Genomic DNA, 55,945 nt, shown 5'->3' with positions numbered 1-55,945 from the left:
TAGGGGGTGGGGTGGGGCGGGGTGGGGGTTAGCGTGCGGGGGTGGTGCGGTGGCGGGCAGGTGCGGTGGTGGGGGTGCGTCGGCGGTGGGCCGGGGCGGTGGAGCTGGACGTCCAGGTGGACGACGGCGGCGCGATGCGGGCGCTTGCCTATCCGGCGCTGGTGGGTGAGCCGGAGCCGGGCGATCGGGTGCTGCTCAACGCCGGTGCGCTGCTGATGGGCCTGGGTACCGGCGGGTACGCCCTGGTCGTGGCGCTGCCGGAGCGGCTGCCGCCGGACCCGCCGCAGGCCCTCGACTCCCGCGACGCTGGTCATCTGGTCAAGGCCCGCTACACCCCGTTGCAGCCGATCCTGCTCGGCGTCGACGAGGAGGCGTCACCGCACCGGGAGGCGCTGGCCGCCGCCGACGACCTGGCCGGTCTGCCGGTGGTCACCGCCGACCTGCACTCCGCGCTGCCGGCGATCCTGGCCGGGGTCCGCGCCGACGCGCCCGGGGCACGGGTGGCGTACCTGCTCACCGACGGCGGGGCGCTGCCCGCCTGGTTCTCCCGCACCCTCGCCGGGCTGCGGGACGAACTGGTCGGCACGGTAAGCGTCGGGCAGGCGTTCGGCGGCGACCTGGAAGCCTCGACGCTGCACAGCGGGCTGCTCGCCGCCCGGCACGTGCTCGGTGCCGACGTCGCGGTGGTGGCGCAGGGCCCGGGCAATCTCGGCACCGGCACCCGCTGGGGATTCTCCGGGGTGGCCGTCGGCGAGGCGGTCAACGCCGTCGCCACCCTCGGCGGACGCCCGGTCGGCTCACTGCGCATCTCCGCCGCCGACCCGCGACCCCGGCACCGTGGCGTGTCGCACCACAGCCTCACCGCGTACGGCCGGGTGGCGCTGGCCCGTGCGGAACTGGTGCTGCCGGCGGACCTGGAGCCGATGCTGGCCGCCGAGGTCGACGCCGCGCTGAAACCGCTCGCCGATCGGCACACCCTGGTGCGGGTGGACACCACCGGGCTGGACACGGCGCTACGACGCAGCCCGGTGCCCCTGTCGACGATGGGGCGCGGGCTGGACGCCGACCACGCCTACTTCCTGGCCGCCGCCGCAGCCGGCCGGCACGCCGCCCGCCTGGCGGCGCAGACGCCACCGGCGTCGGCCGAGCGTTGACTCGGCCCCTGCTCTGCCGCCGGCGTTGCCAAGGGGCCCATCCTGGCAGCTCAGGCGAAGATGATCAGCGCTGCCCAGGCGCCCACGATCAGCGCCAGGGCGAGGGCCAGCACCCAGGTGGGCACGGTGTACTCGCCGCGGCGGTTACGCTCGATCTCGGCGCGGATCTTGTCGCGGCGGCGTTCGAGCCAGCCCTGCCGCTGAGCGCCGGGGGTGGGAGGTTCCGGTGGAATCATGACCGCACCAGCCTACCCGGGGCCGGCCGGTCGGCACGGCCCCGGTCGGCCCGTCACATGCTGGCGATCAGCCGTTCCACCCGCTCGTCGTACGCCCGGAACGGGTCCTTGCAGAGCACGGTCCGCTGCGCCTGGTCGTTGAGCTTCAGGTGCACCCAGTCGACGGTGAAGTCCCGCCGCTTCTCCTGGGCGTGCCGGATGAACTCACCGCGCAGCCGGGCCCGGGTGGTCTGCGGCGGGGTCTCCTTCGCCTCGAAGATCTCCGGATCGGTGGCCACCCGGTCGACGTCGCCGCGCCGCTCCAGCAGCGCGTAGAGGCCCCGGCCCCGGCGCAGGTCGTGGTAGGCCAGATCCATCTGCGCCACCCGGGGATGCGACAGCGGCAGGTCGTGCTTGCGCTGGTAACGCTCGATCAGGCGCAGCTTCGTCACCCAGTCGATCTCCCGGGAGACCGGGTCCAGGTTACCGGTCTCCACCGCCCGCAACACCCGGCCCCACAGCTCGACCACCCGCTTGGCGGTCTGGTCGCCGCCACGGCGCTCGACGAACTCGGTGGCCTTGGCGAGGTACTCCTGCTGGATCTCCAGGGCGCTGATCTCCTTGCCCGAGGCCAGCCGCACCTTCCGCCGGCCGGTGATGTCGTGCGACACCTCCCGGATCGCCCGGATCGGGTTCTCCAGAGTGAGGTCGCGCATCACCACGCCGCCCTCGATCATCCGCAGCACGATGTCGGCGGTGCCGACCTTCAGCAGCGTGGTGACCTCGTTCATGTTGGAGTCGCCGACGATTACGTGCAGCCGGCGGTAGCGTTCCGCGTCGGCGTGCGGCTCGTCCCGGGTGTTGATGATCGGACGGCTGCGGGTGGTCGCCGAGGACACGCCCTCCCAGATGTGCTCGGCCCGCTGGGACAGGCAGTAGACCGCACCGCGCGGCGTCTGCAACACCTTGCCGGCACCGCAGATGAGTTGCCGGGTGACCAGGAACGGAATCAGTACGTCGGCGAGCCGACCGAACTCACCGTGCCGGGACACCAGGTAGTTCTCGTGGCAGCCGTACGAGTTGCCGGCCGAGTCGGTGTTGTTCTTGAACAGGTAGATCTCACCGGCGATGCCCTCGTCGTGCAGCCGCTTCTCCGCGTCGATGAGCAGACCCTCCAGGATCCGCTCACCGGCCCGGTCGTGAGCGACCAGGTCGACCACCGAGTCGCACTCCGGGGTGGCGTACTCGGGGTGTGAGCCGACATCCAGGTAGAGCCGTGCGCCGTTGCGCAGGAAAACGTTGCTCGACCGGCCCCAGGACACGACCCGGCGGAAGAGGTACCGGGCCACCTCGTCAGGGGACAGCCGCCGCTGTCCGCGGTAGGTACAGGTGACGCCGTACTCGGTCTCCAGACCGAAGATTCGCCGTTCCATGATGAGACATTAGCCGTACGGAGGCCCTGTTCGTCACTGTCGGGGCACGTGCCGGCCTCAGCCGTCGGTGGAACCTGCCGTGGCGGCGAGAGTCGCGACATGCCGACGGCACGTCTCGTACGCCGGCAGCAGCCCGGCCGCCCGGGCCTGCGCCAGGGTCGGCGCGGCGGCGTCGCGGGCGGACAGCCGCGCCGCGGTGGTCGGCCAGTCGATGCCCAGTTCCTCGTCCAGCGGGTGCACCGTGTGCTCGGCCGACGGGTTGTAGGTGGTCGAGCAGAGGTAGGTCAGGGTGGCGTCGTCGGTCAACGCGCAGAAGCCGTGGCCGAGCCCCTCGGCCAGATAGACCGCGCGTCGCTCCACGTCGTCCAGCCGCACCCCCTCCCACCGGCCGAAGGTGGGTGAGCCGACCCGCAGATCGACGATCACGTCGAGCACCGCCCCCCGCACACAGGTGACGTACTTCGCCTGCCCCGGCGGCACGTCGGCGAAGTGGATACCGCGCACCACGTCCCGGGCCGAGATGGACAGGTTGCCCTGCGCCAGCCGCAGCGGATGCCCGACCGCCTCGCCCAGCCGGTCGAAGCGGTACCACTCCAGGAACAGCCCGCGCGGGTCGCCGTGCTGCTGCGGGGTGATCTCCCAGGCGCCCTCGACGCCCAACGGCCGCAGCTTCATCGGGTCGCCCCCACCCCGCGGAACTCACCGGTCGGCTCCTGCCGCCCACCGGCGAGCAGATCGAGCAGATAGTCGCCGTAGCCGCTCCTGGTCAACGGCTCGGCCAGGGCACGCAACTGCGCGTCGTCGATCAACCCGGCCCGCCAGGCGGCCTCCTCGACACAGCCGATCTTCATGCCCTGCCGTTCCTCGATCACCCGGACGAACTCGGCGGCCTGCATCAGCGAGGTGAAGGTGCCGGTGTCCAGCCAGGCGGTCCCCCGGTCCAGCACGGTGACCGACAGCTCACCCCACCGCCGATACGTCTCGTTCACCGCCGTGATCTCCAACTCGCCCCGGGCGCTGGGCGTGAGTCCCCGGGCGATCTCCACCACCCGGTTGTCGTAGAAGTACAGGCCGGGCACCGCGTACCGGGACGTCGGGCGCTGCGGCTTCTCCTCGATCGACAGCACCCGACCGGCGGCGTCGAAGTGCACCACGCCGTACGCCTGCGGATTGGCCACCGGGTAGGCGAAGATCCGGCCACCCACCGGCTCGCCCGCCGCGGCCAACTGCCGGCCCAGGCCCACCCCGTGGAAGATGTTGTCGCCGAGGATCAGCGCCACCGACGCGTCGCCGATGAAGTCCGCGCCGAGCACGAACGCCTGCGCGATGCCCTCCGGGCGGGGCTGGGCGACGTACGCCAACCGGAGCCCGAACTGACCACCGTCGCCGAGCAGCCGCTGGAACTGGCCCTGCTCCTCCGGCGTGGTGATCACCAGGATCTCGTGTATCCCGGCCATCACCAGCGTGGAGAGGGGGTAGTAGATCATCGGCTTGTCGAAGACCGGCATCAGCTGTTTCGACACCGCCCGGGTGATCGGCCACAGCCGGGACCCGGTGCCACCGGCGAGCAGGATTCCACGCATCCGGGGCAGCCTACCGGCAATCGGACGGGCAGCCGCGCCTCGCCTGCGCCGCCGATGTGGCCGTTTCGCGTAGACTTTCGGACCCGTGAGGATCCTGGTCACCGGCGGCGCCGGCTTCATCGGTTCGGAATACGTCCGGACGCTGCTCGGCGTTCCCGGTGGCAGCGCGGCGGGCGTGCCGGCGTTGGAACCGGCCCAGGTCACCGTGCTCGACGCGCTCACCTACTCCGGCAACCGGGCCAACCTCGCGCCGGTGGCCGACGACCCCCGGCTGCGCTTCGTGCCGGGCGACATCCGTGACCCCGACGTCGTCGACCGGGCCGTCGCGGGGCACGACGTCGTCGTGCACTTCGCCGCCGAGTCCCATGTCGACCGCTCGATCGCCGGCGCCGCACCCTTCGTCACCACAAACGTCCTCGGTACCCAGAACCTGCTCGACGCCGCGCTGCGCCACGGCGTCGCCCGGTTCGTGCACGTCTCCACCGACGAGGTCTACGGCTCCATCGCCGACGGCTCCTGGACCGAGGACTGGCCGCTGGCCCCCAACTCCCCCTACTCGGCGTCGAAGGCCGGCGCCGACCTGCTCGCCCTGGCCTACCACCGCACCCACGGTCTCGACGTGGTGGTGACCCGCTGCTCCAACAACTACGGGCCCTACCAGTACCCGGAGAAGGTCGTCCCGCTGTTCGTCACCAACCTCCTCGACGGACATCGCGTCCCGCTCTACGGCGACGGCGGCAACGTACGCGACTGGCTGCACGTGCACGACCACTGCCGCGGCATCGCCCTCGTCCAGGACAAGGGTCGCGCCGGCGAGGTCTACCACATCGGCGGCGGCACCGAACTGACAAACAAGGAACTGACCGCCCGGCTCCTCGACGCCTGCGGCGCCGGCTGGGACCGCGTGACACCCGTCGCCGACCGCAAGGGACACGACCGCCGCTACTCCCTCGACATCACCAAGATCGGCAACGAGCTCGGGTACGCCCCCAGCATCACCCTGGACACCGGTCTCGCCGAGACCGTCGGCTGGTACCGGGACAACCGAGCCTGGTGGGAACCACTGAAAGCCGCCAGGGCGTGAGGTTCCTGGTGACCGGCGCCGGCGGGATGCTCGGACGCGACCTGGTCGACGTCCTCGCCGCCCGGCCGGAACACCGTCTCACCGCGGTCACCCGCACCGAACTGGACATCACCGACAGCGCCGCCGTGCACGCCGCCGTCGACGGGCACGACGTGGTGGTCAACACCGCCGCCTGGACCGACGTCGACGGTGCCGAGGCGCACGAGTCGGCGGCCACCACCGTCAACGGCGACGCCGTCGTCCACCTCGCCACCGCGTGCGCCGCGCACGGCGCCCGCCTGCTGCACCTGTCCACCGACTACGTCTTCGACGGCACCGCCACCACCCCCTACCCCGAGGACGCGCCGACCGCCCCGCTCAACGCGTACGGTCGCGGCAAGCTCATCGGGGAACAGGCCGTGGCCCGGCTGCTGCCCGACACCGGATACGTGGTGCGTACCGCCTGGCTCTACGGCGCCCACGGCCGCAACTTCGTCGCCACCATGCTCGACCTGGCCGACCGGCGCGACACCCTCGACGTCGTCGACGACCAGCACGGCCAGCCGACCTGGTCCCACGCGCTGGCCCGCCACCTGGTGATGCTCGCCGAGGCCGCCCACACCGGACGCGCCGCACCCGGGATCTACCACGGCACCTGCGCCGGCGAGACCACCTGGTACGGACTGGCCCGCGCGGTGTTCGCCCGACACGGCCTCGACCCGGACCGGATCCGGCCCACCACCAGCGCCCGGTTCGTGCGACCCGCCCCCAGACCGACGTACAGTGTGCTGGCGCACGGCCGGTGGGCCGAGGCCGGGCTGCCGCCCCTGCCGGACTGGCACGCCACCCTGGTCGACGCGTTCGCCCCGGCCGCCCCACCCTCCCCGCGGAAGGTCGCATGAAGCTCACCCTGGTCACCGGGCTGACCGGCCTGCTCCTGCTGGCCACGATCGTCGAGCTGCTGCGCCGCCGCCAACTGCGCGAGAAGTACGGCATGCTCTGGCTCGGCCTGCTGTTCGTGGTGATCCCGCTGTCGCTGTTCCCCCGGCTGCTCGACGGCGTCGCGGACCTGCTCGGAGTCGCCTCCGGAGTCAGCCTGGTGCTCTTCCTCGGCGTCGTCTTCCTCCTGCTGGTCTGCATCCACCTCAGCTGGGAGGTCAGCGCGCTGGAGGAGGAGACCCGCACCCTCGCCGAGGAGTTCGCCCTGCTCCGCGCCGAGGTCGAAGCCGAACGGGTGGAACGGGCGGAGTGGACCCGACGCCTGGACCGGACGGAAATGGTCTCCCGCGATGGTTGACGGCAAACGACTGCTCATCATCATTCCGGCGCTCAACGAGGCCGCCTCCATCGGCGACATCGTCGGCGAGATCCGCGGCGAACTGCCCGCAGCGGACGTGCTCGTCGTCGACGACGGCTCCACCGACCACACCGCCGCCGTCGCCACCGCCGCCGGTGCCCGCGTCGCCCGGCTGCCCTACAACCTCGGCGTCGGTGGCGCCATGCGGCTCGGCTACCGCTACGCCCGCGACCACGACTACGACGCCGCGGTGCAGGTCGACGCCGACGGGCAGCACGACCCCCGGTACGTGCCGAAGCTGGTCGACCTCCTCGACGACTACGACCTGGTCATCGGGGCCCGCTTCGCCGGCGAGGGCGACTACACCGTACGCGGCCCCCGCCGCTGGGCCATGGGCATGCTGTCGCTGGTGCTGTCCGGCCTGGCCGGCACCACCCTGACCGACACCACAAGCGGCTTCCGAGCCGCCAACCGACGGATGATCGAAATGTTCGCCCACTGGTACCCCGTCGAGTACCTCGGCGACACCGTCGAGACGCTGGTGCACGCCGCCCGCCGCGGCTACCGGATCCAGCAGGTCCCGGTCGCCATGCGCCGCCGGATGGCCGGCAGCCCCAGCCACTCCCCCACCCGGGCGATGATCTACCTCGGCCGGGCCCTGGCCGTCCTCACCCTCGCCCTCATCCGCCGGTGATACGCCGCCTGCTCCGCCTCGTCCCACCCGGAACCGTCGGCGTCGGCATCGGACTCGCCGTGGTCGGACTGGCCTCGTACGTCCACCTCGCCGTGGCCGGGCACAACCTCGACGCCGCCGACTACTCCTCACTGTCGGTGCTCTGGTCCGTCGTGTTCACCCTCGGCATCGGCGTGTTCTTCCCCGTCGAGCAGGAAGTCGCCCGCCTCGTCGCGGCCCGGCACACCCGTGGGCTGCCGCCCGGGCCGGTACTGACCCGCGGTGCCGCCGTCGCCGCCGCCGTGCTCGGCCTCCTCCTGGTGCTCACCATCGGCGGCGCCGACCTCCTCACCGACCGGCTCTTCGACGGCGACCCCGCGATGGTGCCCGCCCTCGGTGGCGCACTGGCCGCACTGGCCGTGGCGCACACCAGCCGGGGTGTGCTCTCCGGCCTGCGCCGCTTCGGCTGGTACGGCACCCAACTCGGCCTCGACGGCGGACTGCGCATCGGCCTGGTCGCCATCCTCGCCGTCACCGGCGTGGACTCACCCGTCGCCTACGCGCTGGTCCTGGTCGCGGCCCCGCTGGCCGCCGTCGCACTGACCGTCGCACCGGTCGCCCGGACGATCGGGCGCGGACCGGCGGTCCCCTGGCCGCCACTGCTGCGCGGACTCGCGCTGCTCACCGTCTCCAGCCTGCTCGCCCAGGTGGTCGTCAACGTCGGCGTGATCAACGTCCGGCTGCTCGACCCGACCGACGTCGCCACCGCCGGCGCGCTGCTCTCCGCGCTGGTGCTGGTCCGCATACCACTGTTCGTCTTCGGCTCGATGCAGGCCGCGCTGCTACCCGGCCTGTCCACCGCCGCCGCCACCGGCGACGAACCGGCCTTCCGCGCCCTGCTACACCGCTCCCTGGCCGTCGTCACCGCCCTCGGGGCCCTCGGCGGCATCCTCGCCGCCCTGCTCGGCCCAACGCTCGTCCGGGCCCTCTTCGACACCCCCGACGTCCTCGGCCACGGCGACTTCGCCTGGCTCTCGGCGGCCACCCTGGCGTACCTGTGGGCGATGGTGCTCGGTCAGGCACTGCTGGCCCGCGACCGGCACCACGCCCAGGCTCTCGCCTGGACCATCGGCGTCGCCGCGCTGGCCGTCGCGACCCTGCCCCCGCTGCCCGTCGCGCTGCGCGTCGAACTCGGCTACACCGTCGGTTCCGTGGTGGCCGCCGTCGTCATGGTCACCCTGCTGCGCCGCCACCGGGCGGCCCCGCCCGCACCACCGGTCGCGACGCCGATGCCGGCCACCACCAGCGGAGGTACGCCATGAGACCGCCCCGCGTCACCGCCGTGATGCTCGCCTACGGTGCCGAACCCTGGCTGGTCGACGCCGCGCGGGCCGTCCTGGCCAGCACCGGCGTCGACCTCGAACTGGTCGTGGTCGACAACGGCTGCACCGGCGACGGCATCGACGTGGTCAAGGGCCTGCCCGGCGTGCAGGTGATCCGGCCTGAGGCGAACACCGGCTACTCCGGCGGCTGCAACGTCGGTGCCGCCGAGGCGACCGGCGACTGGCTGGCCTTCGTCAACTCCGACGCCATCGTGGCCCCCGACGCCCTCGCCAAGGTCGTCGCGGTGGCCGCCGAGCCGGGCGTCGGCGCCGCCATGGCCTCCATCCGGCTCGCCCACGACCCCGACCTGATCAACACCTCGGGTAACCCGCTGCACTTCACCGGCCTGTCCTGGGCCGGCGGCAACGGCGAGCCGGCCACCGCCCACGCGAGGCGCACCGTAGTGCCCTCGCTGAGCGGCTGCTGCTTCGTCATCAGCCGCCACCGCTGGGCGGAACTCGACGGCTTCCCCGACGAGTACTTCGCCTACCACGAGGACACCGAACTCAGCCTGCGGCTGTGGCAACGCGGCCTACGGCTGGAGTACGTGCCCGACGCCGTGGTCCTGCACCACTACGAGTTCTCCCGCAACGACCTCAAGCTCTACCTGGTCGAACGCAACCGCCTGCTCACCCTGCTCACCGCGTACCAGGGCCGGACCCTGGCACTGCTGGCACCGATGCTGCTGCTCACCGAGGCGGCCATGCTCGCCGCCGCGCTGGCGGGTGGCTGGGGACGCCAGAAGACCCGCGGCTGGGCATGGCTGTGGCGTCACCGGGGTTGGATACGCGCCCGCCGACGCCGCCTACAGGCCGAGCGCACCGTCGGCGACGGCACTCTCGCCGACCTGATGACCGCCCGCGTCGCCCCGTCGAACGTGGCGGCCCCACCCGGCATGGGCGTCTTCAACGCGGTCGCCGCGGCGTGGTGGGCACTGGCCCGGCCGCTGCTCGCCCGCCACTGACCCACCCCGAACCCGCACACCCTTGGCCGCCCGGCGACAGCCGCGAGCCGGCCGCGTCCCGGGACACCCCGACCAACCGGCCCGGCAGCATCCGCTCCCGAACGACGCGACGCCCGACCGGTCGAAACCGTTCGGGCGCCGCCACTGCCCGGCCCGGGGCCGGGGCGGAACTCAGGTGTCGGACTTGTCGCCCGGCTTGTCCTCCAGGTCGGCGGAGCCGGCCGAGGTGGGCGGCTTGTGCCCCTCCTCGGTCGGCGTGCTCGGGGTCTGTGCCCGGTCGCCCTCCGCCGCTGACTCGCCGGCCGCGCCGCCATCCAGCAACCCGGTCAACGCGGCCCCGGTGATCCGTCGGAAGGTACGACCCACCCGGTTGCGGTCCAGGATCGCGACCTCCAACTGGTCGCCGGCGATCGTACGGGCAGCACCGCCCTCGCCGCCGACACTGCCCAGCGCCTGCACCGCCACCCTCACCGCGTCGCCGAGCGACATGTCCGGCCGGTGGTTCGACTTCAGCACCCCGGAGATCGACTCGGCCTGACCGCCCATCGCCATCCAGCCCGGCTCGTCGGTCACCGAACCGTCATAGGTGCACCGGTACAGCGAGTCCTCCGCCGGCGTGGCACCCACCTCCGCCACGCAGATCTCCACCTCGAACGGCTTCGACTGCTCGGTGAAGATGGCGCCGAGAATCTGCGCGTACGAGTTGGCCAACGCCAGACCGGTCACGTCACGGCGGTCGTAGCTCAGACCGTTCAGGTCGGCCATCCGCACACCCGCCCGGCGCAGGTTCTCGAACTCGTTGTACCGCCCCACGGCGGCGAAACCGATCCGGTCGTAGATCTCGCTGACCTTGTGCAAGGTGCTGGAGAGATTCTCGGCAACGAAGAGCACCCCGCCGGCGAAGCTGACGACCACCGCGCTGCGGCCCCGAGCGATGCCCTTGCGGGCCAACTCGGAACGGTCGCGCATGATCTGCTCGGGCGAGGCGTAGAACTGCATGGCCACGGCGGCGGCTCTCCTTCGGGCGGTACTCGGGGGTAACGGGATCAGCTGCGGGCGGGCGGTTGGCTCAGCCGCCCGGATTCTCCATCCGACCGGCGACGACGCTCTCCGCGATCGCCGAGGTTTCCGCGTCGGTCAGCCGGTGCGTACCCTCCGCCGTCGCGGTCATCACCACCGGGTAGATCCGTCGCGTCAGGTCGGGCCCGCCGGTCGCGGTGTCGTCGTCGGCGGCGTCGTAGAGCGCCTCCACCGCCAACCGCACCGCGTCGTCGACGGACAGCCCGGTCCGGAAGCGCTTCTTCAACGCCGACTTGGCGAACAGCGAACCCGAGCCGATGGCGTCGTAGCCAGTCTCCTCGTACGGGCCGCCGGTGACGTCGAAACTGAAGATCCGCCCGGCCCGCACCGGATCACTGGCCGCCAGGTCGAACCCGGCGAAGAGCGGAATCACCGCCAGCCCCTGCATCGCCGCACCCAGATTGCCGCGGATCATCGAGGCGAGCCGGTTCGCCTTGCCGTCGAGCGAGAGCATCGCGCCCTCGATCTTCTCGTAGTGCTCCAGCTCCACCTGGAACAGCCGCATCAGCTCGATGCCGATGCCGGCGGCGCCGGCGATGCCCACCAGCGAGTACGCGTCGGCGGGGTGCACCTTCTCGATGTCCCGCTGGGCGATCAGGTTGCCCATGGTGGCCCGCCGGTCACCGGCCATCACGACACCGCCGGCCGCGGCGATGGCCACGATCGTGGTGGCGTGCGGGGCCAGATCGGCGGCCATGCCCGGGGGCAGCGCCCGACGGCCCGGCAGCATCTCGGGGGCCACCTTGCTCAGGAATGCCGTGAAGGAGGACGTCCCCGCGTTGGTGAACACATCTGGAAGACGCCCGGATGGATCAAAACCCGCTGCCACGTGGTTCCTCTCAGGTACGTGATGGCCCTGGCCAGCCTCGTCGGACTGTCACGGAACTGGCCAAGACCACCGTTGCAGTTGAAGCAGAGTATCCCGCGCACCCACCCGGTGCGATGATCGTGGTCCACATGTTCCGGATCGGGGTCACCGCAGACCGCGCAGAGGCCGCCCTGCTCGGCCAGCAGCTCGTCGAACTCCCGCTGCCCGATGCCGTACCGCCGCCGCAGGTGATACTCGCGATTGCCGCCGTACAGCCGCTGTTTGGTCTCACGGGTGCGGGTGTTGTGGCAGGGCTTGCAGTAGGTGGCGTAGCCCGAACTGTCTGCACGGTTACGCGGAAAGTCGATCAACGGTTTGACACTGCCACAGTCCGCGCAATAGCGGTGCCCCTCGGCCACCTCTCGAGCTGGCTTCACCTCTCGGCCATGCTGGAGCTTCACTCGTTTGGCATAGCTGACCTTTGACCTGGCATTGAAGCAAGGCTTGCAGTAGCTGCCGCGACCGCTGGGACGCTTGCTGTTCGAGCAGAACTCCTCTAGCGGCTTCCACTCTCCGCAGTCACGGCATCGGCGTTGACCAGGCCGGTCATGCACTAAACCCGACATGTCCGAATTACCCTATATGTTCACTGACCTCCTTTTTGTACGTAACCCCTCACGAACTCCTCGGCGTTCTCCTCGAGGACGGAGTCGATCTCGTCAAGCAGGTCGTCGACGTCCTCGGTGATCTCGGCGTGCCGCTCGGCGACCTCCGGGTTCGCCTCGACGGTGACGTCCTCGACCTCTTCGCCCTGACGGGACTTGCCCGACTGCGACTGACCGCCGCTGTCACGAGTGGCCATCGTTGCCTCCTCCACGATCTCCCTGCGATGAACTTACCTCGCGGGAGCGACGACACGTCCCCCGCGCGCCGGTACCGACGCGCGGGGGACGAACAGTTGGTGACGTGGGCCGGTGGGTCAGCCGCCGGTCAGGGTCTCCAGCAGATCCTTGGCGCTGGCACAACGGTCGAACAACTCTCCGACGTGCCGCCTGGTGCCTCGCTCCGGCTCCATCATCGGCACCCGCACCAACGACTCCCGGCCGACATCGAAGATCACCGAGTCCCAGCTGGCGGCGACCACTTCGGAGGCGTACTGGGCCAGGCAGCGGCCCCGGAAGTAGGCGCGGGTGTCCTCGGGCGGCTCCGTCATCGCCGTACGGCTCTCCTCGTCGCTGAGCAGCGTCTTCATCGACCCGCGGGAGACCAGCCGGTGGTAGAGGCCCTTCTCCGGGCGTACGTCGGAATACTGCAGGTCGACCAGTTGCAGCTTGTGCGAGCCCCAGCCGAGCTGCTCCCGCTCCCGGTAGCCCTCCAGCAGCCGCAGCTTCGCCACCCAGTCCAGTTCGTCGGCGCAGAGCATCACGTCGCGGCCCAGCCGGTCGAGCACGTTCTCCCACCGGTCCAGCACGTCGGCGGTCTGCTCGTCGACGTCGTCGCCGTAGCGGTCGTCGACGAACGCGCGTACCCGTTCCAGGTAGGCCCACTGCACGTCCATCGCGGTCAGCCGGCGTCCGTCGCGTAGCCGCATCAGGTGCGACAGCGACGGGTCGTGACTGACCGCGCGCAGCTCGCCGACGGGGTCGGCGATGCCGAGGTCGGGGCCGAGGGCCTTCTCCTCGATCATCGTGAGGATCAGCGCGGTGGTGCCCACCTTGAGGTAGGTGGAAATTTCCGAGAGGTTCGCGTCTCCGATGATGACGTGCAGGCGGCGGTACTTGTCCGCGTCGGCGTGCGGTTCGTCGCGGGTGTTGATGATCGGCCGCTTGAGCGTGGTCTCGAGGCCGACCTCGACCTCGAAGAAGTCGGCCCGCTGGGAAATCTGGAAACCGCTCTGGCCACCGTCCTGGCCGATGCCGACGCGGCCGGCGCCGCAGACGATCTGCCGGGTCACGAAGAACGGCGTCAGGTACGCCACGATGTCGGCGAACGGCGTCTGCCGGCGCATGAGGTAGTTCTCGTGCGCGCCGTAGCTGGCGCCCTTGTTGTCGGTGTTGTTCTTGTAGAGGTGGATCGGTGCCGTGCCGGGGATCGTGGCGGCCCGTCGCGCCGCCTCCGCCATCACCCGCTCTCCCGCCTTGTCCCAGCGGACCACGTCGCGGGGGTTCGTCACCTCGGGGGTGGAGTACTCCGGGTGCGCGTGGTCGACGTAGAGCCGTGCCCCGTTGGTCAGGATGACGTTGGCCAGGCCGAGGTCCTCGTCGGCGAGCGCCTCGGCCGGGTCGTAGGCCGCGCCGGAGTAGGTGAAGCCGCGGGCGTCCCGCAGCGGTGACTCCTCCTCGTAGTCCCAGCGGGCCCGACCACCGCGGTTCAGTTCCGGTCGGGCGCCGTAGGCGTTCACCACCTGGGAGGAGGTGACCATCGGGTTGGCGCCGGCCTGGCCGGGCACGGAGATGCCGTACTCGACCTCGGTGCCCATGATTCGTCTAACGCTCATCGACCTACCCGCTTCGTTTGCCCGACCGGTCCCCGTCATGTCGAGCGTAGTCGCCACTTCGCCAACCGGGGGCGTGGCGGTGGGGCGGGTCCGCCCCCGACCGAGGTGGTGAGGCTTGCGCGACGCGGGTTCCGGGCATGCGACGGGGCCCGCGACGCACGGCGTCGCGGGCCCCGGTGGCGCGTACCGGTCAGAGGTACTGACCGGTGTTGCTGGCGGTCTCGATGGAGCGTCCGGCCTCGGCGCCCTTGCCGCCGGAGACGAGCGTGCGGATGTAGACGATCCGCTCGCCCTTCTTGCCGGAGATGCGGGCCCAGTCGTCCGGGTTTGTGGTGTTGGGCAGGTCCTCGTTCTCGCGGAACTCGTCGACGCAGGCGTCGAGCAGGTGCTGCAGGCGCAGTCCCTTGCGAGCTGAGGTGAGGAATTCCTTGATGGCCATCTTCTTGCCCCGGTCGACGATGTTCTGGATCATCGCGCCGGAGTTGAAGTCCTTGAAGTACAGGACTTCCTTGTCACCGTTGGCGTAGGTGACCTCCAGGAAGCGGTTCTCCTCCGTCTCCGAGTACATCCGCAGCACCACTGCGTCGATCATGGCGGCGACGGTGGCCTGGGGGTCACTGCCGTGTTCGGCCAGGTCGTCGGCGTGCAGTGGCAGACCGGGGAGGATGTACTTGGAGAAGATGTCCTTGGCCGCCTCGGCGTCCGGACGCTCGATCTTGATTTTCACGTCGAGTCGTCCCGGACGCAGGATCGCCGGGTCGATCATGTCTTCCCGGTTGGAGGCACCGATGACGATGACGTTCTCCAGCCCTTCGACACCGTCGATCTCGCTGAGCAGCTGCGGCACGATGGTGTTCTCCACGTCGGAGGAGACACCGGAGCCGCGGGTGCGGAAGACCGAGTCCATCTCGTCGAAGAAGACGATGACCGGAGTGCCTTCACCGGCCTTTTCCCGGGCCCGCTGGAAGATCAGCCGGATGTGCCGCTCGGTCTCGCCGACGTACTTGTTGAGCAGCTCGGGGCCCTTGATGTTGAGGAAGAAGCTGGTGTGCCTCTCCTTGCCCTGCCGCTCGGCGATCTTCTTGGCGAGGGAGTTGGCGACCGCCTTGGCGATAAGCGTCTTGCCGCAGCCCGGCGGACCGTAGAGCAGGATGCCCTTCGGCGGGCGCAGCTGGTGCTCGCGGAACAGGTCGGCGTGCAGGAACGGCAGCTCCACCGCGTCGCGGATCTGCTCGATCTGGGAGTGCAGGCCGCCGATGTCGGTGTAGTCGACGTCCGGCACCTCCTCCAGCACGAGTTCCTCGACCTCGCTCTTCGGAATCCGCTCGTACGCGTAGGCCGAGCGAGGTTCGATCATGAGCGAGTCGCCGGCCCGGATCGGACTGCCGATCAGGGTCTCGGCCAGGTGGACGATGCGTTCCTCGTCGGAGTGCGAGACCACCAGGGCCCGGTCACCCGGGGCACCTTCGGGACCGGCGAGGATCTCCTTGAGCATGACCACCTCGCCGACCCGCTCGTAGCCGAACGCGTCGACGATGTTGAGCGCGTCGTTGAGCAGGACTTCCTGGCCGCGCCGCAGCTCGCCGACGTCGAGCGAGGGCGAGACGGCCACGCGTAGTTTCCGTCCGCCGGTGAAGACGTCGACCGTGCCGTCGTCGTGCCGGGCCAGGAAGACGCCGTAGCCACTTGGGGGTTGAGCGAGCCGGTCGATCTCCTCCTTGAGCGTCACGATCTGCGCGCGAGCTTCCTTGAGGGTGCTCACGAGCCGTTCGTTGTTCTCGGTCAGCCGCGCCAACTGCGCCTGGGTGGCGGCCAGCCGCTCTTCGAGCTGCCGGACGTGTCGGGGGCTCTCGGTCAACTTGCGCCGCACCAGAGCGAGTTCCTCTTGAAGGAACGCGACCTGCGTGGAGAGATCGTGGGCCTCCTTCTCCCACCGTGCGGCGCGCGAGTCCGCGTCGTCGCTGCGTGCCACGTCCCACCTCCCCGGGGGGCTTGAACGTTCTGACCTAACACTAGCCGCTATGAGCCCGATTCGGTCCTCCGCAACGCGCCCGTCACCGAAGCTTGATCGCCAAGGGTGGGTCGACGGGCGGGTACGGGCATTCGGGTACCGTCGAGGGGTGGGACGGGAGAACATGGGGGGTGCACCGGTGGCCGAGGTCGCGACCGACCAGCTGCAGGTCTGGGTCGACCAGGATCTGTGCACGGGCGACGGGCTGTGCGTGCAGTACGCGCCGGAGGTCTTCGAGTTCGACGTCGACGGGTTGGCGTACGTCAAGGGTCCCGACGGTGAGCTGGTGCAGGCACCGGGTGGCCGGGTGGACGTGCCCGAGCACCTGCGCCTCGAGGTGATCGACTCGGCGAAGGAGTGCCCGGGCGAGTGCATTCACGTCGTACGCGGCAGCGACGGCGTCGAGGTCGCCGGCCCGGAGGCCGAGGACTGACCCGCTGATCCCGGGATCACCCGGGCGGCTACAGCAACGGGCGGCCGACCACCGAGGCGACCAACCGGGCGAACTCCTCCAACCGGGTGATCTGCCCGGCGCCGCCGTCGTCGAGGGTCTTACCGAAGCGCAGGGCGTCGTGGCGCGGCCCGCCGGCGGCCTCCTCGCTCGGCGGCGACTCGTCCAGCGAGGTCAGCAGCAGGTAGACGTCGATGCTGTCGACCCGGATCTCACCGTTGTCGTGACGGAACAGCCGACGTCGGCAGCCGACCTCGGTGACCGAGGAGACCGGCACCACCCGCAGCGAGGAGGTCATCGAGCCCGGCGGCCCCTCCCCCGGTGGCACGTCCTCGCCGTGCCAGAGCACCAGGCGGCTGCCGTCGCAGACGACGACCTCCTGCCAGACGCCGTTCACCTCGTTGACGAAGCGTTCCAGCGTGAAGCCGAGCACCGACGCTCCGCGCAGGACGCCGCCGAGCGCTTCCAGGGCGACGTCGGGGTCGCGCAGGTAGGCCCGCGCCGCCGATTCGAGGTCGGTGTACGGAGACCAGTCGGGAAAGACCGCCGGCAGGTCGCCACCGCCGAAGCCGGGACGGCTCATGCCGGCCCTCCGCTGCGCTGCGGGCCGACATGAGGCACAAAGGCGCCGAGTTGATGATTCGCTCGCTGACGCTCACTCATCGGATCACCTTCGCCGTCACGGCCTGTCCGTCTCCTGGGCCACGTCGGGTCGTATCTGCTCGGCCGGCGCCTCGTGCGGCACCACGGTCGCCTGCCGGGCCGCCTCCGCCTCGCGTAGCGCCTGGCGGCGTTGCGCGTACGCCTCGGTGCCCTTGCTGGGCTTGCGACGCCGTGGCGGGGCGGTGACTCCGGGGGCGAGCTTACGCGCGGAGACGAGGAACGCGGTGTGGGCGATCATCCGGTGGTCGGGGCGGACCGCCAGCCCTTCGGCGTGCCAGTCCCGGACCAGTGACTCCCAGGCCCGTGGCTCGGTCCAGCCGCCGCGCTCGCGCAGCGCCTCCACCAGCTCGGACAGCTGCGGGGTGGTGGCCACGTAGCCGATGAACACGCCGCCGGGCAGCAGCGCGCGTTCGACCATGTCGAGGTTCTCCCAGGGGGTGAGCATGTCGAGGATGATCCGGTCGAAACCGGTCTCGGTGCACTCGGCGACGTCACCGACGTGCAGGTGCCAGGCCGGGTGCGGGCCCTGGAAGAACGACTCGACGTTGCGTCGGGCGATCTGGGCGAAGTCGTCGCGCAGTTCGTAGGAGTGCAGTTCCCCGGCGGTGCCCACCGCGCGCAGCAGCGAGCAGCTCAGCGCTCCGGAGCCGGCACCGGCCTCGAGGACCTTGGCGCCGGGGAAGATGTCACCCATGGCGACGATCTGCGCGGCGTCCTTGGGGTAGATCACCTGGGCGCCACGGGGCATGGAGAGCACGTAGTCCGACAGCAGTGGGCGCAGTGCCAGGAACGCCGTGCCGCCGCCGGAGGTGGTCACCACGCTGCCGTCGGGCAGGCCGATCAGCGTGTCGTGCGCCAGGATGCCGCGGTGGGTGTGGAACTCCTTGCCCGGCTCCAGGGTCACCGTGTGCATCCGCCCCTTGGGGTCGGTCAGCTGCACCCGGTCACCGGGCTGGAACGGCCCACGCCGCACGGCGGGCGGTTCCACCTTCTCCTCGGGGAGGTCGCTGGCCGGGTGGGCGGAGTGGGTGACGGTCACGTGTTCATCTTCCGGTGAGGTTCGAGCAGTTGAGCCAGATCCGCGATGTGCAGAACGCCGACGACATCTTCGCCTGCCGTCACGACGTACTGTGCGCCCGGGTGGGTCTGCACGGTCTCCAGCACCCGTTCGCCGTCCGTGTCGACCGGGATGGCCGGCAGGTCGGCGAGGGTACGGGCGACCGTGTCCACGGCCAGCCAGGGTCGGCGGGCCTCCGGCACCGCCGCGGCGGCCGCCGGGTCGACCAGGGCCACCGGCCGGCCCGCGGAGTCGGTCACCAACAACGCGGCGGGGTGCTGCGGCTCGGTGGTCGGGTACGCCTGCGCGGCGCAGCGCTGCGCCTCGGCCAGCGGGGTGCCGGTGGGCACGGTGTGCACCGGACGGGCCAGGGTGGCCAGATCGACAAGCGGCAGCCGCCGGCTGATCCGGGACATCCGAATCGACTGACCGGCGCCGTGCCAGAGGGTCAGGGCGACAAGTGCCGTCAGCGGCAGCGCCAGCAGGCTCAGGACGTCGATCGCGTAGAGCGCCGCCACCAGCAGCGCGGTGCCGACGGCGAGGACCCGTCCGGCCCAACCGGCCACCTCGGTGGCCCGGTGCCGGTCCCGGGTCAGCGCCCAGACCACCGCACGCAACGCCCGACCGCCGTCCAGCGGCAACCCGGGCAGGATGTTGAACAGCGCGACGATGACGTTGCTCGCCGCGAGTTGGAAGGCGAGTTGGTCGGCCACGGTGCGGTCGGGCAGGGCCACCGTCGCGGCGACGGCGACCGCGCCGAGCACGGCGGAGACGGCCGGCCCGGCCAGCGACACCATCAGATCCACCCGCGGGGAGGGTGCGTCGCGGTCCATCTCGGTGTAGCCGCCGAGCAGTTCCAGGGTGATGCCGCGCACCCCGATGCCGAAGCGACGGGCGGTGAGGGCGTGGCCGAGTTCGTGGGCCAGCACCGAGCCGAGCAGCGCCAGGACGAACCCGGCGCCGACGAGGTAGCCGCCGAGCGGGGACAGTTGCAGCCGTTGGCCGGCCAGTTCGCCGTACAGGACCGTGATCAGGAGGGCGAGCAGCAGGATCGAGGCGTTCAGGTACAGCGGCACCCCGAGGATCCGGCCCACCTGCATGCCGGGGCGCTGGCCGGCCCGTGGTCGCCTGCGCTGTTCCATCGGGCTGATGCTACGCGGCGGGAGATCACGTACCGGAGCGGCGGCGGTCGACCTGTCATACCGGTGGCCTAACCTTCCGGGGCATGACGGCGGATCCGGTGATCACTCAGCAGGCCCCGACCCCGACGGAGTTGCCGGTGACGGTGCGGGCCTCGCTGTCGCCGTCGCGGGCGGCGGATTTCAAGACCTGCCCGCTGCTCTACCGGTTCCGCAGCATCGACCGGCTGCCCGAGCGGCCCAGCGTGGAGCAGGCTCGGGGCACGCTTGTGCACGCGGTGCTGGAGCGGCTGTTCGACCTGCCGCCAGCGGCCCGCACTCCGGAGGCCGCCGGTGATCTCGTGGCCGGCCAGTGGGATCGCCTGGTCACCGAGCAGCCGGAGTTGGCCGGGTTGTTCTCCGATGACGACCCGTCGACCGTGGCGGAGTTCCTCCGCTCGGCGTCGGCCCTGCTGGGCGGCTACTTCGCGGTGGAGGACCCGCGCCGGCTGGAGCCGGCCGAGCGGGAGAGCCTGATCTCCGCCGTGGTCGACGACGAGTTGCTGATTCGCGGCTACCTCGACCGGCTCGACGTGGCTCCCGACGGCGCGCTACGGGTGGTGGACTACAAGACCGGGGGTGCGCCGCGGGAGGCGTTCGAGGCGCGGGCCCTGTTCCAGTTGAAGTTCTACGCCCTGGTCCTGTGGCGCACCCGTGGCGTGGTGCCCCGGGTGCTGCGCCTGCTCTACCTCAAGGACGCCGAGGTGTGTGACTACGCTCCCGACGCCGAGGAGTTGGTGCGCTTCGAGCGGACGGTGGTGGCGTTGTGGCGGGCGATCGAGCAGGCCACCGCCGCCCGGGATTTCCGACCCCGGCCGAGCCGGCTGTGCGACTGGTGCAGTCATCAGGCCCGGTGCCCCAGCTACGGGGGGACTCCGCCGCCCTTCCCGGAGCCGGCGGCGACGCCCGGTCCGCTGCGTGACGCCCGGTCCTCCCCCGCGCCACCGGGCGCCGACGAGTAGTCGCCCTCCTTCCCGGGGATGAGGGACGAGTCACCACACAAGACGATCTTTCGGCGGCGGAGGCGGCTAGCGTCGGGGCGTGGGCAACGCGCTGAGGGAGTGGCTGCGTCGCAATCCGGCGGCCGGTGACGCGCTGCTGGCCGTCGGCCTGGTCCTGGGCGAGGTCGTGTTCACCCTGCTCACTCCTCAGGAGTTCTGGCCGCGACCGTTGCCGGCGGCGCTGGGGTGGAGTGTGTTGTGCGCGACGCCGGTGGTGCTGCGCCGGGTGGCGCCGTGGCCGGCACTGCTGGCCGCGTTGGCCACGCTGCTGCTGCCGGTCGTCATCGAGGTGGCGCCCACGACGCAGAGTCTCACCTTCGTGGTGCTCACCTACACGATGGCGGCCTACCGCCCGGTGCGTCCGGCGCTGGTGGCGGCGGTGGGGTTGTGGCTTCCGGTGGCCGTGGTGAACACCGTGGTGCCGCCGGAGGGTGTTCCGCAGGTCAGTACGGCGTTCCTGATCGCGAACAACATCCTGGTGGGGATCGTGTCGTTCTCGGTGGGCCGGACGGTGCACGCGCGCCGCGCCTCCACCGAGGCGCTGCGGGAGCGGGCCCGGGTCGCCGAGGCCAATCAGCGGGCGCTGGCCGAGCAGGCGGTCGCGGACGAGCGGCGCCGGATCGCCCGGGAGCTGCACGACGTGGTGGCCCATCACGTCAGCGTGATGGGGGTGCTGGCGACCGGGGTGCGACGGGTGCTGCGCCGCGACCCGGACAGCGCCGACGAGGCGATGGCCACGATCGAGGAGACCAGCCGGGCGACGCTGCGGGAGCTGCGCCGGCTGCTCGACGTGCTGCGTACCGAGGCCGAGCCGGCGGCGGAGTTGGCGCCGCAGCCGGGCCTCGCCGGAATCGAGACGCTCACTGATCAGGTGCGGGAGGCCGGGTTGCCGGTGACGTTGACCGTGGCGGGTGAGCCGGGACAGTTGGAGGAGGGGGTGGCGCTGACCGTGTACCGGATCGTGCAGGAGGCGCTGACGAACGCCCTCAAGCATGCCGGGACGGCGACCGCGCAGGTGCGGGTGGGTTTCGGTGGCGACGCGGTGGAGGTCGAGGTCACCGACACCGGTCGCGGGCCGTCGCCGGACACCGATCGGATCGGGCACGGCCTGGTCGGGATGCGGGAACGGGTCGGCCTCTACGGTGGGATCCTGCGCACCGGCGCGCGCAGCGGCGGCGGCTACCGGGTGTACGCCCGGATTCCGGTTGAGCCGCTGCCCGAGGCGAGCCGTCGGTGAGGTGGGTCTGGTGAGCGGTGCAGTCGACGGGGAGGACCAGATGGCCGATTCGACGGGGCGGGCCCGGCCGGTGCGGATCCTGCTCGCCGACGACCAGCCGCTGCTGCGTACGGGCTTCCGGATGGTCCTCGGCGCGGAGGCTGACCTGGACATCGTCGCGGAGGCCGGCGACGGGGTGGAGGCGGTGGAGCTGTCCCGTCGGTTGTTGCCGGACGTGGTGCTGATGGACATTCGGATGCCCCGGATGGATGGGGTGAGCGCCACCCGGGCGATCGTGGATGCCCGGTTGCCGGTGCGGGTGCTCATCCTGACCACCTTCGATCTGGACGAGTACGTGGTGGGGGCGTTGCGGGCCGGGGCGAGCGGCTTCCTGGCCAAGGACGTGCCGGCGGAGGATCTGGTCACCGCGATCCACACGGTGGCCGCCGGTGACGCGGTGGTGGCGCCGCGGATCCTGCGTCGGCTGCTGGACCGTTTCGCCGACGTGCTGCCGGATCCGTCCGCGACGCCGCCGAAGGCGCTTGGCGCGCTTACCGAGCGGGAGCGGGAGGTGCTCGTGCAGGTCGCCCGTGGCCTGTCGAACGCCGAGATCGCCCGGGCGCTGTCGGTGAGCGAGACCACCATCAAGACGCACGTCGGACATGTGTTGACCAAGCTCGGGCTACGCGACCGGGTGCAGGCGGTGGTGTTGGCGTACGAGTCGGGCCTGGTCCGACCTGGGGGTTAACGCCGGCGTTGCATCCGTCACCTACCGTGACGGCCTGCGGTGGAAATCGGTTGACCCTCACGCGGCGGCAACGTCCAGGATGACCGTGACCACCGGCTGCAGATGGCCGACAGCTGCCGGGTCGGGGACAACCCTGACTTCGGTTTGGGGGGTACCCGCAGCCGGAAATCCGCTCCGCCTCCGCCCGGAGTCGGACGGATCGGCGGTGGGCAGCACAGATGATGGACTCGCACCGGACCAGCGGGGGCGGTGCGAGCAGACGCGACGGAGAGGTACGTAACGTGACCGCTACGACAGGCCAGCCGGCATCGGCCGCAGCCCGGGCGAGCGACGTGTGGAAGGTGTACGGCAGCGGCGAGGCACAGGTCATCGCCCTGCGGGGGGTCAGCGCGGAGTTCGAGCGCGGACGGTTCACGGCGATCATGGGCCCGTCGGGTTCCGGCAAGTCGACGTTGATGCACTGCCTGGCCGGGTTGGATTCGACGACCAGGGGGACCGTGGAGATCGGCGAGACCACCGTCACCGGGCTCGGTGACGCGGGTCTGACGAAGTTGCGCCGCGACAAGGTCGGCTTCATCTTCCAGCAGTTCAACCTGCTGCCGACGTTGACCGCCAAGGAGAACATCCTGCTCCCGTTGTCGATCGCCGGGCGCAAGCCGGATCCGGCCTGGTTCGACGTGGTGATCGACACGGTGGGTCTGCGGGACCGGTTGGGTCACCGGCCGGCGCAGTTGTCCGGCGGCCAGCAGCAGCGGGTGGCGTGTGCCCGTGCCCTGGTGGCCCGCCCCGAGGTGATCTTCGCGGACGAGCCGACCGGTAACCTCGACTCGCGCTCCGGCGCGGAGGTGTTGAACTTCCTGCGCAACTCGGTCCGCGAGCACGGGCAGACCATCGTCATGGTCACCCACGATCCGACGGCCGCCGCGTACGCCGACCGGGTGGTGTTCCTCGCCGACGGGCAGATCGTCTCGGAGCTGATCGAGCCGACCGCGGACACGGTGCTGGACACGATGAAGAAGCTGGACACGCCCGCCGAGGTGGCCGGCTGATGTTCCGGGCAACCTTGAAGAGTCTGCTGGCCCGCAAGGTCCGGCTGATCCTGTCCGGCCTGGCCGTGGTGCTCGGCGTCATGTTCGTCTCCGGTGCCTTCGTCCTCACCGACACCCTGGGCCGTTCCTTCGACTCGCTGTTCGCCGACGCGTACGCCGAGGTCGACGTCAACGTGGCCGCCAAGCCGAAGCTGGAACGCGGCGAGCGGGAGGACGACGAACTCGCCACCCCGTTCCCGGCCGCCACGGTGGAGACGGTGCGCGCGGTGGACGGGGTGGCCGAGGCCACCGGGGTGGTCGCCGCCGACGGGGCCCGGCTGATCGGCAGCAACGGCAAGGCCGTCACCTCGTTCGGGCCGCCGCAGTTGGGCGGCAACTGGACCGGCGAGAGCGACCTGGTGCGGTTGCGGGAGGGCCGGGAGCCGCAGGCCGACGATGAGATCGTCATCAACAAGGGGTTGGCGGACGCCGGCCGGGTGGCGCTCGGCGACCGGGTGGGTGTGCTCACCCTCGGGCCGCGCAAGGACTTCACCATCGTCGGCATCTTCGGCTACAGCGGTGACCGGGACTCCCTCGGCGGCGCCAACGAGGTCATGTTCACCACCCCCGTGGCGCAGCAGCTGATGCTCGGCGAGACGAACGTGTTCAGCAACATCGTGGTCACCGCCGCCGACGGCGTCTCCGACGAGCAGCTGCGCGACGCGGTGGCCACGGCGGTCGGCGACGACTACGTGGTCAAGACCGGCGAGCAGCTCTCCGCCGACGCCGCCGCCGGCCTGAAGGAGGGGCTGTCCTTCTTCAACCGGATCCTGCTCGGCTTCGCCGCGGTGGCCCTGCTGGTCGGTACGTTCCTGATCCTCAACACCTTCTCGATCATCGTGGCGCAGCGCACCCGGGAACTGGCGTTGCTGCGGGCGGTCGGTGCCAGCGGCAAGCAGATCATCGGCTCGGTGGTGCTGGAGGCGGTCGCCGTCGGGTTGATCGCCTCGGTGTTCGGCCTGGCCGCCGGCATCGGCATCGGCGCGCTGCTGGCGTACCTGTTCGGCAACCTCGCCGGTGGGTTGGCCCTGGCCGGGGTCGGGGTGCCGGCGTCGGCGGTGATCGGCGCGTTCGGTGTCGGTCTGGTGATCACCGTGCTGGCGGCGCTGCTGCCGGCGCTGCGGGCCGCGCGGATCCCGCCGATCGCGGCGATGCAGGACGTCGCCACGCCGGATCGGCCGTTGACAAAGGTGACCGTCGGCGGTGCGCTGGTCACCGCGATCGGCGCCACCCTGCTCTTCCTCGGCCTGGGCGGGCACGCCGGTGGCAGCACGCTGGCCACCATCCTCGGTGGCGTGCTGTTCTCGTTCATCGGGGTGGCCCTGCTGACGCCGCTGATCAGTCGCCCTGTGGTGGCGGCGCTGGGCACGGTCTTCTCCGGTTGGGTGCCGGGCAAGCTGGGTCGGCTCAACTCCGGTCGCAACCCACGCCGCACCGCGATCACCGCCGCCGCGTTGATGGTGGGGATCGCCCTGGTCACCGGCATCACGGTGATTCTGGACTCGGCGAAGAGCAGCATCAGTAGCCTGGCGCAGGACAGCATCAGCGCCGAGCTGGTGATCGCCGGGGTGCAGTCCGGTCCGCGCCCGCCGACGTTCGACCCGGCGGTGCTGGACGAGGCGAAGGCGATCCCCGGGGTCCGCCTCGTCGACGGCGAGTACGGCGACATGGCGCTGGTCGGCGGCGAGCGTACCTGGGTCGGTGCCAGCAGCGAACCGAGCGCGCTGGTGCAGATGTTCGGCGCCACCGCCACCGCCGGGGACATCGGACAGCTCGGGCCGGGCCAGATGCTTGTCAGCTCCGACACGGCGGAGTCGCGTGGCCTGTCGGTCGGCTCCACGGTGCCGGTGCAGTTGGCCCGTGGTGAGGAGCGCACCTACACGGTCACCGGCATCTACCAGAGCACCCCGCTGTTCGGCGGCGTGACGTTGCCCGCCGAGGCGGCGCGTGACTTCGCCATCCCGCAGCCCATCCAGGGCTATATCCAGTTGGAGCCGGGGGTACGGGCGGCCGACGTGCTGCCCCGGGTGGAGTCGCTGCTGGCGGACAGCCCGGAGGTGTCGGTGGCCGACCGGGACGCGTTCATCGAGGAGCAGGCCGGGCAGCTCGACGGGCTGCTCCAGATGATCCAGATCCTGCTGGCGTTGGCCATCGTGATCGCCGTGCTCGGCATCATCAACACCCTCGCCCTGTCGGTGCTGGAGCGGACCCGGGAGCTGGGTCTGCTGCGCGCCATCGGTCTGCGCCGGTCGCAGACCATGGGGATGATCACCGTGGAGGCGGTGGTGATCTCGGTGTTCGGCGCGCTGCTCGGCGTCGTGGTCGGCGCCGGCCTGGGTGCCGCGGTGGTGGAGGCCCTGCGCGACGAGGGAATCACCAAGCTGGTGCTGCCGTGGGGCCAGATGGGTGTCTTCCTCGGCCTGGCCGCGATCATCGGCGTGATCGCGGCGGCGCTGCCGGCGATCCGCGCCGCCCGGATCAACGTGCTGGGCGCGATCGCCCACGACTGAGGCGCCGGAGCGAAGGCCCCTGTCACCGGTCGGTGGCAGGGGCCTTCCGCTGCGTCCCGCGGGTCAGCCGGGCGGGACCGGTTGGGTGGACGGTGACGGTGTCAGACGGGGGTTCGGCGCAGCAGCCCGGACAGCAGTTCCAGGTCCGCCAGCAGCAGGCTCTCCAACTGGTGTACACCGTCGGTGGGTGCCAGCGGCACCTCGGCGGGGACGGCCAGCACCGCGGCCCCGGCGGCCACCGCACTGGCCACCCCGGTCGCCGAGTCCTCGATCGCCACGCATCTGTCGATGGGCACTCCGAGCAGTCGGGCGGCCGTCAGGTACGGCTCCGGGTGCGGCTTGGTCGAGTCGACCTCGTCGCCGCAGACCACCACGTCGAAGCTGTCGCGGCCGAGGGTGTCCAGGGCGATCTCGACAAGTGCTCGCCCGCTGGAGGTGACCAGGGCCGTCGGGATCCGCGCCTGCCGGACCGCGCCGAGCAGCGCCAGCGCCCCCGGCCGCCACTGCAGCCCGGTGCGGAACAGCTCCAGGATCCGCGCGTTGATCCATTCCGCGCTGGTCTGCGGATCCCGGTGCGGCTGCCTGAGGTCGTCGTGCAGGATACGCATCGAGTCGGCCATGCCCGTGCCGACGATCGCCCGGCGGGCGTCGGCCGACAGGGTGCCGCCGTAGTGGTGTGCGAGTTCGGCCAACGCGACGTCCCACAACCGCTCGCTGTCGACCAGGGTGCCGTCCATGTCGAAGAGCACGGCGGCTGGACGGGTGCTGCTCACCGGATCCTCCTCGGGCTCGGGTAACCGGTGAATCCTGTCAGCCGACGGTGGTCCGGTGCCCGGCACAGTGACCTTTCTCAACCGAGGTCGCAGGCGGACAGGGACCGCTCGTAGCCGCGGAAGAACGCCTCGGTGCGCTGCTCGGGGGTGCCGTGGGAGCCCTCGGCGAACCACGGTTGGCCGGGGTCGTCGCCGACGGCCAGCAGTCCGTCGTTGAACTCGTCGAGGTCGCCCTCCTCGAGGGTGAGCCGGCCGGCCCGTACCGAGTCGCCGAGGAACGCCCCGGCCATGCAGTCGGCCTGCAACTCCTGCTGGATGGTGAAGTTGTAGCGGATGCCCAGCCGGGTCTGGATGCCGTGCGCGTACTCGTGGCCGAGCAGGTAGAACACGAACGCGTCACCGATCTGCCGGAAGGCGCCGAAGGACCAGTTGATGTCGTACGCGATGTAGTCGCTGACGGTGCAGTAGACCGCGTTGTTGCGGGGCACCTCCTGCCCGCCGCAGGAGACCTCGCCGTCGCGCTGGTACGGGACGACCCGCCGGATCGGCCGGAAGGACTGCCCCGACGCCTCGAACTGGTCGGCCCAGTACAGCTCGGCGAGCCGCTGCGCGTCGGCCACGTCCTGCCGGAACTCCTCCACCGTGTCGGTGCCGTCGGCACGGGTCACCTCGGCCGTCGGCTCGGCCGGTTCCCGCTGCCCGTCCGGGTCCGCCGGCCCACCCACCGGCTCCACCATGCAGGCGGCCGCCGCCACCAACGCCACCGCCAGGCCGACGAGCCTGCCCCGGCGTCGCCCTCGCCCACCTGCCGCCACCGTGCTCCTCCCGCCTCGACGTCGCCGGTCCAGTACCCCCACGGTACGACCGTCACGCCCGTTGCCGTCAGGTACGCCGTCCCGTCCCGTCCGGTTCAGTGGCCGCCCTCTTTCGGCGCGTTTCATCCGGCTCGCTCGGGCGAGCCGGAGGTGACGCGGCCTAGAGTGCGGTGGTCCGTGTCCGGAACGGACGTCCGGCTCCGACGTCCCCGGTGAACCGGCACTGGAGATGGTGGCGGACGCGAGAGGGAGACAACCCGTGAAATACATGATCATGCTGTACGGCTCGCAGCGGGACTACGACGCGATGGCCGGGCACGGCTCCGACCGGGCGGCGATGTCGGCCGAGCAGGTGGCCGCGATGCACGCGCACATGGGCAAGGTGCACCAGGACCTGGCCGACGCCGGTGAACTGGTGGACGCCCAGGGGCTGACCGCGCCGGTGCACGCCCGCCGGGTGCAGGTGCGCGACGGCGCTGCGATGGTCACCGACGGGCCGTACCCGGAGACGCAGGAGGTCCTCGCCGGCTACACGGTGGTCGAGTGCGCCAGCTTCGACCGGGCCGCCGAGATCGCCGCCCTGCTGGTGAACCCCGACAGCCCCGGCGAGTACGTCGATGTCCGCCCGATCGCCGAGGGCATCGACGACCTCGTCTGATGGCTGAACCGACCGTCGAGGACCTGCTGCGCCGGCTGGCGCCGCAGGTCCTCGGCGCGCTCGTGCGCCGCTACGGGCATTTCGACACCGCCGAGGACGCCACCCAGGAGGCGCTGATCGCGGCGGCCACCGGCTGGCCCCGCGACGGCGTACCGGCGAACCCCCGGGCCTGGCTCATCACGGTGGCCTCGCGGCGGCTCACCGACCTGCTCCGGGCCGAGCAGGCGCGACGGCAGCGGGAGGACGTCGTCGGCCGACGAGTGCTGGCCGAATGGCGGCTGCCACCGCCGGGTGACCGGACCGCGGACTCTGACGACACCCTGATCCTGCTGTTCCTGTGCTGCCATCCGTCGCTGCCCCCGGCCACGCAGATCGGGTTGACCCTACGGGCGGTCGGCGGTTTGAGCACGGCCGAGGTGGCCCGGGCGTTCCTGGTGCCGGAGCAGACCATGACCCGGCGGATCACCCGGGGCAAGCAACGCATCCGCGACAGCGGCCTGCCCTTCGCGATGCCCGACCCGACCGAGGCCCCGGCGCGCCTCACGGCCGTGCTCCGAGTGCTCTACCTGATCTTCAATGAGGGGTACGCGAGCACCTCCGGGCCCGGGCTGCTCCGCGCCGACCTGTGTGCCGAGGCGATCCGGCTGACCCGACTGCTGCATCGGATGCTGCCCGATGCCGCGGAGGTGACCGGTCTGCTGGCGTTGCTGCTGCTCACCGACGCCCGCGCGCCGGCACGCACCGGTCCGCACGGCGAACTGGTGCCGATGACCGAACAGGACCGTTCCCGCTGGCGTGCCGATCAGATCGCCGAGGGCACGACGCTGGTGGTCGAGGCGCTGCACCGGGGACGTCCCGGGCCGTACCAGGTCCAGGCTGCCATCGCCGCCCTGCACGACGAGGCGCCCGGCCCGCAGGAAACCGACTGGCCGCAGATCGCGGCACTGTACGAGGTGCTGACGGCGATGGACGCCAACCCCCTGGTCGCGTTGAACCATGCCGTCGCGGTGGCCATGACGGACGGGCCGGAGGCGGGACTGGCGCTTGTCGACAAGGTGGCCGCCGACGGTCGGTTGGCCCGGGATCCGAGGCTGCCCGCCGTACGCGCGCATCTGCTGGAGCGGCGCGGCGACCCGGCGGCGGCCCGCGCCGAGTACCGGACGGCCGCCGCGCAGGCCACCAACCTGGCGCAGCAGCGTTACCTCAACGCTCGTGCGGACCGCCTCACCGACGGCTGAGGCGAACCTGACGTCACCATTCGACCAGTCCGGCCAGGACGGCGTCGAAGCTGCGGGGCGGGAGGTCGGGCTGCTGGGGTCGCCGACAGGCGACGTCGAGGACACGCTCACCCGGCCGGATGGCAGCTCGCCGGACGAGGCCCCGGTCGGCGCTGCGGCTCCGTCAGGCGAAGAGCGTGTGGTAGGCGTTCAGGGCGGGTTGGCCGCCCAGATGGGCGTAGAGGACGTTGGCGTCGGCGGGGATGTCCCGGGTACGGACGAGGTCGATCAGCGCCGCCATCGACTTGCCCTCGTACACCGGGTCGATGATCATGCCTTCCAGCTCGCCGCTCAGTCGGATCGCATCCAGGGTGGACTGCACCGGAATGCCGTACCGCTCCCCGGCCCAGCCCGCCAGCACGGTGATCTCGTCGTCGCGCAGGTCCCGCCCGAGACCGATCAGCCCGGCGGTGTCGCGGGCGATCTTCTCCACCTGGGCCCGGGTCTCGTCGAGCTTCGCCGAGGCGTCGATGCCGAGCACCCGCCGAGGGCGGTCCTGGCCGGCGAAACCGGCGATCATCCCCGCCTGGGTGCTGCCGGTGACGCTGCACACGACGATGGTGTCGAAGAAGATCCCCAGCTCCCGCTCCTGCCGCTGGACCTCGTCGGCCCAGTTGGCGAAGCCGAGCCCGCCCAGCGGGTGGTCGGACGCCCCGGCGGGAATCGCGTACGGCACGCCACCGCCGGCCCGGACCTCCTCCAGCGCCCGCTGCCAGCTCTCCTTGATGCCGATGCCGAAGCCGTCCGGCGCGAGGCGCACCTCGGCGCCCATGACCCGTGACAGCAGGATGTTGCCGACCTTGTCGTTGACCGGGTCGGGCCAGTCCACCCAGCTCTCCTGCACCAGCACGGCCTTCAGACCGGCCCGGGCCGCGACGGCGGCCACCTGGCGGGTGTGATTGGACTGCACGCCACCGATGCTGACCAGGGTGTCCGCGCCCCGGGCCAGGGCGTCGGGCAGCAGGTACTCCAGCTTGCGGGTCTTGTTTCCGCCGAAGGCCAGGCCGCTGTTGCAGTCTTCCCGCTTGGCCCAGATCCGGGCGCCGCCCAGGTGGCGGCTCAGCCGGTCCAGTGGGTGGATCGGGCTGGGACCGAAGAGCAACGGGTAACGGTCGAACGCGTCGAGAGGCATGCGATATTTTGCACGTTGCATGTCGTCGACTGTCAAGCCCTCCGTCCGGCACCCTCGGCGGCGAAGGGTCACCGGTACGACGACAGCAACGCAGGGCGTGACGCCGTCGACGTCACGCCCCCGTCACCGCTGCCGCCCTGGCGGGCGGCTGCTCAGCAGGTGTTGAGCATGGTGTTCAGCGCCAACTTCTCCGCGCTGTTCACGGTGAGGCCGTAGTACCACTTCACCTGGATCCAGGCCCGGGCGTAGGTGCAGTGGAAGGCCGCACGCGGCGGCTTCCAGGCGGCCGGGTCCTTGTCGCCCTTGGACGAGTTGACGGTGCCGGTGACCGCCCACAGTTCCGGCCCGCCGAGGTCGTTGGCGTAGGTCTGGCGCCGCGCGGTGGTCCAGGCCCAGGCGCCCGAACGCCAGGCCTCGGCCAGCGGCACCACGTGATCGATGGAGATCTCGGCGGGGTTCGTCCGGGTCACCCCGTCGTACGGGCTGTACCAGGACCCGGAGGTCGGGTAACAGCTGGCGTTCACCACGACGTTGCTGCCGTCCCGCTTGAGCACCTGCTCCCGGGTGTTGCAGGCGCCGGTGACCGTGATCCAGTGCGGGAACAGGTCGCGGTTGTAGCTGGACTGGTGGGACTCGGCCGCGACGGTGAGCGAGTTCAGTCGGCTCACCGCCGTGCTGTACGAGGGGATGTTGGGCGGTGTGGCCTGGGCAGCCGGCGGCACGAGGACGACCGACAGGGCGACGGCGACCACCGAGACGATGGCGACCTTGCGTAGGTGAGCCACGGGGCGACTCCTGACTGTCTCCTGCGACGGCGGGTGGGGGAACCCGACTGGGGGGCGCGGCAGGGGACATCAGGATTCTCGCAGAAATGACGATCAATACGTGTCGTCGCGCCACAACCCCCGTGAACGCCACGTGAAGTCCAGCCACGTCGTGCGTGACCATCCCCTGCGGTGTGCCGGAAGGCCGGGCCGGGCCGGTCACGCCGGGCCGTTGCGGACGCGGTCGGTCTGGTACGCCCACATCGCGATCTCCACCCGGTTACGGGCGCCGAGCTTGACCATCAGGCTGGCGATGTGGGTCTTCACGGTGCTGAGGCTGATGTGCAGTTGCTCGGCGATCTCGGTGTTGGTGCGACCACGGGCGACGGCCACCAGCACCTCCTCCTCCCGCAGCGTGAGCGCGTCGACCGGCTGCCGCGGTGGCGCGGCCGGACCCGCGTCGGCGAAGGCCCGGAGCAGCCGCGTGGTGATGTTCGGCGCGATCAGCGCGTCACCGTCGGCGGCGGCCCGCACGGCCTGGGTGAGCAGGGCCGTACCGGCGTCCTTGAGCAGGAAACCCCGCGCTCCGGCGCGGAGCGCGGCGTAGACGTACTCGTCGAGGTCGAAGGTGGTGATGACGACCACCGCCAGGGGGTCGGGCACGGCCGGGCCGGCGAGGCGGCGGGTGGCCTCGATGCCGTCCACGCCGGGCATCCGGATGTCGAACAGACACACCTCCGGGCGTAGTCGCCGGGCGAGTTCGACGGCCCGGTGACCGTCGCCCGCCTCGCCCACCACGTCGATGTCCGGCTGGGCGTTGAGGATCATCGTCAGTCCGGTGCGGACGATCTCCTGGTCGTCGGCGACGATCACGCGGATGGCCACCCCACGATTGAACACGGCCGGTGGCTCGACCCAAAGTACGGCCGGCTTCCCCGTCCATCGGCCGAGATGACGCCGGCCCGCACGGCGATGAGTGCGGCCCGCCGCGTTGCCAGGATCGACGGAGCAGGAGCGACCGTGGGGCTTGTCGACCGAACCGCGCACCACGTCCGTCCAGGGTCGGGCGGGCGTGGAGCGGGGACGTGGTCAGGGCTCTGGTCGCCGCGAGAAGGGACTCACCGCTGTGACGTCTTCCGCCAGGTCGACCTGGCTCATCCCCGCCGGTCTGCTGGTGCTCAGCGCGGTGCCGGTGGTCGCCGGCGGCCTCCGCCTGACCGAACTGGCCGGCGGCGCCCAGGTGTTGCCCGACGGCGACCGGATCGCCTCGGCTCCGCTGCCCGTGGTCGCCCACATCGTCGCCGTGACCGTGTTCAGCGTCCTCGGCGCCTTCCAGTTCGCGCCCCGGTTCCGTCGGCTGCACCGCCGCTGGCACCGGGTCGCCGGCCGGATCCTGATCCCCTGCGGGCTGCTCACCGCGCTGAGTGGCCTGTGGCTGACGCTGTTCCTACCGCCGGGCGCGCTCGACAGTACCGCGCTGGTCGCCGTCCGGGTGGTGGTCAGCGTCGCCATGGCCGGCGCGCTCGTCCTCGGCTTCGTGGCGGTCCGCCGCCGCGACTTCGCCCGGCACCGGGCCTGGATGATCCGTGGCTACGCCATCGGGATGGGCGCGGGCACCCAGTTCTTCACCCAGATGGCCTGGCTCGCCACCGTCGGTCCGGTCACGACGGCGGGCCGGACCGGGACGATGACCGCCGCCTGGCTGATCAACGTGGTGCTGGCGGAATGGATCATCCGGCGGCGCGGCGGTGCCGCCCGAGCGCGTCCGGCGGTACGCGGGCGCCGCGCGCGAGAGGACACGGCGATTCCGGTGTGAGACCGCCAGCGGAGTCACGTTCGGCGGCCGGGCGGGGTCGAAGACCTGAACCCATCCGAACGGAGAAGCCATGAGCGATGCGGCGACGAACGCACCTGTCCTGGTCACCGGCGGCACCGGCACCCTCGGCGGGCACGTCCTGCCGCGCCTACGCGCGGCGGGCCACACCGTACGGGTACTCAGCCGCAAGATCCACCGAAATGTCGACGGCATCGAGTACGTCGCCGGTGACCTGCTCAGGGACGAGGGCATCGAGCCTGCGCTGCACGGTGTCCACACGTTGCTGCACCTGGCGGGCGGCCCGAAGGGCGACGACCGGGCCACCGCCACCCTGATGCGAGCCGCCGCCCGAGCCGGGGTACGGCACGTCGTCCACATCTCGGTCATCGGTGCCGGCCGGGTCCCGATCGGCTACTTCGAGGCCAAGCGCGGCGCGGAGCGGGCGGTCAGCGAATCCGGCGTGCCGTGGACGACGCTGCGGGCCGCGCAGTTCCACGACCTGGTCTTCACCGTCGTGCAGAAGCTGGCAGCCCTGCCGATCGTGCCCGACCCGAGGGTGATCCGGTTCCAGCCGGTCGACTCCCGCGAGGTCGCCGACCGGCTGGTCGCCCTGGTCCAGGGTCCTCCGTCCGGCCTCGTGCCGGAGCTGGCCGGCCCGCAGGTCTACACGCTGGCCGACCTGGTCCGTAGCTACCTCGCCGCCCGCCGCAGGAACCGGCCCTTCCTGCCGGTGCCGGTGCCCGGGGCGGCCGGCCGGGCGTACCGCAACGGCGACAACCTCAGCTTCGACGGCGTCACCGTCGGCACCCGCACCTGGGAGAATTTTCTCGCCGAGCGGCTGAGCTGATCGACCTCCGGCTACCGGGACCCGGCCGGCTGGCGGCGAACGGCGGTCGCCCCCTCGTCAAGCTGCGAACCGACCGCATCCGCCCGCAGGTCGACGCTGATCCCCTCCAGGATCACACCGGAGGCCTGCTCGACCACAATGGGCGACCGCGGACGCCGCGCGTCGCCGGGCCCGGCCGTGGCGAGCGGCAGCGGCACGAACGTGCAGTCCCGGACCACCACGTCCCGGTATTCGAGCACCCGGAACGAGTGGTCGATCTCGCTGCGTCCCCAGCCGGCGATCCGGACCGCGTACAACGGACCGTTCCAGGCCACGTGCGCACCGCAGACCCGGATCCGCGCGCCGACCGGCTCGTCGCCGCCCGGGTGGAACCGGTCCGTGTTGTCGCCGGGCAGCAGCCGGAAGCCGATCTCGACCTCGCTCAGGTGGACCCGATCCACCGCCACGTCGTGCACCGAGCTGAGGTAGAACCCCTCGAACGCGTCGGACACGCGTAGGTCACGAATCTCGAGGTGGTGCGGATGGTAGGAGGGTCCGACGATCGAGTCGACCCCGTCGCCGACCGCACCCCAGTGCACGGCGATGCCGGTGCAACCGCCGACGATCGACACATCGCTGATGGTGATGTCGCGTACCGCGCCCATGACGGCGACACAGTTGGCGGCGCGCTCGTCGCGGCGCTCGACCTGGACGCGCCGGATCTCGATGTCCTCGATCCACTCCGTCTCGGCCGGGTACAGGTAGCTCCCGATGGTGATGGCGGTGCCCCGGTCACCGCCGTGCTCCCCCGGCGCGCACGGCGGTGGGAGGAAGCCGATGTCCTGGACCGTCACCCGTGAACCCAGCACGTGGACGACGGGTTCGCCGGCCGACGAGGACGACGTCAGCCACGTTGTCACCGGCCCGTTCCCGTGCGCCGCGCCGGTCAGCGTCCAGTCCGGTCCGAGCACCACTCCCCGGTCCAGCGTGAAGGTGCCCGCCGGCAGCCGCACGGTGCCCCCGGTCCCGGAGGTCAGGATTCGTTCGAGCGTTCGCCGGTTGGCCGCCGGATCATCGGCCAGCGTCAGGTCGTGGTGGTTGTGCGCGGTCACCGGTGGCACTCCAGCTCGACGAGCTGGCAGACGGTCTCGGCGACCCGCCGCCGTACCGCCGGGTTGTCCCGCTCGGCGAGCCCGACCAGCACCGGACCAGGGGCCGTACGCTCGATCACCACGTCGAGGGTGTCCTCGGTCTGCGGGGTGGCGCTCACCCGGCATTCGGTGCCGCCGACCAGATGTACGCCCCGGACGACCAGCCGGTCCGGATCCGGCGACCGGGTGAACGGCGACGCCTCGAACAGCGCATATCCGGCCCCGCGCTGAGCCACCCGGAACGCCTTCAGCACGGTCTGGCCCTGCCGGCGACGCAGCCACTTCTGGCTCGGCTGTCGCATCGCGGCCGGTGGAGCCGTGGCGGCCGAGATCCGCAGCCGGCACCGCACGGTGGAGTCGGCGGCGTTGACCACGACGAACCTCGACCGGGCGTGTCCCTGGCCGCGACCTCGCGCCCCGACCAGACCGCCGACGCTGACCAGCCCGGCCAGCTGCGCGGCGGCACCGGCGAGTCGAGTGGCACCGCTGCGCTGCTCCGCCTCGTCGATCGCGACGATCTCGACCTGGTTGATCCGCACCCCGATCGCCGCCAGCGGGCTGAGCGCGGTCGACGCCCACGGCGGCAACGTGCCGTCCACCACCTCGATGATCAGGAGGCCGTCCTCGCCCACCTCGTCGGCCCGTAGGTCGAACTCCACCCAGGCGTGGGCCTCCACCATCCGCAACCGCCCCCGCTGACGGCTGATCAGGGCGGCGGCCCGGTCCGTGCCCTGGGCCCGGACCATGACCAGTCGCGGCAGCTCACGCATCCCCCGGGCCGGTGCCGCCGCCCGCGACCAGGCGGTCTGCGAGGCACCGTCGATGTGCAGGTCGACCCGGACGCGGACCGGACGGCCGTCGGTGCGTACCTTGAGCACGACCGCGCCGGACCCGCCCTGGACCCGACCCACGATCGCGACGCCCCGGGCGACCTGGTCGGCGAGCAACACTTCGGGATCCCCACCCGAGGTGAACATCGCGGGAAGCTCCCGGGCCGGAACCGGCTCGTCGAACTCGGTGGCGAACCACGTACCGATCGCCACTACCGGACACCTCCCGGCTCCTGGAGGTCGGTTCGGGTCAGCACCGGCTCCCGCCGGGTCCACATGCGCTCGACGGCCTCGAAGACCGGGTCCGCGTCGCTCTCGATGTGCCGGAACGAGGTGCGCACCGCGCGCAGCAGGTAGTCTGCGGGCCAGACCTCCCAGTGCGGCACCTGAGGGGTGAACAGGTCCGTGGCGCTGCGGTAGAACCACAACCACAGTCGGGCGCGCTCGACCTGCTCGACTGAGATGATCTCCTCGCCGTTGAGCATGGCGCTGATCGCGGCGTCGAGTGCCTTCCAGTAGCTCTCCGGGTCGTTCACCACGGTGGACAGACCGCACTCGCTCCACTCGGACCAGCCGGCCTGGATCACCGGGATGCCGTACGCCGGCAGTTCGTTGCTGACGCTGCCGCGAACGGTGACGCCCAGGTCGACGAGGCTCCACAGACCGTTCTTGCTCAGGTCCTTGCTGGGCTGGAACACCATGTGCCGGTGTCGGGCGTACCGGCGGGCGACCGAGTCGAAGAAGTCGGTGCTGTCGTAGCGGAACTGGCTCGGATGGTCCTGGAACAGCCACTGCACCTCGGTGGCGGTGCTGGCGAACCGGGCGGTCTCCTCGAACCAGTCGGCCAGCGTGGGGAAGGACTGGTGGTTCGTGCCCGGCGCGTCGGACACGGCGTGGTTGAACACCGCCACCACCGGACGAGCCGGGTCGAAACCCAGGCGGGCCGCGAAGTGCGTACGCAGCCGGGCCCGCTCACTGCTGTTGGTGATGTCGACGGAGGCGCTGGCGCCGCCCCGCCACCAGCTGGGCCGACCCAGGTTGACCTTCGAGCGCCAGGCGACCAGTTCGGCGTTGCGCCGCACCTCGTTGCGTCGCGACCACACCCGCTGTTCGAAGAAGGCGCCGATCTGGTGGGTGAGTTCACCACGGAAGGTGTGTTCACCGGTGTCGTTCTCGGGGAACAGGGCGTACGCCTTGAGACACCCGGTCTGCTGGGTGTGCACGACCGGCACCCCGGCCCGCCGGGCGGAGTCCACCGCGAGCCCCCAGTGGTCGTAGTCGACGTGACTGGTGACCAGCGCGACCACCGAGCCGCTGCCGAGCAGGGCGTCGTAGGCGGAGGAGATGGCCCGGGCCAACGCCTGCCGTCGCCGGTAGCGCGGGTCGGCGGTGGGGTTCTCCGGCGCCCGGGGCCGCTTGGTCACCCGGCAGTAGGTGGCGCTGACGAACTCGGCGAGGGTCTCCGCACTGATCGGCGCACCGGGGGGCAGCGGCCGTCCGAACAGCTCCACCGGCACGGCACTCGCAGTGGCGGAGTTGGCCGGCCCCTCGACGAGGCGGTACAGGTCGATGACCTGGCTGGCACCGTAGGCCGCCGCGATCCGCTCGACCAGCTTCACGTCGAACTCGGTCCACAGCGCGTCGTGCCACATCTGCTCCACCCCGGTCACCACGACCAGCTGGGCGGGGACGATGCGGCGGATCGCGTTGGCGACCGACAGATTGCGCATCGCCACCCTGATGTCCTGGTGGAACACCTCGACGACGAGGTAGTTCTGGGACGTCGTGGAGCCCAGGTTCTTGCGCCAGTAAACGTCAGCGGAATCGAGGAAGGCCTCGAACTCCTTCTTGTCAGCCCCGAGCCACACCCGAAGAACCGCCTTCCCCCGCATACCCGTCTGAGCGCGCTGTGTGTGAATTCGTTTGTGCACCGTGGAGCGCGCCGGCAGGCCCGGCACGACTCACGGAGACCGCAAGGTACCGGCGCCGAGAGGAATTCAGGTTGACATCGCATGGACAGCAGGTGGCCGGGACGGCATCAGGGGTGAACCTTTTTCAAACCGACGCGCGTGTCCGCCGTGGGCCACGATCCCTCGACCGCGTTATCCAGCCGCCCGGGTTCGCGCCCGGGCGCAGCAGCTGGCGAAGGAGGCTGCCGCCGCCGGCCATTCCGACGGCGACGGGAATCGCCAGGCTGGTCAGCACCAGTGCCGCGACCGACCAGCCGGGCAGCCCGACGGCCAGCGCGACGAGACTCAGACCACTGAAAACGGCCAGCTTGCGCCGGACCCGCGACAGCGGGACGAGATCCGTCTTCGAGATCGACATGGCATGCTCCTTCGGCCGGTTCACCAGAACACGAGCAACGCCCCGCCGACGGCCGCCGCGGGAACGGTGGTGATGACGGTCGCCACGACCGCGGAGTGTCGACGCAGCGCGGCGAGTGGGATCAGGGCGTCTCCGTCCTGACTGATCGCGTTCGCGACCAGAGTGGGTAGCGGCAGTCCGCCACTGACGTAGAGGCCGGTGAAGACGATCTGCAGGGCGCAGCCGGGTACCAGGCCGATCAAGGCGCCGACCAGCACGCCGACGATGCCGGTCAGGACGAGTTGCGTACCGTCGAAGCCGGTCGTGGTGCTCAGCACCTGCCAGCCGAGATAGGCCACCGCCACCCAGACCGTGACGAACGAGGCCTCGTGGGCGCTGTGCCGCATGGTCGCCGCCATCGTGCTGGCGTGTGCGGTCTCCAGGCTGTCGTCGGCCAGCCGCCCCCGCCCGGCGGCGAAGATGAGTGCCGCGACCAGGGTGCCGAGCACACCGAGCGCCAGGTACGGGTCCACCCCACCGATCACGGTCAGCGCCGTCGGGTCGACGAGCTGGAACACCACCGGTACGGAGACCGCGAAGGCCGGCGTCGTCAGCCCCCAGAACGCCGTCGATGCGGGCATCCGGGGCAGCAGGCCGCCGAACAGGCGGCGGGACGAGGCGAGATCGGGTCCGGCGTCGACGGCGGGGCGCACCGGCGTGGTGACGGGCACCGCCCGCCGCCGGACGGCGGACCGGGCCGGGTCGATGCCGAGGGCGTCGACGGCGTACCCGGTGGCCAGGCCGACGACGAACAGCAGCGCGTGCAGTTGGAGCGCGAAGAGTGGGTTCCAGGCCAGCACCACCCACGACGAGTCGCCCATGGTCGCGACCAGCGCCCCCACGACGGTGCCGAAGGAGACCTTGCCGCGCGCGTACAGGGGCATGAGGATGATCGCGCCACCGCAGCCCGGCGTGACCCCCAGCAGCGCGCCGACCAGCGGGCCCACCCGGCGGCGACGGGTCAGCCCGTCGGTGACCCGGTCCCCGTACCGCCACCGCAGCCAGCCGAACAGCGCCACCATCACGGCGACGTACACACCCACCTGCATGAACGCGTCCGCGAGCGGGCGGAGCACGAGTTCGGTCACGGCGCACCTCCTCGGGGCGGGGTGACGCCCGCCGGACCACCCGGTGGGTGGGCGGCCCGGCGGGCGACGTCAGCTGATCTTGCTCTTGACGGTGTTGACCACGCCCTGCGCCATGCCCGGGTTGGTCCCGTACAGGCGCGGGTCACCCGGCGGCAGGACAGGTTCGGGCGCGTGGGCGCGAGGGCTGTGGTCGTAGCGGAATTCGCCCTTGCCGTCCGGCGTGGGTCCGGCGGCCCAGCGTCCCTGCGCGGCGTCCTGACCCGGAGAGAAGTCCAGGTAGGTGTAGCTGAACTGCTCGGTGAAGTCCGGCGAGTCGGGGAAGGCGTCCGGCACCGGCATCTCCTCCAGGCCGTCCTCCTTGAGCTGCTCGATGGCGGCCATCCACATGTTCTGGTGCATCGTGTCGCGGGCCAGCAGGAAGCGGAGCATCTGCTTCACGCCGGGATCGTCGGTCATGTTGAACAGGCGCGACACCTGGAGCCGGCCCTGGGCCTCGGCGGTGACGTTGAGCTGGAAGTCGGCCATCAGGTTGCCGCTGGCGGTGACGAAGCTGCCGTTCCAGGGCACCCCGACGCTGTCCACCGGCATCGCCCCGCCGCCGCCGTGGATGAAGTGTGCGGGGTTGGAGCCGCCGTAGATCGCCCCGACCATCGGATTGTCCTCGGCGGCCTCCTGCAACGACAACGGCGCGTTGTCCAGCAGCCGGGTGATCATGGTGGCGATCATCTCGACGTGGCCCATCTCCTCGGTGCCGACGTCGAGCAGCAGATCCTTGTACTTGCCGGGCAGCCGGCAGTTCCAGCCCTGGAAGAGGTACTGGTTGGCGACGGTCATCTCGCCCCACTTGCCGCCCAGGATCTCCTGGAGCCGGCGGGCGAACGCGGCGTCGGGGCCGTCCGGCTTGGCTTCGAACTGCAGGTCCTTGATATGGGTGAACACGGGCCCTCCTCGATGCGACGAGCTGACACCGAGGTCACTTCCCGGATCGCTGGCCCGTCCGGGCCGACCGGTGGCCCGGACGGGTCAACCTGCCTGGCGTGCCGGTAGCAGCAGCTCCACCGCCACCCCGTCGGGCCGCAGCCGGTGCAGACGCACCCGGCCGCCGTCGGCGGCGACGAGTTCCCGGACGATCCACAGCCCCAGGCCGGACATGCCGGCGGCCGGGGAGGGCCGGCGCAGCGCCTCGACCAGGCTGTCCGCCACGCGCCCCTCGTCCAGGACACTGATGCTCAGATCGGCCCCACGGCGCACCGCGCGGATGCCTACCCGCCCCGCAGCCGGTCCGTGCCGCAGCGCATTCTCGACCAGGTTGCCCAACATCTGCCGGGTACGACCGGCCGGCACCGCACACCGCGCCGCCTCCCGGGTGACCCGCACGCGCCGCCGCTCGACCGGTACGAGCATCGCGACGGCGGGCAGGATCTCCGCCAGCGGCACCGCACGCTCGTTCCGCCCGGCCACCAAGGTCAGGGCACCCACGCTCGTCGCCGCCTCGGTGAGCAGAGTCTGCAGGTACGCCGCCTGGTCACGGGCGAGTGCGGAAATGGCCCGACGGTCCTCGCCGGTCAGCGGCCTCGCCTCGTCGGCGAGGGCCCGGGTCAGCGAGGTCAACGTGCTGACCGGCGTACGAAGTTCGTGACAGAACACCCGCAACAGCAGGTCGCGGGAGGCGGCCCCGGCCGTGGCACCACCACCGTGAGTATCGGTACCGCGTAGCGCCCCCAGCAATCGACCGATCCGTCCGCGCATCCGTCCCCACTCCCCCGAGCTGGCACCCGCCGCATGATCGGTACCCGCTCGGGAAGGGAACAGGCATGCCCGAGTCCCCGGCCATCCGGGTGGCCGTCGTCGACGACCATCCGCTGTTCGCCCGTGGACTCGAACTGCTGCTGCCGGCGGCCACCGCCGGGCGGGTACGGGTGGTCGGCTCCACCGGTGACGCCGCTGCGGCGGCCTCCCTGGTGTGCCGGTGCCTACCGGACGTGGCGCTTGTCGACCTGCACATGCCCGCTCCCGGCGGCATCCGCGCCGTGGCGGCCATCCGCCGCACCACCCCCCGGGTGCGGGTGGTGGCGATGTCCGGCGACGGTGATCCGGCCCCGGCGCTGGAGGCCCTGCGGTCCGGCGCTGAGGCGTTCCTGCCCAAGAGCGCCGAACCCGAGGCCCTGCTGCCGCCGCTGTTGGCGGTTCTCGACGGGTGGGCCGTGTTGCCGGCCCAACTCCTGCGGGATTTGCTGCGCTCCGGCCCCGGGGCCCGGGTCGATCTCGACGTCGAGGAGCGCGTCCTGCTCCGGTCGATCGCCGCCGGTTGCAGCACCCTGGCCATCGCGGATCAGTTGCACGTCTCGGAACGCACGGTGAAGCGGATGACCGCCGCGCTGCTGCGCAAACTGCGGGTCTCCAACCGTGCCGAGGCCGCGGCCCTCGCCGGGCACGCGGGCCTGCTGGGCGACTGACCGGCCGCACCACCGGGCCGACGAGCCCGACGGCGGGGTGCGGCGACTCCCACTGGTCGCTGGTTTGATGGACCATCTGGCGGGCACCACCAGGCATGCCCGATCTGATCAGCCGTCTCGACAACACCCTCCCACTCGCCATCCGTGGCTACGCCTGGCTGCCCAACCGGCTGCGGCGTGGCGAGTCGGATGTGCTGCGTACCCGCCTGCTCGGGCAACGGGCGATCGCCCTGCGCGGGCCGGAGGCCGCCGAGTGGTTCTACGACGAGCGGCACGTGCGGCGTCACGGAGCGATCCCGGAGCCGGTACGCGGCACCCTGTTCGGGCGGGGCGCCGTGCACACCCTCGACGGTGCGCCGCACCGGGCCCGCAAGGCGATGTTCATGTCACTGCTGAACGGCGGTGGCGTCGACGACCTCGTCGTCCGGACCGAGACCGCCTGGGACGAGGCGGCCCGCTCCTGGGTTGGCCGGCAGGTGGTGCTCTTCGACGAGACCGCCCAGGTGCTGACCCGGGCGGTCTGCGACTGGACGGGCATCCCGGTCCGGCGCGACGAGGTGCCGGCACTCGCCGCCGACCTGGTGGCCGCGGTGGACGGGTTCGCCACGGCCGGGCCGCGACACTGGCGGGCGCGCCGGGCTCGGGGGCGCCGCGAGCGCTGGCTTTCCGACCTGGTACGGCGGGTTCGCCGCGGCTCAGCCGAGGCGTCGGCCGGCTCGGCGGTGGCGGCGGTGGCAGACCATCGCGACGCTGACGGTCGACCGCTCGACGCACGTACCGCCGCCGTCGAACTACTCAACATCATCCGGCCGACGGTGGCGGTGGCCTGGTTCCTGACGTTCGCCGGCCACGCCCTGCACCGCTGGCCGTCCCAGCGGGACCGGCTGCGCGCCGACGACCCGGCCTTCGCCCGGGCGTTCGCCCACGAGATCCGCCGGTTCTACCCGTTCGCACCCTTCGTCGGTGGCCTCGCCGTGGCCGACCTCGCCTGGGGCGGCGTACCGATCCCGAAGGGGGCGATGGTGCTGCTCGACCTGTACGGCCAGAACCACGACGCCCGGCTCTGGCCCGAGCCGTACCGCTTCGACCCGGACCGGTTCGTCGATCGTGAGATCGGCCCCTTCGAGCTGATCCCGCAGGGCGGCGGCGATCCACGCACCGGGCACCGCTGCCCCGGCGAGGCCATCACCGTGGCGCTGCTCCAGTCGCTCGCCGTCCGACTCGCGCGGCTGGACTATGCGGTGCCGGAGCAGGACCTCACCATCCCGCTGCACCGCATTCCGACTCGCCTGCGCAGCGGCCTGGTCATCGAGACGTCTCACGCCTCGTGAACTGCGCGCCGAACCTCACGGCACCGGTTTCCCGCCACCCGGCGGGGTGCAGGGCCGTGCGTCTCCCGGCGGATCGGCCCGGTCAGTCCTGGGGCGTGTGCTTGTCGATCCGCTGCCGCAGGGTGTCGGCGAAGCCTTCGGCGGTGGCCAGTTGTTCGCGGAGCGCGTCGACCCGCGTGGTGGCGAGGGTGTGAAACATGGCGAGCCGGTCGAGCAGGGCGGGACGTTCGTCAACGTCGGCGGCGCGCAGCGCGTCGAGGATGCCGAGCAGGTCGCGCATCTCGTCGAGGGTGAACCCGAGGGGTTTCATCCGTTTGACCACCCCGAGGCGGTCCAGATCGGGTTCGGTGTAGAGGCGGAAGCCGCCGTCGGTGCGAGCCGACGGGACGATGAGCCCGACCTGTTCGTAGTGACGGATGGTGCGGATGCTCAGGCCGACCCGCTCGGCGGCTTCGCCGATCTGCATGAGTCGGCCGGGTGCCGGGCCGCCGCCGTGTCGCGGCCCGGCGTCGCGTCCGGTGAGGGGCATCAGTGGCCTGCGCTGAGGGTGCCGGCGAGGCTGCCGTGGATGGCGGCGCTGGGCTTGTTCAGTTCGACGATCTCGACGGTCTTGCCCCGCGCCGCGTACTTGGTGGTGACGGCGTCCAGGGCGGCGACGGAGGAGGCGTCCCAGACATGCGCGCGACTCATGTCGATGATCACCTTTTCGGGGTCGCCGGCGTAGTCGAACTGGTAGACGAGGTCGTTGCTGGAGGCGAAGAACAACTCGCCGTGTACGGAGTAGATGCGGGTACCGCCGTCGGGGTCGAGCACGCTGGTGACCTCGACGAGGTGGGCGACCCGGCGGGCGAAGATGACCATGGCGGTGAGCACTCCGGCGACGACGCCGATCGCGAGGTTGTGGGTGGCCAGGGTGGTGGCGACGGTGGTGACCATGACCAGGGTCTCCCCCAGCGGCATGCGCTTGAGGGTGGCGGGGGCCACGGAGTGCCAGTCGAAGGTCGAGACCGCGACGATGATCATCACGGCGACGAGGGCGGCCATCGGGATGGTGGCCACCACGTCGCCGAGCGCCACGACCAGGATGAGCAGGAAGACACCGGACAGGAACGTCGACAGTCGGGTGCGGGCGCCGGACGCCTTCACGTTGATCATCGTCTGGCCGATCATGGCGCAGCCGCCCATGCCGCCGAAGAAGCCGGTGACGATGTTGGCCACGCCCTGGCCCCAGGACTCGCGGGTCTTGTTGGAGTGGGTGTCGGTGATGTCGTCGACCAGCTTGGCGGTCATCAGCGACTCCATCAGCCCGACCAGCGCGATACCGACGGCGTAGGGGGCGATCAGCGCCAGGGTGTCCATCGTCCAGGGGATCTGCGGCAGGCCGAGGGTGGGCAGGCTGTTGGGCAGTTCACCCTGGTCGCCGACGGTCGGCACGGTCACCGCGGCGACCACCGTGATCACGGTGAGCACGATGATCGCGACGAGCGGGGCGGGGACGGCCCGGGTGAGTCGGGGCAGCCCGACCATGATGACCAGGGCGAGGGCGACCAGTGGGTAGACCAGCCACGGCACCCCGAGCAGGTACGGCACCTGCGCGGCGAAGATCAGGATGGCCAGGGCGTTGACGAAACCGACCATCACGCTGCGCGGGATGAACCGCATCAGCTTCGCCACCCCGAGGGCGGCCAGCAGCACCTGGATCAACCCGCCCAGGATCACCGCCGCGATCAGGTAGTCCAGGCCGTGTTCCTTCGCCAGGGGCGCGACGACCAGGGCGATCGCGCCGGTCGCCGCGCTGATCATCGCCGGCCGGCCACCGCAGATCGAGATGACCACGGCCATCGTGAACGAGGCGAACAACCCGACCCGCGGATCCACCCCGGCCAGGATCGAGAAGCTGATCGCCTCCGGGATCAACGCCAGGGCCACCACCAGCCCGGCGAGGACCTCGGTCCGGAACACCTTCGGCGACAACCACGACGGGCGGGACAGACGCGGCCGGACGACCGCGGACAGCATCGAAGACATAGAGCCGTTTCCGCTCAGGGTGCACGCCCCAGACGCACACACAATGCCGCTCCCGGGCAGGGAACGACGTGATCTGCACATATCAGTACCAGTCGGACGTTTCCGGACCATTTCCGGGCATCGTCGCCCGAGAGAAGACCGCTCGAAAGAAGACCGCGAGGGGCCGTAGCCGCACCTCGACGACCAGCACCGAACCTACCCTCCGGAGAGGGTAGGTTTCACCCCACGGTGATGATCATCACCGTGGGGTGGCGAAGGCCCTCACCGCCGTGGGTAGGAACTCTCGGCAGGCCGGTCGGGTCGGGCTCGATACGAGGTCATCCGGCCTGGTGACGCCTGTCCCGGCCGACCGGCACGGTTGCTGTATTTCGCTGCTGCACTTCCGACGGCTGCCGGGTCCAGCCGATGAAACGGCGGTGCAGCGCGCCGGCCGGTGCCCAGGGCATGTCCTCGGCGGCCTGCACGAGATAGGCACCGAGGTAGAGGGCCAGCGACACCGGCGCGTCGGCGTACTCCGCGCGCAGTTCCCGCCGCCGCGTGGGGCACGGCCAGGGCAGGTTGCAGCCGCCGCAGCTCCAGATCGGCGACACCGGGCCATGGGTGGTCACCGCACACCACCCAGGAACCGGGCGACGCTCGCGCGGGCCTGCCGGCTGGTCGCCCACTCCACCTGCCAGCAGGGGTACGGGGCCAGCCGCGACCACCACGCCCGGCAGCCGACGCACATGCCGTCGAGCCCTCGGACGTGCACCGCGAGGATCGTCCGCTCCGGCCCGCCGGTCACTGCTCGTTCTCCTGCGGCCAGTGGCCCCGGTTGATCGGGATACGGTGCCGAGCACGGCACGGCAGGTCGGCTCCGCACCGGCAGACCCGCCGCCACAGCTGCCACGACCACACCGGCCGATGCCGACGAGCGAACGTCAACGCGGTGGCCGACAGGTACTCGTCGTACGAGACGCGCCGCACGCACCCTCCCTCGTCGCTCACGAGGGCAGCCTCTTCGCCCCCTGATTGAGGGGGACGCGGCGACCGGGCGTGACTCGCACCGCCCGCCGCATCCCGTGAGCGAGAAGCTACGGTCAGTTGCGCGGTGGAACGGGTAAGGTTCCTACCTCTGGATCACGAAACGAGTCCGACTCGGACCGCGAGGTCACGGGCGTCATCCCGGGTGGCACGTGGTCCGTCGAGCAGGTCCAAGGTGATCTGGCGGGCGTACCCGTTGTAGCGGATCGTCTCCGGGGCCGACTCGTACGCCTGCCGCAGCGTCGCCACTGTCGCTTCCGTGTCGTCCTTGCCGTAGTGCGCCCGCGCGACCTCGATCAGATGGCGTGCCCGACGCGGCCTCGACGGGATCGCCGCCGCATCATGGCGGCGAGCCTGCCGCACCGCCTCGCCGGACTTCTGCAACTCCACCGCCACGGTCACCGCATGAGCACCCATGATGACCCGGGAAAACGACGTCTGCCGCTGGTAGAAGCCCTCCGGCAGACGCTGCGCCACCCGATCCGCACGATCCCAGTACCGCCAGGCCCGCCCTTCCTCACCGGCACGAGCGGCCGTGTACGCGGCCTCGAAGTTCAGCGCACCCCACAACGCCAGCAGATTCGTGCTCCCGTCGACCGCCGCCGACTCCAGCGCCGACAGCACGTCCAGCGTCACCACCATCGCGGTGTCCCAATCCCCGGCGTCCCGATGCACCTGACACAGAAACCACCCCGCACCGGCCAGCGCCTCCGGATCACCGGACTCCTGCGCCGCCACCATCGCCCGATCCGCCACCCGCCACAACAACTCGGCAGCCGGCTGGTACGCGATGAACATCTGCGCCAACCCGAGCGTCTCCGCCAACAGCGCCTGCGCCTGCCGCCGCTCGTCACCCTCGTACACCAACACGGCACGCTGCACATCCCACAGCAACCCCGGCAACAACCCGCCCAACACAGTCCGGTGATCCGACGCCTGACGACGCACCCGCCACGCCACCGCAAGCCGCTCCCGCAGACCGGACAACGACTCCGCCGGGACCTCACCGGCGAACGCCACACGGTTCACCGCATCCCGCACCGACGCCAACGCCGGATGCTCCGGCCCATTGACCACCGCAGACCGGTCACCCAACTCCACAGCCAAGGCAGACACGTCAACCTTCAGCGCACGCGCGATCCGATCCAGCACGGGAAGACGCGGCGGCAAGATCCGGTCCGTCTCCACCGCCTTCACCCACTCGGCGCTACGCCCCACCAACCCACCAAGCACCGCCCGAGTCTTCCCCGACCGCTCCCGATAGACCTTCAACCGCTGCCCGAACGTCAACTCCGGCAAGGAACCCACCCGGAACCTCCTCGCGTAGCGCCGGACGCACCACCGACCCAACGGGCCGCAATCACGCCCAACGCTACCGATCCGCAGGCTGCCTCATAACCCTCACACGCCAGCCACCCCTGCATCCCGGCAGGCAACCCGACCTCTCGCTTGTAAGCTCTGGGCGCTCCGTCCATGCGCGTCCGCGCACGTCTCTGACGTCGGGTACTGAACGACCACTTTCCGTCCTTGGCCCTCCCCGTCTGGCCCTGTTGCTGTCATCGTTGCTACGACAGCAACAGGGCTACCGGTGTTCCTGGGACTGACGCCAACCGATTACCGTCGACCCGTGCTCGATCCCGCAACTGTCTTCGACGGATCCGGCCCGCTGGAGAACCCGCTCACCGACGAGGTTCTGCGGGCGGTGGAAGCGCAGCTTGGGTACCAGCTGCCCACCGCGTACGTCGACCTGGCCCGTCGGTACAACGGCGGCTCGTTCGCCCGTGACGCTCACCCTGCACCAAGCCGAACCTCCTGGGCTGAGGACCACGTCGGCGTGTACACGCTGGCGGCAATCGGCCGAACTGCTCGGTTCAGCCTTTGCGGCGATTTCGGTAGCACGTTCTGGGTAGCGGAATGGGGCTACCCCGACATCGGCATCTACATCGCCGACTGCCCGTCGGCGGGGCACGACATGGTCGCCCTCGACTACCGCTCGTCCGGTGAGCCCGCCGTCGTACACGTCGACCAGGAGTGGAACTACCAGATCACGGTCCTCGCCCCCGACTTCGAGACCTTCGTGACGGGCCTGGTCGACGAATCCGAGTACGACGTCGACAACTGATCGCCGGTCCGCGACGGTACAGCGGAGTCGGTCAGACGTTGAAGCGGAACTTAGATGCGCTCTCCCGTGACCTGCGGCAGCCTGGTCGGAACGCTGGTCACGTCCCGTCTTGGGCTCACGTCATTGGTCGCTGGTTGCCGACGTTTCACGCTGTCTTGTGCCCCGTGTGTGCCCCGGACGGCTCCATGACCTTGAACGGCTCTCGCAGCATGGCGGGCAGGTCGCCTAGGGTAGCAAAAGCTGGCCCGCCCCAGCTGGGATCGGTGTCGTTGTGCTGCGTGGTTCGGAAGACGGTCAATCCGACCGCTGCCGCCCCGGCCAGCTCACCGTCTGCGCCGTCGCCAACAAAGATGCACTCCGCCGGCCCAACGCCCAGCCGCTCGGCAGCAAGGTGATAGATCGCCGGATCGGGCTTGGCCAGCCCGACATCACAGGAGAAAATCGCGACGTCGAACCGTTGGGCGAGCGGACTCTGCGGCCATGTCTCAGCAGTATCCGAGGTGGCGTTGCTGATCAGGGCCAGCGGATGCCCGTCGTCGCGTAGCGCGTCGAGCACGTCCAGAGTGGCGGTCGAGACACTGCCCAGCACCCGACGCCCGAGGGCTCGCCGGTGCTCACCGGCCCGTGACACCTGCTCGTTGGTGGGTGTGCCGCGCTCTCACCTCGCTTGCCATCACTGTCTGCCGTCGACCCGCCCTCCTGGGGAGCGGGTCGCCGCCCGGCCCACCACGTCAAGCGGACCTTGACGCATCGGTTGGACGCTGGCGGTCGGGCGGTGGTCTGCTCGGCTCGCCCGGGTCGAGGGCAGACGGGATGGCTTAACGCAACCACCCACGGACCGCGATCCGCCGGCGCAGCCTCGGCCATCCTGGAGCCGGAGCGCCCCCGCCGGAGGCGTCCTAACCGCGACCCCGCGACCGCCGCCAGCTCGCCGACGCGGCCGGCGTGCGCTCCCCTACGCCGCGCGGGCTCTTGGCCGCGCGGCCCGGCCGGCTGCCGGCCCCACCATCACCGGTCAACGGCCTGTCGTTCCGCGGCGGCCCTCCGGGCTACCCGCTGTTGGCGCCAGCCGCCGGGCGTCCGGCGTGACGGCCGCAGAGCGGCAGCGGCCGGCGCGCGCCCGGGCGGCGGCGCGTGCGGCCCGTTCAGGGCCGTCTTGATAGACGTACAGAAAGTCCTCGCACACCGGCCGGCAGCCGGCCTGTTCTCCGTCGACTGATGCGCGACACCCATCCGCCATCTGATGTGCGACACCTCCGCGCGCTGATAGCGGTGAAAGACGATGTCTGCATCGATCAGTAGAGCCACCGGTCGAGCACCCCGGGCCAGAAGTGGGTTGTATGGTCGCCGTCCCCGAACGCGGGCGGGTCAAGGTCCCTGATGCGTTCCAACAGGTCGGCAAGCTCCGCGAGCGCTTGCTCTTCGGCCTGTCCGTCTTCGTCCCAGCGGTCGATGACGGTTGAGCTGGTCAGCCAGGTACCAACCATGTGCAGCGAACACAGCCAGTGGATGATCGTTGAGTTGACGAATCCGGCGCCGCCGTCCGACGACCACATTTGCACCTCACCGGTCCCCGGCGCGGCACCGTACACCCAGCGCGGGCTGTCGGAGTTCGCCAACCGGTACATCGTCGGCTCTGCGTCGAATGACACCGCGCCGACGAGGTCATCAATCAGCGGTACACCACAGGAGACCAGCGCGGCCTTCTGCGGCTCGGGAAGCCACCACGTCGCCACGTCCAGCTCGGTAGCACGCACCACCCGCCCGGCACCAGCCCAGGCCGTGACCGCTCCGAACGCGGGAGGCAACGGAAGATCATCAACGGGCACGCCGATGAGGGTAGTCCGGGCGAACTTCCAAGCGCTCAGTGGTCTTAGCGGCCAGGCACCCCCCATCTCAAAAGGCAAGACGTTCCCGACTCGTCGGCCGGCTGCGTCGTTCCTGGCTGAGACGGAATCCGCTATCGCCCGCGGCGGGTACGTCGACCCGCACGCAGGTCGGCTGCTGTTCGGGAAGTACGCAGAGCGTTGGCGAGAGTCGCGCAATGACGAGTTGACCACAAGAGCGCGGGATGCCTCGATCCTTCGGACGCACGTGCTTCCGCGATGGTCGGATGTGCCGCTGCTCCGGATCGATCACCTGGCGGTTCAGTCCTGGGTGACCGAACTGGGTACTCGACGTTCGCCGGCCACGGTGGCGGAGTGCTTCCGCCTGTTCTCCTCGATCCTCCGCGCGGCCGTCCGCGGCCGGCTGATCGGCGTCAACCCGTGCGAGGGTGTGAAGGTGCCCTCCCGGCGGAAGAAAGACACCGATGGACATGTCCTGGCCCGCGCTGACCTGATCGGCCGTCTCCTGCCGGCGGTCCCCGATCGGTACCGCGCCCTGGTCCCGTTGGCCGGCGGCACCGGACTGCGGTGGGGCGAGTGCACTGGGCTCCGCTGGGAATCGCTCGATCTGACCACGAAAACGGTCGAATTCGTCCCTCGGCGACCTGCTGTTCAACTGGTTCGACTGAGCTACCCCTCCGCGCGCACGGTGGCCGGGTAGCGACGGCGCATTGCTGCGCCGTCGCCCCCTCAGAACCGGACGTGCACGATTTCCATGCTGGGCGCGGCAGATCAGGATGCCCCGCTATGGGATGCACATACGACAGTCAGATGGTGCCGGCGAGTAGCGCGGTGATCAGTGTGCTGGGCTCGGTGGTGGCCGGGCGGTCACTGACCTGGCCGTCGCCGATCTCGATGATCCGCCAGACGCCGTCTGCGCGCAGGGCGAGGTCGACCGTGATAAACGGCAGGCCGAGTGCGGCGATGACCGGTGTGACCGCGTCCAGGTCCACGTTGTGGGGCGGGACGTCGTTCGGGGTGTCCGGATGCGCGCTGACCAGGGCGCAAATGCAGGGCGCGCCGCTGCGCGTTTGGGCGCGAGAGGTCAGCGGGTACGGAGGACGACGTCGGTGACGGCGCCCTCGCGGGAGAAGAAGTGGTCCCGCTTCCAGATCACCATGACCACTGCCACGACAGCGAACACGTAATTCTCCCACGGCTGCCCCTCAGGGTAGGCGGGGATGTTGGCCTGGAAGTGGAACAGGGCGGGAATGAGGATGCTGCCGCCGGAAACGTTGAACAGGGGCGTCATGATGATCGATAGCGCGAACGCACCGAGCATGAACGGGCCGAAGGACCATGCGCTCTGCGGGGTGCCGCTGAGCAGGAACGCGGGCAGATGCCACAGCCCCCAGAAGAATCCGAGGATCAGGCTGGCCACCAAGGGGTTGACCCGACGTTGCAGCATCGGCTGGGCGTAACCACGCCAGCCGAGTTCCTCGATCGGCCCGAGGAGGAGCGCCGGGATCAGCGCGGGCAGGACCATGTACCACGGCGAGAAGGGGAACTCGCCCGCCGTCCCATTCAGCAGCGCGCTCACGTACTTGCCCGCCGGCATCGCGAGCAGCAGGAACCACCACCATCCGGCAGGCATCCGCCACAGGGTCAGACGGCGCAGATGGTCCCGGACATCGCGCAGGCCGCCCTCCCGCCAGATGACGTAGAGGGCCGCGAACTCGGGGGAGTACACGGCCAGGACGAAAACCGGGTGCGTGCCGGACGGAGGGCCGAAGACCGGCTCCATGAGACCGCCGAATGCGATCAGGGACGCCAGAGCCCCCCAGCCGAACAAGAAGGTCAGAGCGAAGAACACGACGAGAGGCCGACGAAGGCGGATCTGCGGGGATGTCCAATTGGTCGCCACGACGCCCATCATCGATCTCCCTGCTACGCGCGTGGATCCGGATCTCCCCGGAGCAGCACCCCGAACCTGCTACCGCGACCTCAGGGTGGGTACCCCTGCCGCCGGGGGATTCGCTGCTGCTGCCCCAGACGGCCGGAAGTACAGGTCGTAGCTCACCCGCCGCAGCGTAGCGACCTCCAGATCGACGCATCCTCCTCGGAAAGCCGAACGTCCGCGCCCAGCGAGGCTCGGCCACCGGCAGCGACGGGTACACCGGCTGCCCACGCGCTCGATGCGGCAGATCAGTACGCCTCGTCTTGGCATGATGCACGTTCCGGCATTCGGTGGCGCAACCTCCAGGGTCCGACCTGCCGCAATGCCTGGGAGGCGAGGAGGCTCGACGGGCAAACTCGGATGGTTCGGCAGCACACGTTGGTAGATCATGCCGGGGTGAGCTGGGTTTACGCCTGCGAACTGGCCGTCCGGGTACGGCAGCTCGGTCAACGAGCCCACAGTGAACACCAGGCGGGGGTGGTTGCGTCGGGCCATGGCGACCATGCCCGGCGACAGGTCGACACCCTCCACCGAACAACCGCGTTCGGTGAGGTGTGCCGCCTGGCGCGGCGTGCGGAGAGCAAGGAGCGAGACGATCAGACGATCCTGCTGGCCAGGGCCCCATGAGCCGTACGCCCATCGACAGGGCCGCACAGCGGCCGCCTCCACCCGATGGCGTCGGAGGCGACCAAAGTGCTGATCAGAAGGGGGGTGCGTCCTCGCCCATCAACGCCAGCACGACGCCGCCCTTCCCGCGCTTGAGGCTCTGGACCACGACCTTGCCGGTGCTGCCGTCGGGCAACTCCAACGTAAAGGTCTTCCCGACCGCGTTCTTGGGGCCATTGCCGGCGTTGTTGGCAGGTCGGAAGTCACCTGCCCACGGCGGGGTCCCACCCTTGCGGGCGGGCTCGGCGAAGAGCGCGGCGGTGCCGGGAGTCCTGGTGCCGTCCGAGGAGAGGAGCACTGAGGCGCTGCGATAGGTAGCCATATAGGCCAAGGCTATCCCGGACTGCGCTCATTCGCGCCACGACAGCCGAGCCGTGGCTGGCGAAGCGCAACACGAGGCCACAGCTGTACTCACCGTAATGGCCGATAATCACGGCGCCGTCAGTGAGTCGGGCGCCGATGAACCGGGCCAGCACCTCCGGGTGTTGGGCGGGGCCTACCTCGGCTCGCCCGTGCGGCCCCATGTCATAGGAGCCGTAGGGATCTTCTGTGGCCAGCAGGAACTGGTCACCCCGGCCACAGGCTCTGCCACACGGCACGAGCCGTGGCCTCATACACATCACCGACACCGGTATCGGCTCCACTTACGGCCACCTCGGTCACGGTGACCGCCACCGTCGCCGGCAGGCTCCGCAGCGCCCACCAAGCACCCAACTCAGCCTCGTGCCGGAACTCATCACCCACCACCGCCGGCACATTCACCTCGGCCTGATCGGCGGCAGCGACCTCGACGGTGACATGGGCAAACCGGGAGGACCGGTTGGTCTGCCGCACGAGCCGGAGCGACGCCATGATCCTGATCGTTCCACCCAATCGCAACGGCCGGCCACCACCAGACGCCCCTATCCCGCAGCCCAGGTCACACCTGTTGCGGCAGATCCGGATACGTCTGAGCGGCGTGTGTAAAGAAGCGGCCGCAGTGGGCCGGATGGGACGGCCGGGTGACGCACAGGCTGCTCGGTCACTCGATGGCGTAGACGGTCGCCGGGTCAAACGCTGGGTCCGCCAACGACACCCCAATACGTCGGGGGGTATTGCGGCTCATGACGTATTCGTTACCCGTGAGCCTTTCTCTGTAGGATTCCCGTCACTATTAAACGCGCTCAACAGGCGTAGCCCGTCTTCGGTAGAGCTCCCCGATGCCGCCGACAGGACTAGCAGCTCCATGCCCGATTCATCCGGCAATGCGAAGTTCTCCTGGTGTAGTTCCAGTAGTCCAACCAGCGGGTGCCGGTACGCCTTACGTCCATGTGTGCGGGCGCTCACGTCCGCACGGGCCCAGAGGCGGCGAAAGCGCTCGCTGCCCATTGCCAGCTCGCCGATAAGCGAGGCCAAGCGTGGGTCGTCAGGGTACTTCCCGGCCGCCAGGCGCAGGTGCCCGACCACGTCGAGGGTGCATTTCTCCCAGTCGGCGTACAGGCCGCGCTCGGTCTCCTCGAGGAAGATGTGCCGCGCGGTGTTCAAGCCCGACATTTCCCGGCCGTAGAGGAGCCTGGCGAGGCGGTTCGCGGCGGCCACGTCCAGCCGGTGGTCCAGGATCAGGGCGAGCGCGTCGGTGACCAGGTCGAGTACGCGCAGTAGCTCTGGCCGCAGGCGCCCGCTGGGCGACTTCGCGCGGCGACGGCGCCGCCGGGCAAGCCGGTACAGGTGCCCGCGTTCGGTCTCGTCGAGGCCGAGGACGCGGGCGAGCGCGTCGAGGACCTGTTCGGAGGGCTGGGTGGCGCGGCCCTGCTCCAGGCGTACGTAGTAGTCGACGCTGACCCCGGACAGGTGCGCGACCTCTTCGCGGCGCAGCCCGTCGACGCGGCGGCGGCTGTCAGTGGGGACGCCGACGGCGGAAGGGTCGATCCGGGAGCGCCTGGTGCGCAGGAAGCCCGCGAGATCGTTCATGCCCCCAGTATGGCTCGGGTAACGGACGTGAAGGTGGTCCTGCCGTTACCAGGAAATCCCGTCCGATGGAAGAGTCGCCCCTGAATGACGCGGCTCTCGGCGGCCGAGCATCTATGGCGACACACCTCGTTGAAGGGAACAGCCATGAAGACGCTCATCGTTTACGCCCATCCCGAGCCACGTTCGCTGAACGGCTCGCTGAAGGACCTCGCCGTGTCCACGCTCGAAGCCGCCGGGCACGAGGTGCGGGTGAGTGACCTGTATGCGATGAACTGGAAGGCCGTGGTGGATGCGGCGGACTTCGGCGAGCACGCCACGAGCCCGCTGCAGGTGGTGCGGAGTTCGGGCGGGGCGTACGACGCCGGCGCGCTCACGCCCGACGTCGTGGCCGAGCAGGAAAAGCTGCTGTGGGCCGACACGGTGGTCTTCCAGTTCCCGATGTGGTGGTACACGATGCCGGCGATCCTCAAAGGCTGGGTGGACCGGGTGTTCTCCTACCACTTCGCGTACGGCCTCGGAGTGCACGACGAGACCCGGTACGGCGAGCGTTTCGGTGAGGGGACGCTGCAGGGGCGGCGGGCGCTCCTGTCGGTGACCGTCGGGGGCCCGGAGTCCCACTACACCGATCGCGGGATCAACGGCCCGATCGAGGACCTGCTGTTCCCGATCCACCACGGGATCCTGTACTACCCGGGCGTGGAGGTGCTGCCGCCATTCGTGCTGTACGGCACCGACAAAATTTCCAGCGGTTACTTCGAGGACGCCGCGAAGGCGTGGAAGGAGCGGCTGCTGTCGCTGGAGACGACCGAGCCGATCGCGTTCCGGCGCCAGAACTTCGGTGACTACGAGATCCCGTCGCTGCGGTTGAAGGAGGGCCTGGAAGTGCCGGGTCGCAAGGGATTTGGCCTGCACGTGCGAGGTTAGTACGGCAGCCGCCGTTCGGGATCATGGCTGGAGTTCGAGGTTGAGGCGTCGGGTGTAGTGGGCTTGGCGGGCTCGGGCTTGATGGCGGCGGC

The 55,945-nt window shown here is 70.6% G+C and carries 59 protein-coding genes; 21 read left to right on the top strand and 38 right to left on the bottom strand.

What is annotated here, in order from left to right; genetic code table 11:
* Window positions 1-41 precede the first annotated feature (41 nt).
* Window positions 42-1,154: a DUF3866 family protein gene (locus tag ACFY2A_RS26240; RefSeq protein WP_387175400.1), complete on the top strand. Its 1,113-nt coding sequence runs from the start codon at window positions 42-44 to the stop codon at window positions 1,152-1,154.
* A 50-nt stretch (window positions 1,155-1,204) separates the two neighbouring features.
* Here ACFY2A_RS26240 and ACFY2A_RS26235 read toward each other — a convergent pair whose 3' ends face one another.
* Genes ACFY2A_RS26235 through rfbA form a run of 4 tightly spaced genes read right to left on the bottom strand, consistent with a single transcriptional unit; the run spans window position 1,205 to window position 4,385 of the window.
* Window positions 1,205-1,390, bottom strand: a complete 186-nt coding sequence (locus tag ACFY2A_RS26235; RefSeq protein ID WP_363922184.1) for a hypothetical protein — start codon at window positions 1,388-1,390, stop codon at window positions 1,205-1,207.
* A gap of 53 nt (window positions 1,391-1,443) precedes the next feature.
* On the bottom strand, window positions 1,444-2,802 hold the full coding sequence (gene pafA / locus ACFY2A_RS26230) for a Pup--protein ligase (protein WP_363922182.1): 1,359 nt from the start codon (window positions 2,800-2,802) through the stop codon (window positions 1,444-1,446).
* A 57-nt stretch (window positions 2,803-2,859) separates the two neighbouring features.
* Window positions 2,860-3,477: a dTDP-4-dehydrorhamnose 3,5-epimerase family protein gene (locus ACFY2A_RS26225; RefSeq protein WP_387175398.1), complete on the bottom strand. Its 618-nt coding sequence runs from the start codon at window positions 3,475-3,477 to the stop codon at window positions 2,860-2,862.
* Complete coding sequence (gene rfbA / locus ACFY2A_RS26220; RefSeq protein ID WP_387175396.1) at window positions 3,474-4,385, bottom strand: glucose-1-phosphate thymidylyltransferase RfbA; 912 nt, start codon at window positions 4,383-4,385, stop codon at window positions 3,474-3,476. Before rfbA ends, ACFY2A_RS26225 begins: the two co-directional genes overlap by 4 nt.
* Before the next feature lie 85 nt (window positions 4,386-4,470).
* Here rfbA and rfbB point away from each other — a divergent pair, with 85 nt between their 5' ends.
* From rfbB to ACFY2A_RS26190, 6 genes are read left to right on the top strand one after another with little or no spacing between them, the layout of a single operon-like run.
* Entirely contained in the window at window positions 4,471-5,469 is a 999-nt protein-coding gene (gene rfbB, locus ACFY2A_RS26215) for a dTDP-glucose 4,6-dehydratase (RefSeq protein WP_387175394.1), read from the top strand.
* Window positions 5,466-6,350, top strand: a complete 885-nt coding sequence (gene rfbD / locus ACFY2A_RS26210; RefSeq protein ID WP_387175392.1) for a dTDP-4-dehydrorhamnose reductase — start codon at window positions 5,466-5,468, stop codon at window positions 6,348-6,350. The genes rfbB and rfbD overlap by 4 nt, the downstream gene beginning before the upstream one ends.
* Window positions 6,347-6,745, top strand: a complete 399-nt coding sequence (locus ACFY2A_RS26205) for a DUF2304 domain-containing protein (RefSeq protein WP_363922172.1) — start codon at window positions 6,347-6,349, stop codon at window positions 6,743-6,745. The genes rfbD and ACFY2A_RS26205 overlap by 4 nt, the downstream gene beginning before the upstream one ends.
* Window positions 6,738-7,439: a glycosyltransferase family 2 protein gene (locus ACFY2A_RS26200; protein ID WP_363922170.1), complete on the top strand. Its 702-nt coding sequence runs from the start codon at window positions 6,738-6,740 to the stop codon at window positions 7,437-7,439. The genes ACFY2A_RS26205 and ACFY2A_RS26200 overlap by 8 nt, the downstream gene beginning before the upstream one ends.
* On the top strand, window positions 7,436-8,740 hold the full coding sequence (locus tag ACFY2A_RS26195) for a polysaccharide biosynthesis protein (protein ID WP_387175390.1): 1,305 nt from the start codon (window positions 7,436-7,438) through the stop codon (window positions 8,738-8,740). Before ACFY2A_RS26200 ends, ACFY2A_RS26195 begins: the two co-directional genes overlap by 4 nt.
* On the top strand, window positions 8,737-9,765 hold the full coding sequence (locus ACFY2A_RS26190) for a glycosyltransferase family 2 protein (RefSeq protein ID WP_387175388.1): 1,029 nt from the start codon (window positions 8,737-8,739) through the stop codon (window positions 9,763-9,765). Before ACFY2A_RS26195 ends, ACFY2A_RS26190 begins: the two co-directional genes overlap by 4 nt.
* A gap of 171 nt (window positions 9,766-9,936) precedes the next feature.
* Here ACFY2A_RS26190 and prcA read toward each other — a convergent pair whose 3' ends face one another.
* The 6 genes from prcA to arc form a co-directional block, all read right to left on the bottom strand.
* Complete coding sequence (gene prcA, locus ACFY2A_RS26185; RefSeq protein ID WP_363922164.1) at window positions 9,937-10,770, bottom strand: proteasome subunit alpha; 834 nt, start codon at window positions 10,768-10,770, stop codon at window positions 9,937-9,939.
* Window positions 10,771-10,834: 64 nt separating this feature from the next.
* Window positions 10,835-11,674: a proteasome subunit beta gene (prcB, locus tag ACFY2A_RS26180; protein WP_387175386.1), complete on the bottom strand. Its 840-nt coding sequence runs from the start codon at window positions 11,672-11,674 to the stop codon at window positions 10,835-10,837.
* Entirely contained in the window at window positions 11,593-12,114 is a 522-nt protein-coding gene (locus ACFY2A_RS26175) for an endonuclease VII domain-containing protein (protein ID WP_387175385.1), read from the bottom strand. Before ACFY2A_RS26175 ends, prcB begins: the two co-directional genes overlap by 82 nt.
* Before the next feature lie 185 nt (window positions 12,115-12,299).
* On the bottom strand, window positions 12,300-12,515 hold the full coding sequence (locus ACFY2A_RS26170) for a ubiquitin-like protein Pup (protein ID WP_013734319.1): 216 nt from the start codon (window positions 12,513-12,515) through the stop codon (window positions 12,300-12,302).
* Window positions 12,516-12,632: 117 nt separating this feature from the next.
* Window positions 12,633-14,150: a depupylase/deamidase Dop gene (dop, locus tag ACFY2A_RS26165; protein ID WP_387175383.1), complete on the bottom strand. Its 1,518-nt coding sequence runs from the start codon at window positions 14,148-14,150 to the stop codon at window positions 12,633-12,635.
* Between the two features lie 190 nt (window positions 14,151-14,340).
* The gene (arc, locus tag ACFY2A_RS26160) at window positions 14,341-16,122 is read right to left on the bottom strand and encodes a proteasome ATPase (protein ID WP_363922156.1); all 1,782 of its coding nucleotides are present in this window, start codon (window positions 16,120-16,122) and stop codon (window positions 14,341-14,343) included.
* Window positions 16,123-16,300: 178 nt separating this feature from the next.
* Here arc and ACFY2A_RS26155 point away from each other — a divergent pair, with 178 nt between their 5' ends.
* Window positions 16,301-16,594 carry a ferredoxin gene (locus ACFY2A_RS26155; protein WP_093406155.1) on the top strand — a complete coding sequence of 98 codons (294 nt, stop codon included), beginning with the start codon at window positions 16,301-16,303 and terminating at the stop codon, window positions 16,592-16,594.
* A gap of 28 nt (window positions 16,595-16,622) precedes the next feature.
* On the opposite strand, the gene ACFY2A_RS26150 is transcribed toward ACFY2A_RS26155, so the two are convergent.
* From ACFY2A_RS26150 to ACFY2A_RS26140, 3 genes are all read right to left on the bottom strand, one after another.
* Window positions 16,623-17,195: a hypothetical protein gene (locus ACFY2A_RS26150; RefSeq protein WP_363922154.1), complete on the bottom strand. Its 573-nt coding sequence runs from the start codon at window positions 17,193-17,195 to the stop codon at window positions 16,623-16,625.
* A gap of 96 nt (window positions 17,196-17,291) precedes the next feature.
* Window positions 17,292-18,263 (bottom strand): tRNA (adenine-N1)-methyltransferase, encoded by a 972-nt coding sequence (locus tag ACFY2A_RS26145; RefSeq protein WP_387175460.1) that lies wholly within the window; start codon window positions 18,261-18,263, stop codon window positions 17,292-17,294.
* Between the two features lie 47 nt (window positions 18,264-18,310).
* Window positions 18,311-19,474, bottom strand: a complete 1,164-nt coding sequence (locus tag ACFY2A_RS26140) for a M50 family metallopeptidase (protein WP_387175381.1) — start codon at window positions 19,472-19,474, stop codon at window positions 18,311-18,313.
* Window positions 19,475-19,557: 83 nt separating this feature from the next.
* On the opposite strand from ACFY2A_RS26140, the gene ACFY2A_RS26135 reads away from it, so the two are divergent.
* The 5 genes from ACFY2A_RS26135 to ACFY2A_RS26115 all read left to right on the top strand — a co-directional run bounded on the left by ACFY2A_RS26135 (window position 19,558) and on the right by ACFY2A_RS26115 (window position 26,073).
* The gene (locus ACFY2A_RS26135) at window positions 19,558-20,472 is read left to right on the top strand and encodes a RecB family exonuclease (RefSeq protein ID WP_387175379.1); all 915 of its coding nucleotides are present in this window, start codon (window positions 19,558-19,560) and stop codon (window positions 20,470-20,472) included.
* Between the two features lie 79 nt (window positions 20,473-20,551).
* Window positions 20,552-21,748: a sensor histidine kinase gene (locus ACFY2A_RS26130; protein ID WP_363922146.1), complete on the top strand. Its 1,197-nt coding sequence runs from the start codon at window positions 20,552-20,554 to the stop codon at window positions 21,746-21,748.
* Window positions 21,749-21,788: 40 nt separating this feature from the next.
* Entirely contained in the window at window positions 21,789-22,475 is a 687-nt protein-coding gene (locus ACFY2A_RS26125) for a response regulator transcription factor (RefSeq protein ID WP_363922544.1), read from the top strand.
* 281 nt (window positions 22,476-22,756) lie between these two features.
* Window positions 22,757-23,524, top strand: coding sequence for an ABC transporter ATP-binding protein (locus tag ACFY2A_RS26120; RefSeq protein ID WP_363922144.1), 768 nt, complete (start codon window positions 22,757-22,759; stop codon window positions 23,522-23,524).
* The gene (locus ACFY2A_RS26115; RefSeq protein WP_387175377.1) at window positions 23,524-26,073 is read left to right on the top strand and encodes an ABC transporter permease; all 2,550 of its coding nucleotides are present in this window, start codon (window positions 23,524-23,526) and stop codon (window positions 26,071-26,073) included. Before ACFY2A_RS26120 ends, ACFY2A_RS26115 begins: the two co-directional genes overlap by 1 nt.
* A 101-nt stretch (window positions 26,074-26,174) precedes the next feature.
* On the opposite strand, the gene ACFY2A_RS26110 is transcribed toward ACFY2A_RS26115, so the two are convergent.
* Entirely contained in the window at window positions 26,175-26,822 is a 648-nt protein-coding gene (locus ACFY2A_RS26110; protein ID WP_387175458.1) for an HAD family hydrolase, read from the bottom strand.
* A gap of 101 nt (window positions 26,823-26,923) precedes the next feature.
* Window positions 26,924-27,787 (bottom strand): neutral zinc metallopeptidase, encoded by an 864-nt coding sequence (locus ACFY2A_RS26105; RefSeq protein WP_387175375.1) that lies wholly within the window; start codon window positions 27,785-27,787, stop codon window positions 26,924-26,926.
* A gap of 142 nt (window positions 27,788-27,929) precedes the next feature.
* Between ACFY2A_RS26105 and ACFY2A_RS26100 the strand changes: the two genes are divergently transcribed.
* The gene (locus ACFY2A_RS26100) at window positions 27,930-28,319 is read left to right on the top strand and encodes a YciI family protein (protein WP_387175457.1); all 390 of its coding nucleotides are present in this window, start codon (window positions 27,930-27,932) and stop codon (window positions 28,317-28,319) included.
* The gene (locus tag ACFY2A_RS26095) at window positions 28,319-29,557 is read left to right on the top strand and encodes an RNA polymerase sigma factor (protein WP_387175372.1); all 1,239 of its coding nucleotides are present in this window, start codon (window positions 28,319-28,321) and stop codon (window positions 29,555-29,557) included. The genes ACFY2A_RS26100 and ACFY2A_RS26095 overlap by 1 nt, the downstream gene beginning before the upstream one ends.
* Window positions 29,558-29,720: 163 nt before the next feature.
* Here the strand turns inward: ACFY2A_RS26095 and ACFY2A_RS26090 are convergent, their stop codons facing one another.
* From ACFY2A_RS26090 to ACFY2A_RS26080, 3 genes are all read right to left on the bottom strand, one after another.
* Window positions 29,721-30,728, bottom strand: coding sequence for a 1-aminocyclopropane-1-carboxylate deaminase (locus ACFY2A_RS26090; protein ID WP_387175370.1), 1,008 nt, complete (start codon window positions 30,726-30,728; stop codon window positions 29,721-29,723).
* Window positions 30,729-30,880: 152 nt separating this feature from the next.
* Entirely contained in the window at window positions 30,881-31,513 is a 633-nt protein-coding gene (locus ACFY2A_RS26085) for an HNH endonuclease family protein (protein WP_387175368.1), read from the bottom strand.
* A 198-nt stretch (window positions 31,514-31,711) separates the two neighbouring features.
* A complete protein-coding gene (locus ACFY2A_RS26080) occupies window positions 31,712-32,377 on the bottom strand; it encodes a response regulator (protein ID WP_387175366.1) in 666 nt (221 codons plus the stop codon).
* Window positions 32,378-32,618: 241 nt separating this feature from the next.
* Between ACFY2A_RS26080 and ACFY2A_RS26075 the strand changes: the two genes are divergently transcribed.
* Window positions 32,619-33,308 carry a DUF2306 domain-containing protein gene (locus ACFY2A_RS26075; RefSeq protein WP_363922132.1) on the top strand — a complete coding sequence of 230 codons (690 nt, stop codon included), beginning with the start codon at window positions 32,619-32,621 and terminating at the stop codon, window positions 33,306-33,308.
* A gap of 70 nt (window positions 33,309-33,378) precedes the next feature.
* Complete coding sequence (locus tag ACFY2A_RS26070; protein ID WP_387175364.1) at window positions 33,379-34,155, top strand: SDR family oxidoreductase; 777 nt, start codon at window positions 33,379-33,381, stop codon at window positions 34,153-34,155.
* An 11-nt stretch (window positions 34,156-34,166) separates the two neighbouring features.
* Here the strand turns inward: ACFY2A_RS26070 and ACFY2A_RS26065 are convergent, their stop codons facing one another.
* From ACFY2A_RS26065 to ACFY2A_RS26035, 7 genes are all read right to left on the bottom strand, one after another.
* Window positions 34,167-35,246: a hypothetical protein gene (locus ACFY2A_RS26065; protein WP_387175362.1), complete on the bottom strand. Its 1,080-nt coding sequence runs from the start codon at window positions 35,244-35,246 to the stop codon at window positions 34,167-34,169.
* Entirely contained in the window at window positions 35,243-36,328 is a 1,086-nt protein-coding gene (locus ACFY2A_RS26060; RefSeq protein ID WP_387175360.1) for a hypothetical protein, read from the bottom strand. The genes ACFY2A_RS26065 and ACFY2A_RS26060 overlap by 4 nt, the downstream gene beginning before the upstream one ends.
* On the bottom strand, window positions 36,328-37,983 hold the full coding sequence (locus ACFY2A_RS26055; RefSeq protein ID WP_387175358.1) for a hypothetical protein: 1,656 nt from the start codon (window positions 37,981-37,983) through the stop codon (window positions 36,328-36,330). Before ACFY2A_RS26055 ends, ACFY2A_RS26060 begins: the two co-directional genes overlap by 1 nt.
* 187 nt (window positions 37,984-38,170) lie before the next feature.
* Window positions 38,171-38,443, bottom strand: a complete 273-nt coding sequence (locus ACFY2A_RS26050; RefSeq protein ID WP_387175357.1) for a hypothetical protein — start codon at window positions 38,441-38,443, stop codon at window positions 38,171-38,173.
* 20 nt (window positions 38,444-38,463) lie between these two features.
* Window positions 38,464-39,570: a putative manganese transporter gene (locus ACFY2A_RS26045; protein ID WP_387175355.1), complete on the bottom strand. Its 1,107-nt coding sequence runs from the start codon at window positions 39,568-39,570 to the stop codon at window positions 38,464-38,466.
* A gap of 69 nt (window positions 39,571-39,639) precedes the next feature.
* Window positions 39,640-40,509, bottom strand: coding sequence for a manganese catalase family protein (locus ACFY2A_RS26040; RefSeq protein WP_363922117.1), 870 nt, complete (start codon window positions 40,507-40,509; stop codon window positions 39,640-39,642).
* 84 nt (window positions 40,510-40,593) lie between these two features.
* Window positions 40,594-41,319, bottom strand: a complete 726-nt coding sequence (locus ACFY2A_RS26035; protein ID WP_387175353.1) for a sensor histidine kinase — start codon at window positions 41,317-41,319, stop codon at window positions 40,594-40,596.
* A gap of 65 nt (window positions 41,320-41,384) precedes the next feature.
* Between ACFY2A_RS26035 and ACFY2A_RS26030 the strand changes: the two genes are divergently transcribed.
* On the top strand, window positions 41,385-42,026 hold the full coding sequence (locus ACFY2A_RS26030; protein ID WP_387175351.1) for a response regulator: 642 nt from the start codon (window positions 41,385-41,387) through the stop codon (window positions 42,024-42,026).
* A gap of 95 nt (window positions 42,027-42,121) precedes the next feature.
* On the top strand, window positions 42,122-43,357 hold the full coding sequence (locus ACFY2A_RS26025; RefSeq protein ID WP_387175349.1) for a cytochrome P450: 1,236 nt from the start codon (window positions 42,122-42,124) through the stop codon (window positions 43,355-43,357).
* An 82-nt stretch (window positions 43,358-43,439) separates the two neighbouring features.
* On the opposite strand, the gene ACFY2A_RS26020 is transcribed toward ACFY2A_RS26025, so the two are convergent.
* The 5 genes from ACFY2A_RS26020 to ACFY2A_RS26000 all read right to left on the bottom strand — a co-directional run bounded on the left by ACFY2A_RS26020 (window position 43,440) and on the right by ACFY2A_RS26000 (window position 47,716).
* The gene (locus ACFY2A_RS26020) at window positions 43,440-43,886 is read right to left on the bottom strand and encodes a MerR family transcriptional regulator (protein WP_387175347.1); all 447 of its coding nucleotides are present in this window, start codon (window positions 43,884-43,886) and stop codon (window positions 43,440-43,442) included.
* A complete protein-coding gene (locus ACFY2A_RS26015) occupies window positions 43,886-45,385 on the bottom strand; it encodes a SulP family inorganic anion transporter (protein WP_387175345.1) in 1,500 nt (499 codons plus the stop codon). The genes ACFY2A_RS26020 and ACFY2A_RS26015 overlap by 1 nt, the downstream gene beginning before the upstream one ends.
* Window positions 45,386-45,702: 317 nt before the next feature.
* Window positions 45,703-45,993 (bottom strand): hypothetical protein, encoded by a 291-nt coding sequence (locus tag ACFY2A_RS26010; protein ID WP_387175343.1) that lies wholly within the window; start codon window positions 45,991-45,993, stop codon window positions 45,703-45,705.
* Window positions 45,990-46,355 carry a hypothetical protein gene (locus tag ACFY2A_RS26005; protein WP_387175341.1) on the bottom strand — a complete coding sequence of 122 codons (366 nt, stop codon included), beginning with the start codon at window positions 46,353-46,355 and terminating at the stop codon, window positions 45,990-45,992. Before ACFY2A_RS26005 ends, ACFY2A_RS26010 begins: the two co-directional genes overlap by 4 nt.
* Before the next feature lie 149 nt (window positions 46,356-46,504).
* Window positions 46,505-47,716, bottom strand: coding sequence for a helix-turn-helix domain-containing protein (locus tag ACFY2A_RS26000; protein ID WP_387175340.1), 1,212 nt, complete (start codon window positions 47,714-47,716; stop codon window positions 46,505-46,507).
* Between the two features lie 319 nt (window positions 47,717-48,035).
* On the opposite strand from ACFY2A_RS26000, the gene ACFY2A_RS25995 reads away from it, so the two are divergent.
* Window positions 48,036-48,530, top strand: a complete 495-nt coding sequence (locus tag ACFY2A_RS25995; protein WP_387175338.1) for an SMI1/KNR4 family protein — start codon at window positions 48,036-48,038, stop codon at window positions 48,528-48,530.
* A gap of 145 nt (window positions 48,531-48,675) precedes the next feature.
* On the opposite strand, the gene ACFY2A_RS25990 is transcribed toward ACFY2A_RS25995, so the two are convergent.
* The 8 genes from ACFY2A_RS25990 to ACFY2A_RS25955 form a co-directional block, all read right to left on the bottom strand.
* Window positions 48,676-49,119 (bottom strand): HAD family hydrolase, encoded by a 444-nt coding sequence (locus ACFY2A_RS25990; protein ID WP_387175336.1) that lies wholly within the window; start codon window positions 49,117-49,119, stop codon window positions 48,676-48,678.
* Between the two features lie 706 nt (window positions 49,120-49,825).
* Window positions 49,826-50,359 (bottom strand): SUKH-4 family immunity protein, encoded by a 534-nt coding sequence (locus ACFY2A_RS25985; protein ID WP_387175334.1) that lies wholly within the window; start codon window positions 50,357-50,359, stop codon window positions 49,826-49,828.
* Between the two features lie 824 nt (window positions 50,360-51,183).
* Window positions 51,184-51,573: an ATP-grasp domain-containing protein gene (locus tag ACFY2A_RS25980; protein WP_387175332.1), complete on the bottom strand. Its 390-nt coding sequence runs from the start codon at window positions 51,571-51,573 to the stop codon at window positions 51,184-51,186.
* Window positions 51,462-52,292 carry a type II CAAX prenyl endopeptidase Rce1 family protein gene (locus ACFY2A_RS25975; RefSeq protein WP_387175331.1) on the bottom strand — a complete coding sequence of 277 codons (831 nt, stop codon included), beginning with the start codon at window positions 52,290-52,292 and terminating at the stop codon, window positions 51,462-51,464. Before ACFY2A_RS25975 ends, ACFY2A_RS25980 begins: the two co-directional genes overlap by 112 nt.
* Window positions 52,293-52,349: 57 nt before the next feature.
* A complete protein-coding gene (locus tag ACFY2A_RS25970) occupies window positions 52,350-52,967 on the bottom strand; it encodes a class I SAM-dependent methyltransferase (protein WP_387175454.1) in 618 nt (205 codons plus the stop codon).
* 46 nt (window positions 52,968-53,013) lie between these two features.
* Window positions 53,014-53,301 carry a hypothetical protein gene (locus ACFY2A_RS25965; protein WP_387175329.1) on the bottom strand — a complete coding sequence of 96 codons (288 nt, stop codon included), beginning with the start codon at window positions 53,299-53,301 and terminating at the stop codon, window positions 53,014-53,016.
* A 245-nt stretch (window positions 53,302-53,546) separates the two neighbouring features.
* Complete coding sequence (locus tag ACFY2A_RS25960; RefSeq protein WP_387175327.1) at window positions 53,547-53,852, bottom strand: hypothetical protein; 306 nt, start codon at window positions 53,850-53,852, stop codon at window positions 53,547-53,549.
* A 228-nt stretch (window positions 53,853-54,080) separates the two neighbouring features.
* Window positions 54,081-54,929 carry a helix-turn-helix transcriptional regulator gene (locus tag ACFY2A_RS25955; RefSeq protein WP_387175325.1) on the bottom strand — a complete coding sequence of 283 codons (849 nt, stop codon included), beginning with the start codon at window positions 54,927-54,929 and terminating at the stop codon, window positions 54,081-54,083.
* A 144-nt stretch (window positions 54,930-55,073) separates the two neighbouring features.
* On the opposite strand from ACFY2A_RS25955, the gene ACFY2A_RS25950 reads away from it, so the two are divergent.
* Window positions 55,074-55,853, top strand: a complete 780-nt coding sequence (locus tag ACFY2A_RS25950) for an NAD(P)H-dependent oxidoreductase (RefSeq protein ID WP_387175323.1) — start codon at window positions 55,074-55,076, stop codon at window positions 55,851-55,853.
* Window positions 55,854-55,945: the final 92 nt, after the last annotated feature.

This window comes from Micromonospora sp. NPDC000442, assembly GCF_042898635.1.
Lineage (GTDB): Bacteria > Actinomycetota > Actinomycetes > Mycobacteriales > Micromonosporaceae > Micromonospora.
The sequence above is the reverse complement of the archived record's forward strand: the minus strand, read 5'-3'. Positions and strand labels throughout refer to the sequence as shown.

What these genes read in the sequence shown, in the direction of transcription:
- ACFY2A_RS26150 (WP_363922154.1), bottom strand. Translation starts at nt 17,195, where the DNA reads ATGAGCCGTCCCGGCTTCGGCGGTGGCGACCTGCCGGCGGTCTTTCCC.
- ACFY2A_RS26125 (WP_363922544.1), top strand. Translation starts at nt 21,789, where the DNA reads ATGGCCGATTCGACGGGGCGGGCCCGGCCGGTGCGGATCCTGCTCGCC.
- ACFY2A_RS26140 (WP_387175381.1), bottom strand. Translation starts at nt 19,474, where the DNA reads ATGGAACAGCGCAGGCGACCACGGGCCGGCCAGCGCCCCGGCATGCAG.
- ACFY2A_RS26135 (WP_387175379.1), top strand. Translation starts at nt 19,558, where the DNA reads ATGACGGCGGATCCGGTGATCACTCAGCAGGCCCCGACCCCGACGGAG.
- ACFY2A_RS25950 (WP_387175323.1), top strand. Translation starts at nt 55,074, where the DNA reads ATGAAGACGCTCATCGTTTACGCCCATCCCGAGCCACGTTCGCTGAAC.
- ACFY2A_RS26050 (WP_387175357.1), bottom strand. Translation starts at nt 38,443, where the DNA reads ATGTCGATCTCGAAGACGGATCTCGTCCCGCTGTCGCGGGTCCGGCGC.
- ACFY2A_RS25965 (WP_387175329.1), bottom strand. Translation starts at nt 53,301, where the DNA reads ATGGCTACCTATCGCAGCGCCTCAGTGCTCCTCTCCTCGGACGGCACC.
- ACFY2A_RS26115 (WP_387175377.1), top strand. Translation starts at nt 23,524, where the DNA reads ATGTTCCGGGCAACCTTGAAGAGTCTGCTGGCCCGCAAGGTCCGGCTG.
- dop (WP_387175383.1), bottom strand. Translation starts at nt 14,150, where the DNA reads ATGAGCGTTAGACGAATCATGGGCACCGAGGTCGAGTACGGCATCTCC.
- ACFY2A_RS26105 (WP_387175375.1), bottom strand. Translation starts at nt 27,787, where the DNA reads ATGAAACGCGCCGAAAGAGGGCGGCCACTGAACCGGACGGGACGGGAC.
- ACFY2A_RS26200 (WP_363922170.1), top strand. Translation starts at nt 6,738, where the DNA reads ATGGTTGACGGCAAACGACTGCTCATCATCATTCCGGCGCTCAACGAG.
- rfbA (WP_387175396.1), bottom strand. Translation starts at nt 4,385, where the DNA reads ATGCGTGGAATCCTGCTCGCCGGTGGCACCGGGTCCCGGCTGTGGCCG.
- pafA (WP_363922182.1), bottom strand. Translation starts at nt 2,802, where the DNA reads ATGGAACGGCGAATCTTCGGTCTGGAGACCGAGTACGGCGTCACCTGT.
- ACFY2A_RS26100 (WP_387175457.1), top strand. Translation starts at nt 27,930, where the DNA reads ATGATCATGCTGTACGGCTCGCAGCGGGACTACGACGCGATGGCCGGG.
- ACFY2A_RS26235 (WP_363922184.1), bottom strand. Translation starts at nt 1,390, where the DNA reads ATGATTCCACCGGAACCTCCCACCCCCGGCGCTCAGCGGCAGGGCTGG.
- ACFY2A_RS26015 (WP_387175345.1), bottom strand. Translation starts at nt 45,385, where the DNA reads ATGTCTTCGATGCTGTCCGCGGTCGTCCGGCCGCGTCTGTCCCGCCCG.
- ACFY2A_RS26020 (WP_387175347.1), bottom strand. Translation starts at nt 43,886, where the DNA reads ATGCCCCTCACCGGACGCGACGCCGGGCCGCGACACGGCGGCGGCCCG.
- ACFY2A_RS26225 (WP_387175398.1), bottom strand. Translation starts at nt 3,477, where the DNA reads ATGAAGCTGCGGCCGTTGGGCGTCGAGGGCGCCTGGGAGATCACCCCG.
- ACFY2A_RS26090 (WP_387175370.1), bottom strand. Translation starts at nt 30,728, where the DNA reads ATGCCTCTCGACGCGTTCGACCGTTACCCGTTGCTCTTCGGTCCCAGC.
- ACFY2A_RS25975 (WP_387175331.1), bottom strand. Translation starts at nt 52,292, where the DNA reads ATGATGGGCGTCGTGGCGACCAATTGGACATCCCCGCAGATCCGCCTT.
- ACFY2A_RS26205 (WP_363922172.1), top strand. Translation starts at nt 6,347, where the DNA reads ATGAAGCTCACCCTGGTCACCGGGCTGACCGGCCTGCTCCTGCTGGCC.
- ACFY2A_RS26035 (WP_387175353.1), bottom strand. Translation starts at nt 41,319, where the DNA reads ATGCGCGGACGGATCGGTCGATTGCTGGGGGCGCTACGCGGTACCGAT.
- ACFY2A_RS26030 (WP_387175351.1), top strand. Translation starts at nt 41,385, where the DNA reads ATGCCCGAGTCCCCGGCCATCCGGGTGGCCGTCGTCGACGACCATCCG.
- ACFY2A_RS25955 (WP_387175325.1), bottom strand. Translation starts at nt 54,929, where the DNA reads ATGAACGATCTCGCGGGCTTCCTGCGCACCAGGCGCTCCCGGATCGAC.
- ACFY2A_RS26095 (WP_387175372.1), top strand. Translation starts at nt 28,319, where the DNA reads ATGGCTGAACCGACCGTCGAGGACCTGCTGCGCCGGCTGGCGCCGCAG.
- ACFY2A_RS26025 (WP_387175349.1), top strand. Translation starts at nt 42,122, where the DNA reads ATGCCCGATCTGATCAGCCGTCTCGACAACACCCTCCCACTCGCCATC.
- ACFY2A_RS26170 (WP_013734319.1), bottom strand. Translation starts at nt 12,515, where the DNA reads ATGGCCACTCGTGACAGCGGCGGTCAGTCGCAGTCGGGCAAGTCCCGT.
- ACFY2A_RS26070 (WP_387175364.1), top strand. Translation starts at nt 33,379, where the DNA reads ATGAGCGATGCGGCGACGAACGCACCTGTCCTGGTCACCGGCGGCACC.
- ACFY2A_RS26190 (WP_387175388.1), top strand. Translation starts at nt 8,737, where the DNA reads ATGAGACCGCCCCGCGTCACCGCCGTGATGCTCGCCTACGGTGCCGAA.